Source organism: Pigmentiphaga humi, assembly GCF_900606115.1.
GTDB lineage: Bacteria > Pseudomonadota > Gammaproteobacteria > Burkholderiales > Burkholderiaceae_B > Pigmentiphaga > Pigmentiphaga humi.
Window position 1 is genome coordinate 57,362 of sequence record NZ_UWPJ01000034.1, and the last position, 42,011, is coordinate 99,372.

Annotated in this window: 37 protein-coding genes, 2 tRNA genes and 5 pseudogenes (1 of these 44 cut by a window edge); 35 read left to right on the plus strand and 9 right to left on the minus strand. The window is 63.5% G+C overall.

Features of this window, described 5'->3' with window-relative positions:
* The 5 genes and pseudogenes from radA to PIGHUM_RS20655 all read left to right on the plus strand — a co-directional run.
* Positions 1-673 carry the end of a DNA repair protein RadA gene (gene radA, locus PIGHUM_RS20635; RefSeq protein ID WP_124081609.1) on the plus strand. The gene continues 695 nt to the left of window position 1, outside the view, so 673 of the gene's 1,368 nt are visible here — the last part of the coding sequence; the start codon falls outside the window, past its left edge; it ends in the stop codon at positions 671-673.
* A 157-nt stretch (positions 674-830) separates the two neighbouring features.
* Positions 831-3,428: an ATP-dependent chaperone ClpB gene (gene clpB / locus PIGHUM_RS20640; protein ID WP_124081610.1), complete on the plus strand. Its 2,598-nt coding sequence runs from the start codon at positions 831-833 to the stop codon at positions 3,426-3,428.
* 216 nt (positions 3,429-3,644) lie between these two features.
* Positions 3,645-3,720: transfer RNA gene (locus tag PIGHUM_RS20645), tRNA-Gly, on the plus strand.
* Between the two features lie 226 nt (positions 3,721-3,946).
* Positions 3,947-4,402, plus strand: a pseudogene (locus PIGHUM_RS20650) (tyrosine-type recombinase/integrase); the annotation flags it as partial.
* 102 nt (positions 4,403-4,504) lie between these two features.
* Positions 4,505-5,818 carry an IS1380 family transposase gene (locus tag PIGHUM_RS20655; protein ID WP_124081611.1) on the plus strand — a complete coding sequence of 438 codons (1,314 nt, stop codon included), beginning with the start codon at positions 4,505-4,507 and terminating at the stop codon, positions 5,816-5,818.
* 416 nt (positions 5,819-6,234) lie between these two features.
* Here PIGHUM_RS20655 and PIGHUM_RS20660 read toward each other — a convergent pair whose 3' ends face one another.
* The gene (locus PIGHUM_RS20660; protein ID WP_246013394.1) at positions 6,235-6,804 is read right to left on the minus strand and encodes a plasmid pRiA4b ORF-3 family protein; all 570 of its coding nucleotides are present in this window, start codon (positions 6,802-6,804) and stop codon (positions 6,235-6,237) included.
* 22 nt (positions 6,805-6,826) lie between these two features.
* Here PIGHUM_RS20660 and PIGHUM_RS20665 point away from each other — a divergent pair.
* The 3 genes and pseudogenes from PIGHUM_RS20665 to tnpB (PIGHUM_RS20675) form a co-directional block, all read left to right on the plus strand.
* Positions 6,827-7,081 (plus strand): annotated as a pseudogene (locus PIGHUM_RS20665) (IS66 family transposase); the annotation flags it as partial.
* Positions 7,082-7,219: 138 nt separating this feature from the next.
* Positions 7,220-7,639, plus strand: coding sequence for an IS66-like element accessory protein TnpA (gene tnpA, locus PIGHUM_RS20670; protein WP_246013384.1), 420 nt, complete (start codon positions 7,220-7,222; stop codon positions 7,637-7,639).
* 52 nt (positions 7,640-7,691) lie between these two features.
* Positions 7,692-7,838: an IS66 family insertion sequence element accessory protein TnpB gene (gene tnpB, locus PIGHUM_RS20675; protein ID WP_342773225.1), complete on the plus strand. Its 147-nt coding sequence runs from the start codon at positions 7,692-7,694 to the stop codon at positions 7,836-7,838.
* A gap of 20 nt (positions 7,839-7,858) precedes the next feature.
* Here the strand turns inward: tnpB (PIGHUM_RS20675) and PIGHUM_RS20680 are convergent, their stop codons facing one another.
* Positions 7,859-8,653 carry an IclR family transcriptional regulator domain-containing protein gene (locus PIGHUM_RS20680; RefSeq protein WP_124081613.1) on the minus strand — a complete coding sequence of 265 codons (795 nt, stop codon included), beginning with the start codon at positions 8,651-8,653 and terminating at the stop codon, positions 7,859-7,861.
* A 111-nt stretch (positions 8,654-8,764) separates the two neighbouring features.
* Between PIGHUM_RS20680 and PIGHUM_RS20685 the strand changes: the two genes are divergently transcribed.
* The 7 genes from PIGHUM_RS20685 to PIGHUM_RS20715 are packed head-to-tail and all read left to right on the plus strand — an operon-like array spanning position 8,765 to position 15,962.
* Positions 8,765-9,736 (plus strand): Bug family tripartite tricarboxylate transporter substrate binding protein, encoded by a 972-nt coding sequence (locus PIGHUM_RS20685; protein ID WP_160142380.1) that lies wholly within the window; start codon positions 8,765-8,767, stop codon positions 9,734-9,736.
* 1 nt (position 9,737) lies between these two features.
* Positions 9,738-10,646 (plus strand): SDR family NAD(P)-dependent oxidoreductase, encoded by a 909-nt coding sequence (locus tag PIGHUM_RS20690; RefSeq protein WP_124081615.1) that lies wholly within the window; start codon positions 9,738-9,740, stop codon positions 10,644-10,646.
* A gap of 9 nt (positions 10,647-10,655) precedes the next feature.
* Positions 10,656-11,828 carry a Rieske 2Fe-2S domain-containing protein gene (locus tag PIGHUM_RS20695; RefSeq protein WP_246013385.1) on the plus strand — a complete coding sequence of 391 codons (1,173 nt, stop codon included), beginning with the start codon at positions 10,656-10,658 and terminating at the stop codon, positions 11,826-11,828.
* A gap of 7 nt (positions 11,829-11,835) precedes the next feature.
* Positions 11,836-12,810: a cupin domain-containing protein gene (locus PIGHUM_RS20700; protein WP_124081616.1), complete on the plus strand. Its 975-nt coding sequence runs from the start codon at positions 11,836-11,838 to the stop codon at positions 12,808-12,810.
* Positions 12,811-12,870: 60 nt separating this feature from the next.
* On the plus strand, positions 12,871-13,785 hold the full coding sequence (locus PIGHUM_RS20705) for a fumarylacetoacetate hydrolase family protein (protein ID WP_124081617.1): 915 nt from the start codon (positions 12,871-12,873) through the stop codon (positions 13,783-13,785).
* A 47-nt stretch (positions 13,786-13,832) separates the two neighbouring features.
* Positions 13,833-15,029, plus strand: a complete 1,197-nt coding sequence (locus tag PIGHUM_RS20710; protein ID WP_124081618.1) for a CaiB/BaiF CoA transferase family protein — start codon at positions 13,833-13,835, stop codon at positions 15,027-15,029.
* 15 nt (positions 15,030-15,044) lie between these two features.
* Complete coding sequence (locus tag PIGHUM_RS20715) at positions 15,045-15,962, plus strand: hydroxymethylglutaryl-CoA lyase (protein ID WP_124081619.1); 918 nt, start codon at positions 15,045-15,047, stop codon at positions 15,960-15,962.
* A gap of 203 nt (positions 15,963-16,165) precedes the next feature.
* On the opposite strand, the gene PIGHUM_RS20720 is transcribed toward PIGHUM_RS20715, so the two are convergent.
* Positions 16,166-16,681: a molybdopterin cofactor-binding domain-containing protein gene (locus tag PIGHUM_RS20720; RefSeq protein WP_124081620.1), complete on the minus strand. Its 516-nt coding sequence runs from the start codon at positions 16,679-16,681 to the stop codon at positions 16,166-16,168.
* Positions 16,682-16,829: 148 nt separating this feature from the next.
* Here PIGHUM_RS20720 and tnpA (PIGHUM_RS20725) point away from each other — a divergent pair, with 148 nt between their 5' ends.
* The 4 genes and pseudogenes from tnpA (PIGHUM_RS20725) to ltrA all read left to right on the plus strand — a co-directional run.
* A complete protein-coding gene (tnpA, locus tag PIGHUM_RS20725; RefSeq protein WP_246013389.1) occupies positions 16,830-17,171 on the plus strand; it encodes an IS66-like element accessory protein TnpA in 342 nt (113 codons plus the stop codon).
* Positions 17,159-17,503, plus strand: coding sequence for an IS66 family insertion sequence element accessory protein TnpB (gene tnpB / locus PIGHUM_RS20730; RefSeq protein ID WP_148087265.1), 345 nt, complete (start codon positions 17,159-17,161; stop codon positions 17,501-17,503). Before tnpA (PIGHUM_RS20725) ends, tnpB (PIGHUM_RS20730) begins: the two co-directional genes overlap by 13 nt.
* A 61-nt stretch (positions 17,504-17,564) precedes the next feature.
* On the plus strand, positions 17,565-19,184 hold the full coding sequence (gene tnpC, locus PIGHUM_RS20735) for an IS66 family transposase (RefSeq protein WP_124081621.1): 1,620 nt from the start codon (positions 17,565-17,567) through the stop codon (positions 19,182-19,184).
* 36 nt (positions 19,185-19,220) lie between these two features.
* Positions 19,221-20,401 (plus strand): annotated as a pseudogene (ltrA, locus tag PIGHUM_RS20740) (group II intron reverse transcriptase/maturase); the annotation flags it as partial.
* Between the two features lie 167 nt (positions 20,402-20,568).
* Here the strand turns inward: ltrA and PIGHUM_RS20745 are convergent.
* A complete protein-coding gene (locus PIGHUM_RS20745) occupies positions 20,569-21,480 on the minus strand; it encodes a bifunctional GNAT family N-acetyltransferase/nucleoside diphosphate kinase regulator (RefSeq protein ID WP_124081622.1) in 912 nt (303 codons plus the stop codon).
* Positions 21,481-21,845: 365 nt separating this feature from the next.
* On the opposite strand from PIGHUM_RS20745, the gene PIGHUM_RS20750 reads away from it, so the two are divergent.
* The 6 genes from PIGHUM_RS20750 to PIGHUM_RS20775 all read left to right on the plus strand — a co-directional run bounded on the left by PIGHUM_RS20750 (position 21,846) and on the right by PIGHUM_RS20775 (position 28,428).
* Entirely contained in the window at positions 21,846-22,832 is a 987-nt protein-coding gene (locus PIGHUM_RS20750; RefSeq protein ID WP_124081623.1) for a Bug family tripartite tricarboxylate transporter substrate binding protein, read from the plus strand.
* Between the two features lie 29 nt (positions 22,833-22,861).
* Positions 22,862-23,773, plus strand: a complete 912-nt coding sequence (locus PIGHUM_RS20755) for a polysaccharide deacetylase family protein (RefSeq protein ID WP_222929296.1) — start codon at positions 22,862-22,864, stop codon at positions 23,771-23,773.
* A gap of 40 nt (positions 23,774-23,813) precedes the next feature.
* Positions 23,814-24,719 (plus strand): alpha/beta hydrolase, encoded by a 906-nt coding sequence (locus tag PIGHUM_RS20760; protein WP_124081624.1) that lies wholly within the window; start codon positions 23,814-23,816, stop codon positions 24,717-24,719.
* A 7-nt stretch (positions 24,720-24,726) separates the two neighbouring features.
* Positions 24,727-26,124, plus strand: a complete 1,398-nt coding sequence (locus tag PIGHUM_RS20765) for an amidase (RefSeq protein WP_246013396.1) — start codon at positions 24,727-24,729, stop codon at positions 26,122-26,124.
* 160 nt (positions 26,125-26,284) lie between these two features.
* Positions 26,285-27,220: a LysR family transcriptional regulator gene (locus tag PIGHUM_RS20770; protein WP_124081626.1), complete on the plus strand. Its 936-nt coding sequence runs from the start codon at positions 26,285-26,287 to the stop codon at positions 27,218-27,220.
* 170 nt (positions 27,221-27,390) lie between these two features.
* Complete coding sequence (locus PIGHUM_RS20775; RefSeq protein ID WP_124081627.1) at positions 27,391-28,428, plus strand: uroporphyrinogen decarboxylase family protein; 1,038 nt, start codon at positions 27,391-27,393, stop codon at positions 28,426-28,428.
* 65 nt (positions 28,429-28,493) lie between these two features.
* On the opposite strand, the gene PIGHUM_RS20780 is transcribed toward PIGHUM_RS20775, so the two are convergent.
* Both PIGHUM_RS20780 and pdxR read right to left on the minus strand, forming a co-directional pair.
* Positions 28,494-28,874 (minus strand): DUF427 domain-containing protein, encoded by a 381-nt coding sequence (locus PIGHUM_RS20780; protein WP_124081628.1) that lies wholly within the window; start codon positions 28,872-28,874, stop codon positions 28,494-28,496.
* A 94-nt stretch (positions 28,875-28,968) separates the two neighbouring features.
* On the minus strand, positions 28,969-30,408 hold the full coding sequence (gene pdxR / locus PIGHUM_RS20785) for a MocR-like pyridoxine biosynthesis transcription factor PdxR (RefSeq protein ID WP_124081629.1): 1,440 nt from the start codon (positions 30,406-30,408) through the stop codon (positions 28,969-28,971).
* Positions 30,409-30,480: 72 nt separating this feature from the next.
* On the opposite strand from pdxR, the gene PIGHUM_RS20790 reads away from it, so the two are divergent.
* The 8 genes from PIGHUM_RS20790 to PIGHUM_RS20825 all read left to right on the plus strand — a co-directional run bounded on the left by PIGHUM_RS20790 (position 30,481) and on the right by PIGHUM_RS20825 (position 37,169).
* Complete coding sequence (locus PIGHUM_RS20790) at positions 30,481-30,912, plus strand: GNAT family N-acetyltransferase (protein ID WP_124081630.1); 432 nt, start codon at positions 30,481-30,483, stop codon at positions 30,910-30,912.
* A gap of 63 nt (positions 30,913-30,975) precedes the next feature.
* Complete coding sequence (locus tag PIGHUM_RS20795; RefSeq protein WP_124081631.1) at positions 30,976-31,407, plus strand: carboxymuconolactone decarboxylase family protein; 432 nt, start codon at positions 30,976-30,978, stop codon at positions 31,405-31,407.
* 142 nt (positions 31,408-31,549) lie between these two features.
* Positions 31,550-32,461 (plus strand): LysR family transcriptional regulator, encoded by a 912-nt coding sequence (locus PIGHUM_RS20800; protein WP_124081632.1) that lies wholly within the window; start codon positions 31,550-31,552, stop codon positions 32,459-32,461.
* Between the two features lie 158 nt (positions 32,462-32,619).
* Positions 32,620-33,609: a Bug family tripartite tricarboxylate transporter substrate binding protein gene (locus tag PIGHUM_RS20805; protein WP_124081645.1), complete on the plus strand. Its 990-nt coding sequence runs from the start codon at positions 32,620-32,622 to the stop codon at positions 33,607-33,609.
* A 38-nt stretch (positions 33,610-33,647) separates the two neighbouring features.
* Complete coding sequence (locus PIGHUM_RS20810; protein ID WP_124081633.1) at positions 33,648-34,475, plus strand: alpha/beta fold hydrolase; 828 nt, start codon at positions 33,648-33,650, stop codon at positions 34,473-34,475.
* A complete protein-coding gene (locus PIGHUM_RS20815) occupies positions 34,475-35,686 on the plus strand; it encodes an LLM class flavin-dependent oxidoreductase (protein ID WP_160142381.1) in 1,212 nt (403 codons plus the stop codon). Before PIGHUM_RS20810 ends, PIGHUM_RS20815 begins: the two co-directional genes overlap by 1 nt.
* Positions 35,683-36,333 carry an NADPH-dependent FMN reductase gene (locus tag PIGHUM_RS20820; protein ID WP_124081635.1) on the plus strand — a complete coding sequence of 217 codons (651 nt, stop codon included), beginning with the start codon at positions 35,683-35,685 and terminating at the stop codon, positions 36,331-36,333. Before PIGHUM_RS20815 ends, PIGHUM_RS20820 begins: the two co-directional genes overlap by 4 nt.
* 2 nt (positions 36,334-36,335) lie before the next feature.
* A complete protein-coding gene (locus PIGHUM_RS20825; protein WP_160142382.1) occupies positions 36,336-37,169 on the plus strand; it encodes an alpha/beta fold hydrolase in 834 nt (277 codons plus the stop codon).
* Positions 37,170-37,189: 20 nt separating this feature from the next.
* On the opposite strand, the pseudogene PIGHUM_RS20830 reads toward PIGHUM_RS20825, so the two are convergent.
* Together PIGHUM_RS20830 and PIGHUM_RS20835 are read right to left on the minus strand one after the other, a co-directional pair.
* Positions 37,190-38,110, minus strand: a pseudogene (locus PIGHUM_RS20830) (bestrophin family protein).
* Positions 38,107-38,750, minus strand: a pseudogene (locus tag PIGHUM_RS20835) (Dyp-type peroxidase). Before PIGHUM_RS20835 ends, PIGHUM_RS20830 begins: the two co-directional pseudogenes overlap by 4 nt.
* 192 nt (positions 38,751-38,942) lie before the next feature.
* Between PIGHUM_RS20835 and PIGHUM_RS20840 the strand changes: the two are divergent.
* Complete coding sequence (locus PIGHUM_RS20840; protein ID WP_124081637.1) at positions 38,943-40,082, plus strand: tellurite resistance/C4-dicarboxylate transporter family protein; 1,140 nt, start codon at positions 38,943-38,945, stop codon at positions 40,080-40,082.
* On the opposite strand, the gene gltS is transcribed toward PIGHUM_RS20840, so the two are convergent.
* A complete protein-coding gene (gene gltS, locus PIGHUM_RS20845; protein WP_187697812.1) occupies positions 40,044-41,285 on the minus strand; it encodes a sodium/glutamate symporter in 1,242 nt (413 codons plus the stop codon). The two genes, PIGHUM_RS20840 and gltS, sit on opposite strands and share 39 nt — an antisense overlap.
* A gap of 406 nt (positions 41,286-41,691) precedes the next feature.
* On the opposite strand from gltS, the gene PIGHUM_RS20850 reads away from it, so the two are divergent.
* Positions 41,692-41,767, plus strand: a tRNA-Gly gene (locus PIGHUM_RS20850).
* The last annotated feature ends 244 nt before the right edge of the window (positions 41,768-42,011 follow it).

Sequence of the window (42,011 nt, forward strand, 5' to 3'; positions counted from 1 at the left end):
CGTCGACACAGTGCTGTATTTCGAGGGCGATACCCATTCCTCGTTCCGCCTCGTGCGCGCTTTCAAGAACCGCTTCGGCGCTGTCAACGAGCTCGGCGTCTTCGCCATGACCGACCGCGGCCTGAAAGGCGTGGCCAACCCCTCGGCCCTGTTTCTTTCGCAGCACCAGCAGCAGGTTTCCGGCTCCTGCGTGATGGTCACCCAGGAAGGCAGCCGTCCGCTGCTGGTCGAAATCCAGGCCCTGGTCGATTCGGCCAATGCGCCCAATCCGCGCCGGCTGTCGGTGGGCCTGGAGGGCAACCGGCTGGCCATGCTGCTGGCCGTGCTGCACCGGCACGCCGGCGTCGCCGCTTTCGACCAGGACGTCTTCGTCAACGCGGTGGGCGGCGTGCGCATCACCGAGCCCGCCGCCGACCTGCCCGTGCTGCTCGCCATCGTGTCCTCGATGCGCAACCGGCCGCTGCCGCGCGGCCTGGTGGCCTTCGGCGAAGTCGGCCTGGCCGGCGAGATCCGTCCCGCGCCGCGCGGCCAGGAGCGCTTGCGCGAAGCGGCCAAGCTGGGCTTCAGCATCGCGCTGATCCCCAAGGCCAACGCGCCGCGCCAGCCTATCGAAGGGATGGAAGTCTGGGCGGTGGACCGCCTGGACGAAGCGTTGAACCGCCTGCGCGAATAGCCGGCCATCCCCCGGTAACGCCCGGAGATCACCTTTCCTCCGGCAGAGTGCTATAACCCTTCAATCCCCTGCCGTGCAAAGGGGATTGAAACCGCTCGAATCGGCCTCACATCCAGAGTATCCGGGCCCCTGGCCCCCACTTATTGGCGTGATCACCATGCGAATCGATCGACTCACCACCAAGTTCCAGCAGGCGCTCGCCGACGCCCAGAGCCTCGCCGCCCGCAACGACAACTCCTACATCGAACCCGTCCACGTGCTGGCGGCCCTGCTGGCCGACTCCGACAGCGGCGCGGCCAGCCTGCTGGCCCGCGCCGGGGTCGCCGTCAGCAAGTTGACGCCCGAGGTCAATGCCGCCATCGGCCGCCTGCCGCAAGTGCAAGGCGGCGACACCAACATCCAGGTCGGGCGCGACCTCCAATCCCTGTTCAACAAGGTCGACAAGGAAGCCGCCAAGCGCGGCGACACCTATATCGCCAGCGAACTCTTCCTGCTCGCCCTGGCCGACGACAAAGGCGATGCCGGCCGCCTGCTGCGCGAGGCCGGGCTGCAGCGCAAGCCCCTCGAAGCGGCCATCGACGCCGTGCGCGGCGGCGCGGCTGTGGATTCGCAGGAAGGCGAGAGCAACCGCGAAGCCCTCAAGAAATACACGCTGGACCTGACCGAACGGGCCCGTCAGGGCAAGCTCGACCCGGTGATCGGCCGCGACGACGAGATCCGCCGCACCATCCAGATCCTGCAGCGCCGCACCAAGAACAACCCCGTGCTGATCGGCGAGCCCGGCGTGGGCAAGACCGCCATCGTCGAGGGCCTGGCCCAGCGCATCGTCAACGACGAAGTCCCCGAGAGCCTCAAGGGCAAGCGGGTGCTGTCGCTGGACATGGCGGGGCTGCTTGCCGGCGCCAAGTTCCGCGGCGAGTTCGAGGAACGGCTCAAGTCCGTCCTGAAGGAGCTGTCGCAGGAAGCGGGCAAGAATATCGTCTTCATCGACGAAATCCACACCATGGTCGGCGCCGGCAAGGCCGAGGGCGCGATGGACGCCGGCAACATGCTCAAGCCCGCGCTGGCGCGCGGCGAGCTGCACTGCATAGGCGCGACCACGCTCGACGAATACCGCAAGTACATCGAGAAAGACGCCGCGCTCGAGCGCCGCTTCCAGAAAGTGCTGGTGGACGAACCGTCGGTCGAGGCGACCATCGCGATTCTGCGCGGCCTGCAGGAGCGCTATGAGCTGCACCACGGCGTGGACATTACCGACCCGGCCATCGTTGCCGCGGCCGAGCTGTCCAATCGCTACATCACCGACCGCTTCCTGCCCGACAAGGCCATCGACCTGATCGACGAGGCCGCGGCGCGCATCCGCATGGAGATCGACTCCAAGCCGGAAGTCATGGACAAGCTCGACCGCCGCATGATCCAGCTCAAGATCGAGCGCGAGGCCGTCAAGAAGGAAACCGACGAAGCCTCGCAGCGCCGGCTGGCCCTGCTCGAAGAGGAACTGGGCAAGCTCGAGCGCGAGTACAACGACTACGAAGAAGTCTGGAAGGCCGAGAAGGCCGCGGTGCAGGGCGCCCAGTCGATCAAGGAAGAGATCGAGAAAGTGCGCGCCGAAATGAGCGAGCTGCAGCGCAAAGGCCAGTTCGACAAGCTCGCCGAGCTGCAGTACGGCAAGCTGCCCGAGCTGGAGGCGCGCCTGAAGTCCGCCGAAGGCAACGAAAAGGCCGCCGAGCCGGAAGGCCAGAAGATGAAGCTGCTGCGCACCGAAGTCGGCGCCGAGGAAATCGCCGAGGTCGTGTCGCGCGCCACCGGCATCCCGGTCTCCAAGATGCTGCAGGGCGAACGCGCCAAGCTGCTGCACATGGAAGAAAAGCTGCATGAGCGCGTGATCGGCCAGGACGAAGCCGTCCGGCTGGTGTCCGACGCCATCCGCCGCTCGCGCGCGGGCCTGTCGGATCCGCAGCGGCCCTACGGTTCGTTCCTGTTCCTGGGCCCCACGGGCGTGGGCAAGACCGAGCTGACCAAGGCGCTCGCCGGCTTCCTGTTCGATGCCGACGACCACATGGTGCGCATCGACATGAGCGAATTCATGGAGAAGCACTCGGTGGCGCGGCTGATCGGCGCGCCACCGGGATACGTGGGCTACGAGGAAGGCGGCTACCTGACCGAGGCGGTGCGGCGCAAGCCCTACAGCGTGATCCTGCTCGACGAAGTCGAGAAGGCCCACCCGGACGTCTTCAACGTGCTGCTGCAAGTGCTGGACGACGGCCGCCTGACCGACGGCCAGGGCCGCACGGTGGATTTCCGCAATACCGTCATCGTCATGACGTCCAACCTGGCCTCGCAGCAGATCCAGTCCATGGCCGGCCAGCAGTACGACGTCATCAAGGCGGTGGTGTGGGACGAGATCAAGCAGCACTTCCGGCCCGAGTTCCTGAACCGGATCGACGAAGTCGTGGTCTTTCACGGGCTCGACGCCAAGCATATCGAATCCATCGCCAAGGTCCAGCTGCAGCGCCTGGGCGAACGCCTGGCCAAGATGGACATGCGCCTGGAAGTCTCGGACGATGCGCTCGCGCAGATCGCCCGTGCCGGCTTCGACCCCGTGTTCGGCGCGCGGCCGCTCAAGCGCGCGATCCAGCAGGAGATCGAGAATCCGGTCGCCAAGCTCATCCTGGAGGGCAAGTTCGGTCCCAAGGATGTGGTGCCGGTCGATTGGAACGACGGACACTTCGTCTTCACGCGCACGCTGCAGTAAGCGTTCGACCCTAAGGAGAGCGCTGCGCCGGTCCGCCTATGGCCGGTGCGGCGCTCTTTTCCTTGGCCGGAGCTTTGGGGGGAGCGCTTCTGGTCTGCCTGAGCGGTCATGTGCCTTCGATCGCTTGGCCGATGTGGAATTTGACACGGCCATTTTTTATTTGCTATAGTTCTTTTCTCGCAGCGAGCAACGCAACGCGAGCAAGCAGCAAACAACGCGGGAATAGCTCAGTTGGTAGAGCGCAACCTTGCCAAGGTTGAGGTCGCGAGTTCGAGACTCGTTTCCCGCTCCAAATTTTGATCCACAGACTTCTACGGGGGTCTGTAGGTCATTGAAAAAAGGAGCTTCGGCTCCTTTTTTCATTCCAGCGAGTGCCACGGAAATCCACCCACAGCTACCGTTTTTGAGTGACCAAATAAGGCACAAGAATACGGGTGGGTCGGCTACCGGATAGTTGCTGGGGCTGAGCGGGGACCATGACGAGCATAGGGCCTAAGTCATTACTTAGGAGTCTCGAAATGGCGCTCTCTGATCTGACCGTCCGGCAGGCGAAGACCACCGGAAAACGCTACACCCTCTCCGACAACGACTGCCTGGGCCTGATGGTCTCAGCCGCAGGCGGCAAGTCATGGCAATTCCGCTACTACTGGCTGGGCAAGCAAAAGCGCCTGTGCCTGGGCGGCTATCCTGCTCTCAGCCTGCGCGAGGCCCGGATCGAGCGAGACAAGGCCCAGGCCCTGCTCGCCAGGAGGATCGATCCTCAGGTCGAGCGCGACCAGAAACAGCACGCGGCCAAGCTGGCGGGCGAATACACCTTCAAGACCGTCTTCGATGCCTGGGTCGAGCATCGCCGCAAGGAACTCAAGGAAGGCCGTCAAAGCACGCTGTCGCAGATCCTGCGCATCTTCAACAAGGACGTGTTGCCCACTCTGGGGAAGATGTCGATCTATGACATTCGCCGCCCTGAGCTCCTAGCCCGGATATTTCGTGAGAGGTAGGAAAATGGGGTAGGCAGCCCCAGCCCGAAGGCTTATGGTTAGCGGTGTTCGAAGCCTTTAACCAAACGGGGTCTGCCTGTGCCAAAGTGTACCGCCGAAGCGGTGTCGATGGGGCGAGTGGGTCGTCGCCGGATTCAGGCATCCTTTACGGGTGGCGATCTCGTCAGCGATGGCGGCGTGTTGTTGCTGCGCCAGATGGACCGACGCCTTGGGCTGACCCGCTCGGCAGCGGCTGCGCTGTCGGATCGCCGGCGCGGCGCCAGCGTGCGACACGGGATCCACCCGCTGCTGTCGCAGCGGGTCTATGGGTTGTGCTGCGGCTGGGAAGACGTCAGCGACCACAACGTGCTGCGCCGGGACACGGCGCTGCAGACGGCGGTGGGCCAGGTGCAGGAGTTGGCCTCGGGGCCCACGCTGTCGCGGTTCGAGAACGCGGTCGATCGCGGCGATACGGCGCGGTTGCAGGCGGTGCTTATCGAACAATTCATCGTTCACTGGCGCGATGCACCGCCCGAGCAACTGGTGCTGGACATCGACGCCACGCACGTGCCGCTGCACGGGGCGCAGGAGCGCGCCGCATTCAATCGGCATTACGACAATTATTGCTATCTGCCGGTGTACGTGTTCTGCGGGCAGGACTTGCTGGCGTGCGTGCTGCGCCCTAGTGACCGCGATCCGGCCAAGATCCTCAGTGCGCTGGTGCGCACCCTGGCGCGGCAGCTGCGCCAGGCCTGGCCGCAGGTGCAACTGATCGTGCGCGCCGACTCGGGGTTCTGCCGCGCGCCAGCCTTGCGCCGCTTCGAGCGCTGGGGCATCGACTACGTGATCGGGCTGCAGAAGAACGTGACGTTGCTGCAGCGGGTCGCGCTGGCCGAACTGATGTTGGCCGAGGACTATGGCCGCGAGCATAGCAAGCAGCGCCTGATCGGCGAGTTCACCTATGCAGCGCGCTCCTGGAACCGCGAGCGGCGTGTGATCACCCGCCTGGAGCACGATGCGCGCGGGGCCAATCCGCGCTTCGTGGTCACCAGCCTGACCGGTGAGGCCACCGAACTTTATGATCGCCTGTACTGCGCGCGCGGCGAGGCCGAGAACCGCATCAAGGAGGCCCAGCTCGACCTGTTCGGCCGGCGTGCCAGTTGCCACGCCTGGCAGGCCAATCAGCTACGGCTGCTGCTGGCCGCGCTGGCCTATACCCTCATGGTGCATCTGCGCCGAAGCGCTCTGCACGGCACCGAACTGGCCCGCGCCTGCACCCAGACCATCCGTACCCGGCTGCTGAAAATCGGCGCAGCCGTTGTGCGTAATACTCGGCGCGTGCAGGTGTTGTTGGCCTCTAACCATCCCATGAAAGCCCTCTTCATGCTCGCGGCACAACGACTCGGGCCATAACACCGCACACGGTGCTGCCCCGGCACGCTGTCCAGCTCGGGGGAAGGGGGAAGTTCGTCCTGAATACCGCAAAAACCCCGACTCGAACCTCTTGGGGTGACTAGCTCCACCGCCTTGACCCTGACCGCCCAATCAAATCCCCAAACCTGCATGCTCACGAAATATCCGGGCTAGGCGTCCTGGCGGAGATCGAGAATCGCAAGGCGTTCACTACTGCGGAAAAGGTCCGCACCTGGTTCAACCAGATGTTCCGTTATGTGTCAGCGCCGGAGTAATACTGACCCACTGCGTCGGAGTAAAAGTGACCCACCTGGGCAATGATGGCGGCTTTGGCCGCCGTAATGTTGACTCAGGAGCAAGCAGTGTGGCGCGTCGAGGGGTGAGCAGTAAGCGTCAATCTGAGGCCGTCTTGACGATCAGAACTTGATCTCTGAGAGCCGCTGATTCGCGAGCACGAGATCGAAGGCGGCTGGATCGAAGCTGCCGCCACACCACTCGAGGAAGTGGTCGTGCTCCTCGTGCGTCGGATCGGTGATCGCTTCGAGGAAGTCGGCATATCCTGGCACTCCACCGACGTCTTCCGGTGGACACGCATTCTGCCCGTCCAGGCACAGCGGCCGGCGCATGTCTGGATCAGGCACCAGCGCCTTCTCGACTTTGATCCGATGCTGCCAGTTGTCACCGTAGTCGTAGATGTAGGTGAATGACTTCAGCCCGCCCAGCGCCTTCGCCAGCGTGACCCGTGCTTCATTGAGCATCGGTGGATCGCTCTGGAGTCCGAAGTCATCAGGTTCACCATAGTTGGTTTCGCCGAAGACGAATTCGTGCAGATGCCCGCCTTCCCAGCCCATGGCCAGTTGCAGCACGACATGCAGTTTGCCCAGCCGGGTCGAGCCGGGAACGACGATTCGTCGCCAGATCGCCGGCTTGACGGGTTCCTTGCCCCTGTGGCGTGGCAGAACGCCTGCTTGGCTGCATGACTTGATGTACGTGGAAACGAGACAGGGTCAGTTAGGCTGCATGGCACATGCCCGGCGCAAGTTCCGCGAGCTGCACGCCAACCACCAGAGCCAGATCGCCGGCGAGGCACTGGAGCTGTTCGGGGCACTGTACGGCGTGGAGCGCGAGGCGCAAGACCTCGACCCCGACCTCAGACGGGCTCTACGCCAGGAACGGGCCCGTCCCATCGCTGACACGCTACACCGTTGGTTGATGGCGCAGCGCCTGAGGGTGCCCGACGGTTCAACGGCTATCTCAAGGGCAGCTTCTGCGTGCCACTGGTCGCCACACTCAAGCAGGCAGGCTTGCGGTTTGACGGTAAGCGTCATTTCGTGGCCGCATGGACAGAGCTGAAGCCGGTGTCCAAAGTGATGTCCGTTACTTCAAGTGATGGGGACTACTTTGGACACACTGAATACGCGATCATCGAACCGCAAGGGCCGACCGAACTACACACCAGAGTACCGGCGGCAAGTTGCCGTCGCGGCGTGCGAGCCGGGTATTTCGGTGGCCAAGCTCGCGCAGGCGCACGGACTGAATCCGAATATGGTGTTCAAGTGGCGCCGGCAACTGCGGGCGGGCCTGTTTGAAGGAGTTGCGCACAGCACAGCGGTGTTGCTGCCCGTAGCGCTACCTGATGCACCGACCGGCGAGACCGCAGAGCCTGCGTTGCTCGCTCTACAGCCTGTCGAGCCACATCGGGCGAGCGTACCGGCCGCGTCGGGTATCGAGATCGAACTGAACGGTGCCCGTGTACGCGTCACGGGCATGGTCGACCCCGTGCAGTTGCGCCTCGTGCTGCGCTGCCTGATGCCAGCATGATTGCGCCGCCAGGCGGTACCCGCGTATGGCTGGCAGCGGGCGTCATACCGATATGCGCCGTGGCATGGATGGACTTGCCGCGCTGGTGCAATCAGCACTCGGTCGTGATCCCTTCTCGGGGCACATCTTCCTGTTTCGCGGGCGTCGCGGTGACCTCATCAAGATTTTATGGTGGAGCGGCGACGGCATGAACCTGTAGCCATCCGGACCAGGCCAGGATCAGGAGCCGCCGGAACCCGCTGCAGCCGATATGCCGGCCGCGGCCTCTATTGCAGAAGCAGTGCGCTTGAGGTCTTGCAGGTACCGGGCTGCTGCCGAGGCAGGCGTGAGCACCGATGCAAAGAAGGTTATGCAGACCGTTCCGATAACTCGGCCTTCCAGGTGCACAGGAACGGCGATGCTGCCTGTCTCCGGCACCAGACCGCTGTTTCGCGACCCATAGCCATCCCCGCGCGTCTGCTCGAGCAAGGCTTCCACCTGCTTTGGGGAATTGGCAAGGGCATCATCGGGTGAGCAGGACTTCGCCAGCGCGGCCAGTATCTCGTCCCGTTCTTGTTGCGGACAGAATGCCAGATACGCCAAGCCCATAGAGCTGCGCAACAAAGGAATGCGAGCGCCCAGACTGGCCTCATCGATCACGAGGGGACTAATGCGTCGCGTCGTTTCGCGCAAGTAGATCGCGTGGTTGGCGAACACTCCAAATCCTGTGGGCCAAAGCACGCGGCGCTGGAGAGCCTGTAGTTCGGCAAAGGCGAAATGAGCGACGGAGTCCTCCTGGCGGAAGCCATCGCTCAGCGCCCTCACCAAATGCGTTAGGCGATATCCGCCGCGATCGTCGCGCACGATGTAGCCCTCGTGTTCCAGGCATTGAAGAAAGCGGTACAGGGCTGGCCGCGAAATGCCGGTGGAGCGATGGAGTTCGCCCACCTTGGAACCGTTGTATGCGTTCAGCGCCCGCAGGACTGCCAATGTCCTAGAGATAACACGCGATGTATGGGCTTCAGACTTATCCATGTTTGTCCGCGTACCGGGCAAGTAGAAGGTTCACGCTTGATCAGCGCGAGTCTAGCAAACATCATTGTGACTCGATCCATAGAACTGACAACAGGGTCAACGGAGACACTAATGATGAAAAATTTTCTCGCCCGCATGTGCGCGGCGACAGCTTGTACGTTGATGTTGGCGGGTCAGGCGGTGTCGCAGGGCTATCCCGTCAGGCCTATCACCTTGATCGTTCCCTATGCTCCGGCAAGTGCTCCTGATCTGCTTGGGCGTGTGGTGGCGGCGAAATTGAGCGAATCGCTCGGCCAGTCCGTGGTGGTGGAAAATCGGGTCGGCGCTGCGGGCCAGATCGGCGCGGACGCCATCAGTAAAGCCGCTCCAGATGGATACACCATAGGTGTATTCGACGGCAACGTCTACGGGATTCTGCCTGCGGCTCGCCCTCGATCAGGGCATGATCCGTTGCGCGATTACACGCTGATCATGAATGCAGCGAGGCTCACGATGTTCTTGGCGGTCAACTCGTCTGTCCCGGCGAACTCGGTGCAGGAGTTCATCGCTCTAGCCAAGGCGAATCCCGGGATGAACTATGGCTCCGCCGGACAGCTGGGCATACATCACTTGTCCATGGAGAGCTTCATGCAGATGTCCGGAATCTATATGAACCACATTCCGTACAAGGGAGTGATTCAGGCCGTGCCAGCGCTTATTACTGGGGAAGTCTCGGCCATGTTCAACTCGCTGCCGTCGCTTTCGCCACATCTGAAGTCCGGCAAGATCCGCCTGCTCGGCGCAGGTTCGCCGCAGCGCTCGCCACTACTTCCCGAACTACCCACCATCAGCGAATCCGGGCTTCCTGGATACGAAAGCCTGTACAGCATGGGGTTCGCGGCGCCTGCGGGAACCCCAAAAGAAATCATCGAGCAGCTGCATGCCCATATGACGCGAGCGCTCCAGCAGCCGGATGTAGCGGAAAAGCTTGCCGCCGTCGGCCTGGAGCCGGCGATGAACTCGCCCACTGAATTCCGGGCGCAGATCCAGCGAGAGCAGGCCCAGTATCGGAAGCTTGTCGAGCTGACCAACATCAGGAATTGAGATGAATCGACTGGAAAACAAGGTGGCCATCGTCTTCGGGGCTGGGCCGAACATCGGCGGGACCATCGCGCACTTCTTCGCCCGAGAAGGCGCCAAGGTGGTCGTCAGCGATCAGAACGCCGACGCTGCAAGGGAAACGACGGAGTTCCTCGCCAGTCGCGGCTTCGAGGCGGTGGACGCCGCGGGCAGCGCACTCCTTGAAGAGGATGTGGAGCGCATCGTGGAGACGGCAGTGGAACGCTTTGGCCAGCTCGACGCGATCGTCAACATGGCAGGGAAGATCCATTGGTCTTCGATTCTAGACATGAAGCTCGAGGAATGGAACGAGGCGCTGCCGAGTTTCCCCACCGCGGGCATGCTGACCACCAAGCATGCTGCACGCGCAATGATCAAGACCGGGCGGCGGGGAAGCATCGTGCACATTCTTTCGACGGCTGCGCATTTCGGCGAAGCCTCTGGCGCGGCCTATACGTCGGCAAAGGCTGCCTTGCTGAGCTTGGCGCGATCGGCAGCCATGGATCTGGCTTGCGACGGCATCCGTGTCAACACCGTTACTCCATGCGGAATGGAGCACAACCTTTGGACGATGATGCATGACGAGGTGTTCAATCCGGACTTCAGACCGCCCGACAGACCCTCATTCTATTCGCGGGACGATTACTTGAAGAACATTCCCTTGACGCGCTTCCCGCGCGCTTCGGACCTCGCCTGGGCGGCCGTCTTTCTGGCCTCGGAAGAGTCGTCGTTTTGCACTGGCATCGATATTCCTGTCGATGGCGGGCTACGCCACAAGTACCCCACCTGGCGGCCTGGCGACCACGCCCGGACGAACATCAACGATTATGTCCGCAGCATACGCAAGACCGCTTACGGCGAGGAATGCGAGCCTCTGTTTCCTTCCAATGACTGAGTACACGATATGACTTACACCGTTGATGACCTCCGAACCGTCCGGAAAATGCACAACGACAAGAAATCGCTCGTGGAGGTGGCCGCCGGCACCCCGATGGGCAGGTTGCTGCGCCAATTTTGGCATCCCGTTGCGCTGTCGCGCAGCGTGGAACCCGGCAAGGCCGTATCGATCCGTATCCTGGACGAGGATTTGACCTTGTACCGCGGTGAAGGCGGCGAGCCGCATGTCGTCGGCGCCCGTTGCGCCCATCGCGGTACGCTCATGCATACAGGCTGGGTCGAAGGCGAGCATATTCGCTGCATTTACCATGGCTGGCTGTACGATGCGTCCGGCAAATGCGTCGAGCGGCCGGCGGAGACCACCGCGGGCAGCGCGGGCATCGGAGGCTATCCGGCTCTGGATTATGGCGGCCTGGTGTTCGCGTATTTTGGGTCGGCGCCGGCGCCCGAGTTCAGCCTTCCGCGCAAGGAGATCCTAGAGACAGCCGAGCGGGCGACGTTTGCCCGCAAGGAGCAATGGCCTTGCAACTGGTTCCAAATGATCGAGAATTCCATGGACGCCACCCACGTCAGTTTTGCGCACCAGGCAGGTATCGTGGGCGCGTTCGGAAAAGCCATCACTACCACGGTCCCGGCGCTGAAATACACCGAGACCGAGGCAGGAGTCGAGCAGCGGGCGATGCGGGCAGAGAACAACGTGCGGGTGAGCGACTGGACCTTTCCTAACAACAATCACATCATCATCCCGGGTTTCACACAGCGCGATCCGTGGGTTGATATCTGCGTCTGGATGGTGCCCGTCGATCGAGAAAATGCAATACGCTTCTTCATCTATAGCGCACCCATGCAGGGCGCGGACGCCGAACGCTTCACGCAGTATTTCGAGCAGTACGGCGAGTACAACCCGGCGGACTACCACGAAGAACTCTTCGACAAGGGAATCTATCCTACTGAGCAGTTGATCCAGCTTACCGGCGCGCAGGACTACGTCGCGACGGTGGGACAGGGGGCGATTGCCGATACTGAAAACGAACGGTTGGGCAAGTCGGACGCCGGCGTGGTCTTCTTGCGCCGCCTGTTCTGGCGCGAACTAGATGCTCTCGAATCGGGAGGGCAGACGAAACAGTGGCGGAAATTGACCAAGCCGGCCGAATTGCCCCACCCGCCGGTTCCGACCTGAGAGAAGCATGATGTCCAGGGCTCCTGCTGAGAAGTTCACGACCATCGACCGGATCGATGATCTGATCGATGCGATCGGAGAACATGCCTGTACGCCGGGATGGATACCGCGGCAGCGCCCGATATTGTGGGACCGTCCGCAGTCCGCGATGCAGCCGATGCATTGGAACTATGGGATGATCCGGCCTGCGCTTCAGGCGGCTGGAAGGTTGATCGGAACGGATCTCGCAGAGCGTCGCAACTTCGTCCTGCGCAACCCGGCGCCTGGGAATGAGTTCGCGACGACCACCACGCTTGTGGGAGCGTATCAGTCCATTCTCCCGGGAGAGCGCGCACGCTCTCATCGCCACTCTCCGCACGCCTTGCGGGTGATTCTCGAAGCGCAGGGGGCCTACTCGATCGTGAATGGGCAGAAGCATCCGATGGATACGGGAGACATCGTTCTGACGCCTGGGGGATGCTGGCACGGACATGTGCACGAAGGAGCGGAGCAAGCGTACTGGTTCGATTGCCTGGACGTTCCGCTCGTGCAGTTGCTGGAGCCCATGACCCATGATCCACATCCCGACGGATGGGAAACGGCGGCCGCTACAGTGAAGCGCTCGCCGTACCTGTTCCGATGGGCGGATACAGTCCGTCGTCTCGACATGCTTCGAGGAAACGGAAGCCCGCATTTCGGGCGAGTGCTGGACCTGAGTTCCGATGAGATGCCGACGATCGCCATACAAGTGCATGACTGGAAAGCCGGGTGGGCCAACCGGCCGTTCCGCCACATGTGCAATACGTTGTATGTCGTCCTGCAAGGGAGCGGTCGCAGCGAGATCGGCGAACTGAGCGTTGACTGGCGATTCGGAGACGTCATGGCCGCGCCGCTGTGGTGTCGGCAGGCGCACGTCGCTCGCCAGGACGCGGTCGTCGTCGCGCTCAGTGATCAGAGCCTGATGAAGCATGCCCGCTACTACAGGTTGGAGGATTGTGGTTGAGAGGGTCGACATCGAGGGGCCCGCGCACCCGCCGCTGTATCAACTATTCAAGGAAAACTCATGCGATTGTGCCGTTTCAATTCCGACAGACTGGGTTTGATCGAAGACGATAGTGTCGCTGATGTTAGCGAGGCGCTTGGCGAACTCTCCGCACATAGGTGGGGCGCGTTCGCAGGCGACCCGCTGATCCTGGCGCTCCCCCGCGTCATGGACGCGGCGACACGGCTGCGGGCCTCGGCGCCCCGCGTGCCGCTCGCCTCTGTAGAACTGAAGAGTCCGATCACACAGCCGGGCAAGATCATGGCTGCTCCTGCCAACTACAGCCTTCATGTGAAGGAGACGATCGATCCCGGCATCGATCACGGAGTGCACAGCAAGGCGCTCGAGGGAGTCGAACGACCTCCGGAAAAATATGGCCTTTTTCTGAAGGCGCTATCGGCGCTCGTCGGGGCAGGGCAGGGGGTCGATCTCGTCTTCCCTGATCGGCGCACCGACCACGAGATCGAGTTGGCGGTCATCATCGGCGTCGGCGGCCATTCCATTTCGGCAAGCAAGGCCATGGAGCACGTCGCTGGCTACAGCATCGGACTCGACATGACCGTGCGAGGTGCCGAGGATCGCAGCTTCCGCAAGTCTCCTGACAGTTACTGTGTCTTGGGACCCGCGATCGTGACGCGCGACGAGATAGATGATCCGATGGCGCTCGAATTGACTCTGTCCGTAAATGGAGTTCTGAAGCAGACCTCATCGACGAGCGTGATGACTGTCGGCATCGCCGAACTGATCGCGTTGGCGTCGCGAATGTACACGTTGCAGCCGGGCGATGTATTGCTGACCGGCACTCCTCAAGGAGTCGGTGCAGTGCGTCCGGGCGACGTGATGCAGTGCTCGTGTTCCGGCATCGGAGAAATGCAGGTGCCTGTTCGTCTGCACGGGAATCATGCGTCGGCGAGGGACCCGAACAAGGCGGATTGAATGCGGTCCAGGGAAGCTTGTGAAAAAAATTCAAATTCGAGACAACGATGGCCCTTGAACATATTACGGTGATTGATCTGACCCATATGCTGTCAGGCCCCTACGGCACGATGCTGTTGTCGGACCTCGGCGCGCGCACGATTAAGGTAGAGCCGCCCGGGACCGGTGAAGGCACGCGGCGGCTGCTAGAGCAAGACCCCGATTACGCCATCGACGGCATGGGCGCCTATTACCTGACGCTCAATCGCAATAAGGAAAGCGTCTGCATCGACCTCAAGAGCGAAGCGGGAAAAGCCGTTTTCTTCGATCTTGTCAAAAAGGCCGATGTCGTCTTCGATAATTTCAGCGTTGGCGTATCACAACGCCTCGGCATCGATTACCTTGCGCTGTCGAAGGTCAATCCGCGCATTATTGCCTGCTCGGTCACGGGCTTCGGCATGACAGGCCCCGATACCCGGCGGCCGGCGTTCGACCAGGTGGTGCAGGCGATCGGAGGCGGCATGTCGATTACCGGGACATCGGAAACCGGACCGATTCGCAGCGGCATTCCCATCGGCGACTTGGGCGGAGGCGTGTTCGGCTGCATCGGCGTGCTGGCGGCTCTTGCAGAGCGCGAACGCACGGGACTCGGTCAACAGGTGGACATTTCGATGCTGGACGTGCAGATCTCTCTGCTCAATTACATGGCGACGATGCACCTCATGTCGGGCCATACCCCGCGAGGCATTGGCAATGCGCACTTTGTACATGTGCCCTACAATAGCTACCCGACCGCGGACGGTCATGTGATCGTTGCCTGTATTGGCGACGCTTTTTTCGAGCGTTTCGTGGAATTCATCAATTTGCCCGCCCTGCGCAGGCCCGAATATTTGCAGCAGCCGGCGCGCTATGCCGACCGTGCCGAGATCGACCGGCTCATCAGCGAGGAATTTCGGAAGCATCCTACCGCATACTGGCTTAGGGAGCTGGCCGCGTCGCGTATTCCGTGCGGGCCCGTGAACAATTTCGCCCAAGCGCTCTCCGACCCGCAGGTGGCAGCGCGCGACATGGTAGTGGATGTGGATTTGCCCAGCGGAAAGACGGTGCGCATGCCCGGCAATCCGGTGAAGCTGTCCGCGGCGGAGACGCGTCGCTATGCCGCGCCGCCTGCCCTGGGAGAGCATACACGGAGCGTATTACAGCAGCTTCTAGGCTATGAGCCCGATCGAGTTGACCAGCTCCGCGCCGCAGGCGCCATTGCCTAGCCAGGGGCCGTAAGGATCATGCAGCGCATTTTTGTGACCGACGTCGCTCCGCGCGACGGCTTGCAGAACCAAAAGGTAGCGGTCTCCACGGAATCGAAGGTCCGGTTGATCGAGTTGCTGGCCCTCGCCGGAGTGCAGAGCATCGAGGCGACGAGTTTTGTCTCACCCTGGGCGGTGCCGCAGATGTCCGACGCGGGCGAGCTCACACCAGCCGTTTCGGCTCGCCTGCCGGGACTACGCGTTTCCGTGCTGGTGCCCAATCTCAAGGGGTTGGAGCGCGCATGTAGCGCCGGAGCTCGGGAGATCGCCGTGGTGCTCTCAGCAACCGAGACCATGAATCGCAAGAACATCAATATGGGGCTGGCGCAGGCAACCGAGGTCAGTGAGCTGACATTGGCGGAAGCGCGGCGGTTAGGGTTGCGCACCCGGGCCTACGTGGCAGTGGCGTTCGAATGTCCATTCGAGGGAATCACGCCGCTCGATGAAGTGTTGCGTCTGTCTGCGCGCATGAATGCGGCCGGAGCCGGGGAAATCGTGATCGCCGATACGATCGGCGCAGCCTCGCCTGCCCAGGTGCGCGAGCGCATGCGGGCGGTGCAGGAAACGATTCCTGTGGAAAAACTTGCGATGCACTTGCATGATACGCGCGGCATGGGCGTGGCCAATGCCTGGGCAGCGCTCGAGGTCGGCATTCGCCGCTTTGACGCCAGCGTTGGAGGCATCGGCGGCTGTCCATTCGCCCCCGGCGCGGCCGGCAATCTCGCCACCGAGGATCTGGTTCTTCTGGCCGAGCAAGGCGGCTTCTCGACGGGCATCTCGCTCGACGGGCTGCTCGATGCCGTGGATTTTGCCGAATCCGCGTTGGGGGCGCCTCTGGGGGGACGCTCGATCAACTGGCTACGCGGCGTGCGCAAGAGGCGTGCGGTGGAGTGACTGGCGCAGATTCGAAGCGATCCGCCGCACGGCAAGCTTTGCGCAGAGCGAGTTCAGAGCATCAGCGAGTGGCGGGGTTTGGAGCTGCTGTGTCCGATGCGCTCAAGGTGGCTTTGGTGAAGCATGTCACCAAGGAGGAGCTGGTGCCGGCCTGCGGGAAGCGCTGGCGCAAGCACTCCCCGCGCATGAAGTCACCATCTAGGTCAGCGACGACGCGGAGAAGCTCTGGCTGTACTACCCCAGCGCGGTGGAGAACACGGATGCCTATCTGCGGCCGAGCGTCCTGCTCGAATTTGGCGGGCGCAACGCCACGCTTCCATGAGGTCGGGCACGTCGTGGAACGCCGGAGTCTTGTAGTAGGCGAGCGAACCGTTGGTGAGCTCCCCGTCGACGTACTGCATGTGCTCCAGCAGAGCACCGCCAAGCGACATGATGGCGGCGCCCGACAGTTGGGTCGCGACGCCCCCGGGATTGATAACGCTTCCCGCATCGGCGACGCTGACCAGACGCAGGATCTTGATATGGCCCGTTTCTGTGTCGACCTCGATCTCAGAGGTGGCCGCGAGAATTCGGACAGTCGGATAAGTGGAACGTCCGAGGCTTGAGCCAGCGATAATGCTGGTAAAGGAACCGGAGCAATGACGAAGTCTCCTGCAACGGCTACGCCGTTCATCTGCGTGCTCCTGCGGCGTTCGCTTTCCCCGTGGGGAGGGAGGCATCCATTACATCTCCTGCGGGTGCAAGCCCCGCCACGGCGCTGACGCGAGAGAACCTGAAGCGGGCGCTCAAGCGGGGTAAGCGCCCGGCGAACCCATCTTCCCTCCAGTTTTGTCTGCGGCTAGTGTCCACCACTTTTAGGTGGACACCATGGCCAGGACAGAATTGAGCATGGTTCGCCCACGGCGAACGTATACGAAGGCGTTCAAGGCGCAAGTCGTGGCCGAGTGCGGCGACCCGGAGTCATCGATAGCCGGTGTGGCCCTGACCCATGGCCTGAACGCGAACCTGGTGCATAAATGGCTCAGAATTGCCGAGGCGCGAGCAGGTTCTGATCCGGCCTTTGTGCCGTTGGTGCCGGCAGGCCGGACGCCCGGGAGCGGGCAGCCGATCGAACTGGAGATCAGGCGAGGTAGCGTGCAAGTCTCGGTACGTTGGCCGGCCAGCGATGCGATCACTTGCGCGGCCTGGCTGGGCGAGTGGTTGAAGTGATCCGCGTCGATGCGATCTGGCTGGCAACGCAGCCGCTGGATATGCGCGCCGGTGCCGACACGGCCCTGGCCCGTGTAGTGGCGGTGTTCGGCGCAGCCCGCCCGCATCATGCCTATTGCTTTACGAACAAGCGTGCCAATCGCATGAAGGTGCTGGTGCACGATGGCATCGGGGTATGGTTGGCGGCGCGTCGTTTGAACCGCGGCAAGTTCACGTGGGCGACGGAGGTTCACGGCCCGCAGGTCAGTCTCGATACCGAGCAGTGGCAAGCCCTGGTGCTGGGCTTGCCATGGCAACACGTGGGGCAGGCGAGCACGATCTCGATAGTGTAGCCAAGGGCAATCGGGCAATGTGCCAATGGTGTGGGCCTTGGAGCTGGGCGATACTTGCACCATGAACCCGGCAGCCCCTTCCCTGGACGATCTGGACGCGCAAGAACTGCGCACGCTGGCGGCCGAGTTGATGAGCACGCTGGCGCGCAAAGATGAAGCGATCGCGCGCCACGAAGCCGAACAGATACGCAAAGATGACGCCATTGCTCGCCACGAAGCCGAGCAGGCCCGCCAACTGCAAGTTCTGCATCACAAGCAGACCCACATCGACCAACTGACGCAGGAGCTGGCGCTGTACAAGCGCTGGCGCTACGGGCGTCGCAGCGAGCAGCTCGATGCTGCCCAGGGCAGCCTGCTGGAAGAAACGATGGATGCCGACATGGCGGCCATCGAGGAAGAGCTCGATGCCATCCGCGAGGAGGTGGCCGGCCATCCGATCGAGCGCCAACAGCCCCGCCGCCTGCGATTGCCGTCGTCCCTGCCGCGCACCGAGATCCGTCACGAGCCTGAGTCCACGACGTGCCAGTGCGGCTGCGCCTTGCAGCGCATCGGCGAGGACACGAGTGAGCGACTGGACTACACGCCTGGCATCTTTACCGTCGAGCACCACATCCGAGGCAAGTGGGTGTGCCAGCACTGCGAGACGCTGACCCAGGCACCGATCCCGGCGCAGATCATCGACAAGGGCATCCCCACCGCGGGCCTGTTGGCCCAGGTGCTGGTGGCCAAGTACGCCGATCACCTGCCGCTGTATCGCCAGGAAGGGATCTTTAGCCGCGCGGGCCTGGCGCTGCCACGTTCAACCTTGGGCCAGTGGGTGGGCATCTGCGGGCTGCGCTTGCAGCCGCTGGTCGATGCGCTCAAGGCCCAGGTGCTCACCAAAGGCGTACTGCATGCTGACGAGACCCCGGTGCAGATGCTCAAGCCCGGCGCCGGCAAGACGCATCGCGCCTACCTGTGGGCGTATACGCCGACGGCCTACGACAGCCTGCGGGCGGTCATCTACGACTTTACGCCCAGCCGGGCGGGCGAGCACTGCCGCACGTTCCTTGAGGACTGGCGAGGCAAATTGGTGGCCGATGACTACTCGGGCTACAAGGCTGGCTTCGCTGCGGGCATCACCGAGTTAGGCTGCATGGCACATGCCCGGCGCAAGTTCCACGAGCTGCACGCCAACCACCAGAGCCAGATCGCCGGCGAGGCACTGGAGCTGTTCGGGGCACTGTACGGCGTGGAGCGCGAGGCGCAAAACCTCGACCCCGACCGCAGACGGGCTCTACGCCAGGAACGGGCCCGTCCCATCGCTGACACGCTACACCGTTGGTTGATGGCGCAGCGCCTGAGGGTGCCCGACGGTTCGGGCACGGCCAAGACCATCGACTACAGCCTCAAACGCTGGGAGGCGCTTACGCGCTACCTCGATGACGGCCATGCGCCGATCGACAACAACTGGGTCGAGAACCAGATCCGGCCGTGGGCCATCGGGCGCTCGAACTGGCTGTTCGCCGGGTCATTACGCGGTGGCCAGCGCGCGGCCGCCATCATGAGCCTGATCCAGTCGGCACGGCTCAACGGGCACGATCCGTATGCTTACCTCAAGGACGTGCTCACGCGGTTGCCGACGCAGAAGAACCATCTGATCGGTGAGCTGTTGCCTCATCGCTGGCAGCCTGCTGCCTGAGCTCCGGCGTCAACACGGGTTCGCCGGGCGCTTACCAAGCGGGTGCGAGCCAACCGGGGATCGGCGGGGGTGGACGGGTTGGACATAGCCCAGACGGCCCGCAAGCTGGTCACGGAGTGGCCGCACATCCGGCAGCGGTTGTTGCAGGGGACGTACCGGCCCAGTCCGGTACGGCGGGTGACAATCCCGAAGCCCGATGGAGGCCAGCGCGAGTTGGGCATTCCGACGGTGACGGATCGGTTGATCCAGCAGGCGTTGTTGCAAGTGCTGCAACCGTTGCTCGATCCGAGCTTCAGCGAGCACAGCTACGGGTTCCGGCCTGGGCGGCGTGCGCACGACGCGGTGTTGGCCGCGCAGTCGTACGTGCAGTCGGGTCGGCGCGTGGTGGTGGACGTGGACTTGGAGAAGTTCTTCGACTGGGTCAACCACGACATTCTGATAGACCGGCTACAGAGGCGCGTTGCCGATGCCGGAGTGATCCGGCTGGTGCGCGCGTACCTGAACGCGGGGATCATGGATGGCGGGGTGGTCATGGCGCGCGAGCAGGGAACGCCGCAAGGCGGTCCGCTGTCGCCGCTGCTGGCCAACGTGCTGCTCGATGAGGTGGACCGGGAGCTGGAGCGGCGGGGGCATTGCTTCGTGCGCTACGCCGATGACTGCAACGTTTACGTGCACAGTCGCCGTGCGGGCGAGCGGGTGATGGCGCTGCTGCGCCGGCTGTACGGTGGTCTGAAGCTGAAGGTCAACGAAGCCAAGAGTGCGGTGGCCAGTGCGTTTACCCGCAAGTTCCTGGGGTATGCCCTGTGGCCTCGGGCAGGCAGGTCAAACGCAAGGTGGCTGCCAAGCCGCTGGCGACGTTCAAGCAGCGGGTCAGGCAACTGACCCGACGCAGTGGGGGGCGCAGCCTGGCGCAAGTCGTGCAGAGGTTGCGTCCCTACCTGTTGGGCTGGAAGGCCTACTTCGGGCTGTCGCAGACGCCAGGCGTCTGGCGGGGGGTGGACGAATGGCTGCGGCATCGGCTGCGGGCGGTCCAGCTCAAGCACTGGAAGCGCGGCGCGACCATGTTCCGGGAATTACGTGCCTTGGGAGCAAGCCACGACGTTGCCCGCCAGATCGCGGCCAATAGCCGTCGCTGGTGGCGCAACAGCGGCAAGCTGCTCAATAGCGTACTCGGCCTGGCATGGTTCGACCGCTTGGGCCTGCCACGACTCGCTTAACCTCAACCTCTCGAACCGCCCGGTGCGGACCCGCATGCCGGGTGGTTGTGGCAGGGGCGCAGCCCGAAAGGGCTGCCCCCTATGCCGATTCCAGCGACGGCTACCGATATTCGCCTTCAGCCACGCGCTGCCAGTCCATTTTTGGGCTGCCGCCGCAGTGGCGTTACCTACAGGTGGAAATCACCCGCGGCTTCCGGCTGATAAAGCACTTTCCTGATCCGGATATGGCAGGTTCGGTTCGGAATCCGCCAACTGAAAGCGTCGCCTTCCTTGTAGCCCAGGATCGCGGTGCCGATGCCGGAGCAAACCGATAGTTTCTCTGCACGGTCGTCCGCATCCTCCGGATAAACCAGCGCAACTTCCACCTCCTCGTCGTCCACCTCCAGCAAGGCTTTGGAGTTCATCGTGACGACATCCCCCGCCACTTGCCGTGGGTCGACGACGATGGCTCGTTCGATCTCGTGCTCCAGCTCAAAAATATCCGGGCCCTCGCCGAACTCGACCAGATTCTTGAGCCGGGCCTTGTCGATTTCGGTGATGGTGATGTCGGAGGCGTGAGCCGCAGGGCTCTCACGCAAGAACCGGAGATAGCGATCCGAGTTCATGACAAAAGACTTCATCGTAGGCGTTTCGCTTTCCAGCAAGAAGCCGCTGCGCAGGAAAGCCTTCAGCGATCGTGCGTTGTCTGGATGGATTTTGGCGATGAGCTTCTCGGCCCGCATATCGAAGAAGGCGAGCTTCATGCCTTCGCGGATCGCGCTGGCGCCGAGCTTGCGGCCCCAGTTGTCGCGGTTGCCGATGACCAGGACCATTTCGCAGTCCGAGCCCTTCTTGACGAGACGGACGAAGCCCACCGGCACGTCATGTCGGTCGTAGGCCATGAAGAACCGGCCACCCTGGTTGAACAGATGGGTCAGGATCGGCAACTGGACCCGGTCGATGACCTGCTCAATGAACCGGGAGACATGGCGCGAATCGCTCAGGTAGCGAGTAACGCCCTCGTCTTCCAGCCAGTCCATCAGAGTAAGCGCGTTTGCCCGAGTGATCTCGGGACACAGGAAAATGAAAGGCTTGTTCATCTTCACCCCGTTGGGTTTCAAGAATAAAAGCCTTTCATGGCCTTGGCCATGACGGTTCTTTCGACAGAGTGTCCATTTTAAGGCATCGCGCGAGTTCGGGGGCGAGGCATGCCTCTTCGCGCCCCGAACCGGATATCCGGAAAGTGGATAACAACTTTACCCGTTCCGACGCGTGCGGGGCATGCGCCGCTTCCATAATGATTCGGCCGGAAGGAGTACCGCTCCAAGCCCATATTTTGCCGCCGGGCCGCCCCTAGGCAAAAAGCGCCCCCTCGGGGGCAGCGACGGCCCGAAGGGCCTAGCGTGGAGGCCTTCTTGGGCTTCGCAATTTCTTCAATGCAGCTGCCCGTCCACTGGAGTTCGTTATGGAATCGAGCCGTTTTTCACGAGCCGCATGGCTGCTTGTGTCCACGCTGAGTTGTGTCCTGGTCGCGCCCGCCAACGCGCAATCCTATCCATCGAAGCCGATCCGCCTCGTCGTCGGATTTCCCGCGTCAGGCATGTCGGACAATCTGGCTCGCGTGCTCGCGAAGGTGCTGGGCGAGCAGATGGGGCAGAGCGTGATCGTGGAGAATAAACCCGGGGCCGGCACCACCATCGCTGCCGAATACGTCGCCAAGGCGGCCCCCGATGGCTACACGCTCTTCATGCAGGATCTGACCACCCATGCCATCAACGCAAGCCTGTATCCCAGCCTGCGCTACGACTCCATCAAGGATTTCACGCACCTGACGCTGGTGGCCTCGACACCGCTGGTCATGGTCGTGAATCCCAAGTCCTCGATTGCATCCGTCAAGGATCTTGTGGAAACGGCCAAAGCCAAGCCCGGCTCGCTGAACTACGGATCCTCCGGCATCGGCACCATTCTCCACCTGTCCGGCGAGATGCTGAAGCAGCGCACTGGAATCGACCTGATGCACGTGCCCTACAAGGGGGCAACCGCCGCGACGATGGCGTTGGTGGGGGGCGACCTCACGGTGACGTTCGCGACCATGCCGACGGCCGTGCCGCTGTACCAGTCGGGCCGCATACGTCCTATCGCCGTAACGACCAGCCGCCGCGCGCAGGTCATGCCGGACGTCCCGACCATGGTAGAAGCCGGCGTGCCGAACTATGTCGTCGTTCTCTACAACGGGGTTATGGCGCCTCCCGGGCTGCCCGCCGACCTCGCCGATCGGCTGCGCGCCGAAATCCGCAAGGCCGTGCAGTCGCCGGAGCTCAAGACATTCTACGAGGCGAACAGCGCCGAACTCGTCACCAGCACCGGCGAAGAGATGGCCGCGCTGATCGCCGGCGACATCAAAAAGTACGAAAGCGCCGTGCGCGAATCCGGTGCGCGCGTGAATGAATGATTTTTCACCAACAGAGTAGGAGAGTGATCATGGAGATACGCTTGCCCCGCCACAGTCGTTATGACTATGTGCCGCTGACCGAGCGCAAGGACTACAGCTGGCCGGACGGACGACGCCTGGCCTTCTGCCTGACGACGAATATCGAGTGCTTTGCGTACGGCAAAGGGCGCGGCATGGATCCCGCCAAGCACGGCGAGCCCCAGAACCACCGCAACTACTCATGGCGCGACTATGGCAACCGGATCGGCGTGTGGCGCCTGTTCGACCTCTTCGACGACCTGAAGCTGCCCGTCGCCCACAACACGAACAGCCTGCTCTACGAACACGCCCCTCAGGTTTTCGACGCGATCAGGCGCCGAGGCGACGAAATCGTCGCGCATGGGCGCACGAATGGCGAAACCCTGCGGGATTTCAACTGGGAGGCGGACGAGGCGCGGGTCATCCAGGAAATCACCGAGACGTTCCGGCGTCACGAGGGCAAGCCGCCCAAGGGCTGGATGGGGCCCGGTGCGGCAGAGAATTCGACGACACCGGATCTGCTCAAGGAGGCGGGATACCGATACACCATGGACTGGCCTGCAGACGATCAGCCTTTCTACATGAATACCCGCTCAGGCAAGCTTCTGTCGATTCCGTATCCGGTGGAGCTGAACGACGCACAGCAGGCCATCCACCGTGCGCATACCCCCCGGGACTTCTGCGAAATGATGGTGGATCAGTTCGAAGAGATGCTCGAGCAGTGCGAGCACCACCCTCTGGTCTACAACATCTCCATCCATCCCTTCATTTTCGGACAGCCTTATCGCCTTCGGCCGTTCCGCGAGGCACTGAAGCACATGGCCGGCCACTCGCTGCGCGACCGCATCTGGTTCTGCCGCCCGGAAGACGTCGCCGAGCACTGCTTCACGCTGGCGCCGGGAATCATTCCCGGTTCGGAATGATCCTGCGTACGCAACGCCCCGCATTTTTCGGAGAAGCCATATGAGCAGCAACTGGAGTGCAGAGTACACGGCCAAGAAGGGCGATGTGGTCCTTCACATCTACCGCCGGTGCAAGAACGAGCCGTCCATGTCCCACCCACGGCCGGTTCTATTCCTGGTCCACGGCTCTTCTTTCGCCGCGTTGCCGGGATACGACCTTCGCGTCCCCGGCAAAGAGGGCTATTCGATGATGGATCGGTGCGCGGAGGAGGGGTACGACGTCTGGACCATGGATCACGAAGGGTACGGACGCTCATCGCGCTCTGAGAGCAACTCCGATATTCCGTCAGGGGCGGATGATCTCGAGGTGGCTGCCGAATTGATCGAGAAGCAGACCGGGTCCAAGTCGGCTATGTACTATGGCCAGTCTTCGGGCTCTCTGCGAGCTGCTCTCTTCGCGCAGCGTCGTCCGGACCGCGTGTCGCGCGTGATTCTCGACGCCTTCGTGTGGACAGGAGAGGGGTCCCGCACGCTCCTCAAGCGGCGAGAGGGGCTCGAATCCTATCTGGCGTCGAACCGCCGTGCCGTGACCCGGGAATCGCTCCACGCTTCATTGCTGCGCGACGATCCGCAAAGCCTGACGGTCGAGGCCGGCGTGCCGGACGCACTGGCCGATGCCGCGCTGAAAGACGGCGACTCCGTGCCGTCGGGAACGTTCGTCGATATGTGCAGCAAGTTGCCGCTGGTGGATCCCGCGAAAATCCGATGCCCGGTCTACATCATGCGTGGCGAGCACGACGGGATCGCCACGCTCGACGACATCATTGCCTTCTATGTGGCGCTGCCCAACAACGACAAGCATTTTTCGATGATATCCAACTCGGCACACATTGCGCCGCTGGGCAGGAATCGGGATCGCTTCTACCAGATGATGTTCTTCTTTCTGAATCTGAAGCCCGCGGATTGAGGCCGTGATGAACAAGATGCCGGCAGGAACGCCCGCGGGACTTCGAGTCGACATGGAGGCAGGAGCCATGACGACTTGTCGGCTCGCGAGAGATGCCTTCGACTACATTCGCGATCCCAAGGGAGAAGGTTCGCGGACGTTCATCCGGCTCTTCGAGAAGGAAGCCATTGCCGCCGCTGCGGCATCCGACTTGCGAAGGCAGGCGGGATGCCCGCTCGGGCCGCTGGACGGCATCCTGATTTCCATCAAGGATTTGTTCGATGTCGCGGGCGTCACCACGCTGTCCGGCTCCAGGCTCATGCGCAAGCGTCCCGCGGCCGATTCCGACGCCACTGTCGTTGCGCGGCTCAGGTCGGCCGGGGCGGTGATCGTCGGCACCACCAACATGACCGAGTTCGCGATGGGTGCGCTCGGCACGAACGCCCACTATGGAACGCCCCTGAACCCTTACGATCGGAAGACGGGCCGGGTTCCTGGCGGTTCGTCTTCGGGCGCGGCCGTTTCCGTCGCCGACGGCATGGTCACCGCAGCGATCGGGAGCGATACCGCCGGCTCCGTCCAGGTTCCTGCGGCATTCTGCGGCATTGTCGGCTTTAAACCGACTGCTCGGCGGGTGCCTCTGAAGGGCGCCCTGCCGCTGGCGCCGTCGGTCGACTCGATCGGGCCATTGGGCCGGTCGGTAGAGTGTTGCGCCGCGATCGATGCCGTCATCGCCCAGGACGGAGCATCGTTCGAGTCGCCACCGCCGGAATGGATAAGAATCGGCGTCCCGACCACGGTCGTTCAGGATGATCTGGATGAGACGGTCGCGGCGGCCTTCTCGAGAGCCCTCGACGCGCTTTCCCGCGCGGGGGTGCAACTGGTCGATCTACCTTGTGCCGAGTTCGCGGAAATCGCCCGCAGCATGGCGAATTTCGGATTCTCCGTTGCTGAAGGCTATGCGTTTCACCGCAAGTATCTGGAGGACTCCAGAGACGCCTACGACCCCCTCGTCGCCGCTCGATTCGAGCGCGGTGCCGGCATCCTTGCCGCCGACTATATCGACCTGGTCAATACCCGCGCCAGCCTGATTCGGCGTTTCGCCCGAGCCGACAGGGCGTTCGACGCGTTGATCATGCCAACGGTACAGATGGTCGCGCCCCCGCTGTCGCCCCTTCTCGCGGACGAGCGCCTATGGTTGTCGAACAGTTTGCGCGCCATCCGGAATCCCGGTCTTTCCAATTTCCTCGACCGCTGTGCGATCTCGATCCCGTGCCATGCGGCGGGCGAGGCTCCTGTCGGTCTCAGCCTGATGGGACGCCATATGGAAGACCACCGCCTGTTGTCGGTGGGGGCGACAGTGCAAAGCATCGTGCGCAGGGCCCTAGGCGAGCCGGCCGGAGACCAGCGCTTCGTTTCTCCTTGATGTGGCGACTCCCCCCTGTGAGCTGATGGGCGCTTCCCACAACGAAATGCCTTAAGATCTTCTGGACGGTACAGACTATCGCGGGTTGCATCGTTCCTTCGAAGCGGTTGGCATCGCGGTGGTGGGTTGCGCACACTTCCATCCAGGGAACGAGGTCGCCATGAACTTGACTCAGATTGAGCATTTCGTACGTGTCGCCGAAGTCGGGAGTTTCACGAGAGCCGCGCTGATGCTGGGCGTACCGCAGTCATCCTTGAGCAGGCACATCCGGGCCTTGGAAGTTCATCTGCGGCATACGCTCTTGCACCGCAATGGCCGCGGTGTCGAGCTGACTCCTGCGGGACAGTGCCTGCTGGAGCACGGGAGCATCATTCTCGAGACGGCGCGCCATGCGCTCGGAGAGCTCGATGAGCTGCGCGCCGCGCCCAGGGGGCGCGTCGTTCTGGGACTTCCCACCCGTGTCGCCAACGTGCTGACGAAAATCCTGGTCCAGGCGTTCAGGCAGCAGTTTCCAGAGGCATCGATTTCCGTTGCCGAAGGTGGAAGCGCGGTGCTGCACGAATGGCTGGTCCTGGGTCGGGTGGACATCGCGCTGCTGTTCGATCCCCCGTATACGGCCGAGCTGGACATCGAACTGGTTCACTCGGAGGAACTGGTGCTGGTGGGTCCGCGGGGGGCAGGCAAGCCGCTGCCGGAGTCGATACCCTTTGGGCAATTGAAGAACTACCCGCTCATACTTCCGCGCATTCCGAACGCCACTCGCACGATCGTGGCCGCCGCCGCAGCACGGCACAAGGTCGAACTCGAGGTCTGCGTGGAGGTCGATACGACGGCGAACATCCTGGACCTGGTGGGGGCGCGGCTGGGATACGGGATCCTGTCGCGGGGCGCGGTAAGAGCGGTAGGCGGATATGCGCGCCACAGCGTAAGCAGAATCGAGGCCCCTGTTCTGCACAACCAGCTGTACATTGCGACGAATCGACATCGGGTGCATACGAAGCTGGCGGAAGAGCTTCGCAAGGTCATCAGGCGGATCGACGTTTCAGCCCACCTGCAGCGACCGACCTCGGATGTGGCGACGGGACAGCCTGTTTGATCTTGCCGTACAAAGCAGCCTGGCTCGTCCAGCATTGGCCTTCCCGTCATCGCGGGAAACATGATCAAATCGCCGGTGGGATCGCGCATGCCGCGCCGCGCGCGGAATGACTCCGTTCGATTTCAAGCCGGTGAACCAGTGAGCCGGGTCGATTTTCATAAGGAAATGTCATGAAGAACGTTTTGTTGCCGACCTCCCTGGTTGGTTCCTATCCGCAACCTGATTGGTTGATCGACCGCGAGAAACTGGCCGGCCGGTTCCCTCCGCGGGTGCGGGCGACGGAGCTGTGGCGGGTGCAGCCCGAATTTCTCGAACAGGCGCAGGACGACGCCACGCTGCTCGCGATTCGGGATCAGGAGCGTGCGGGCCTGGACATCATTACTGACGGAGAGATGCGCCGCGAGAGCTATTCGAACCGCTTCGCGACCGCGCTGGATGGCGTGGACATCGACAATCACGGCGTTGCACTGGACCGCAGCGGCCATCCGAATCCCGTGCCGCGCGTGGTGGGCCGCATTCGCCGCCGGCATGCGGTGGAAGCGCGCGACGTGGCGTTTCTGCGCGCGAATACGGACCGGATGATCAAGATCACCGTGCCGGGCCCATTCACGATGTCCCAGCAGGCCCAGAACGATTTCTATGAGAGCGAAGCCGAGATGGCGCTCGACTACGCCGAGGCCGTGAATGCCGAGATTCGCGACTTGTTCGCGGCCGGCGCCGACATCGTGCAGATCGACGAGCCGTACATGCAGGCGCGTCCGGAAAAGGCGCGCGAGTTCGGCCTCGCGGCGGTCAACCGCGCGCTCGAGGGGATTACCGGCCGCACGGCTTTGCACATCTGCTTCGGCTATGCGGCCGTGATTCACGAGCGTCCGTCCGGTTATTCCTTCCTGCCTGAACTCGCGGGATGCTGCGTGCACGAGATCTCTCTCGAGACCGCGCAGTCGTCGCTGGATACGTCGGTGCTCGAAAAACTGCGCGGCAAGACGATCATCCTGGGCGTGCTGGATCTATCCGATCCGTCTGTCGAAACCCCGGAAGTCGTCGCGGCACGCATCCGCCGCGCGCTGCCGCACGTCGATCCGGAAAATGTCATCGTTGCGCCGGACTGCGGGTTGAAGTACTTGCCGCGCGAGGTAGCGTTCGGCAAGATGAAGGCGATGGTGGACGGCACGGCCATCGTGCGCCGCGAGATCGGCGGAGCCTGAAGACGCATGCAGTGCGATAGCCGGCCGGGCGTCTCATTGGCCGGCCTTCGATAGTTTGGAATCGGTTACTGGCGGATCTCTTCGATCGAGTCGACGCGGTCGGGATAGAACGCCAGATATCCGGCGATCTGCGCCGCGGCGGCGTGCGGCGACTCGTAGCTCCATGCGGCATTGTCGGCCCGCTCGCCGGCGGCCGGGATGCTGTAGTACGCGCAGTCTCCCTTGTAGGGGCAGTAGGTCGCATGGGAGGTGCGTTCGAGCAGCGTCATGTCGACGTCTTCGCGCGGCAGGTATTGCACCGGCGGATAGTCGGCTTCGCGCAGCGTCAGCGCGCTGCGCGTGTCGGCCAGGGTCCGGCCGCCTGCCGTGACGACGATGCGTGCCGTATTCGGCGTAATCGTGATCGGATGGTCGGGGCCGGGAATCTTGACGGGCTTGTCGGTCATGGTTTGCTCCTTTTTTCATCGCCGGGCCGCCTCGAGATGAAAAGCACCCTGAGGGCAGCGACCCTGCGTAGCGGGCGAAGCGTGGGGGTATTTTTCATTTAAGCACGTCTCTCAAACGCCGCACCGATGCCGCGGCTTCCTCGGCTGTCGCGAAGTTGGCGTATCCCATCAGCAGGCCTCCTGGCGTGGACGACTTGCGCATCCGCCAATCGCCCAATGCCTGGACCGCGAGCCCGATCGCATTGGCGGACGAGGCCAGGGCCTTGTCGTTTTGCCGGGTCTTGAGGCGAGCCAGCACGTGCATGCCTCCTGCCTGGAGCTGGACGTGCAGGAGCTCACCCAGCGTCTGCGCGAGCGCATCGGCCAGATAGCCGCGCCGTGCGGCATACAAGACGCGCATATTGCGCAGGTGCCGGGCAAAGTGGCCATGTTCCATGAAATCGGCCACCGTGGCTTGAGGCTGGATGGACCCGGGGCCGGGCAGGTGATTCGCCACGTCCGTGAACCGCTCGATGTGCGATGCGGGCACGACCAGGTAGGCCAGTCGCAAACCCGGAAGCAGCACTTTGCTGAATGTGCCGGTGTAGAGCACCCGTTCGTTGCGATCGAGGCTTTTCAATGCCGGCAAGGGTCGGCCGTGGTACCGGAATTCGCTGTCGTAGTCGTCTTCGATGATCCATGCCCGGCGGTGGTTGGCCCATTCCAGCAGTTCCAGCCGCCGCGGCAGGCTCATGGCCATGCCCATCGGGCTCTGGTGGGTGGGCGTCACCACCGCGAAGCGCGCATCGGCGGCGCGCCGCTGGCCGATGTCCACGTTCAGGCCTTCTTCGTCTACGGGCACCGGCGTCAGGCGCAGGCCCGCGCGCTCCAGGAACTGCCGCGCCAGCATGTAGCCCGGATCTTCGTACCAGCCCAGGTCGCCGGGTTGCAACAGGGCGCGATGCGCCAGTTCCAGGGCGCCGCGATAGCCGGCCGTGATGAAGACCTGCTCGTGCGCGCAGGCGATGCCGCGCGAGATGCCCAGGTAGGCGGCGACAGCGCGGCGTAAAGGCTCGTATCCCGCCGGATCGAGGTAGCCCATTGCCGTCATCTCCAGCGCGCGCAGCTTGCGTCCAGCCACACGCGCCCAGGTCTTGCGCGGGAACGCATCCAACGCAGGCAGGCCGAGTTGGAAGGGCAGGGCCCGGCCGGCGGCAATGGGCGGGCACGGGGGCTCGCGCACAGGCAATGCCGTCCCTTTGGCGCGGCGGGGCCCGGCCAGGTTTGCCAGCCGGGGGGAAACGACCGTGCCCGCAGCGCCTCGGGCGACGAGATAGCCTTCGGTTGCCAGCATCTGGTAGGCCATCTCGACCGTGCCGCGCGCCAGGTTCAGCTCGCTGGCGAGGCTGCGCACGGACGGCACTCTATCCCCCGGACGCAGTTCGCCGGCGGCGATTGCCTGCCTGTAGCGCCGATACAGCTGGAGGTAGATCGGCGCATCCTGCTCACGGTTCGCCGCCAGGAGCGGCTGGGTCGCGAGAAATGTCCTATTCATTTATGTAATTCTTGCACCTGTCATATAGGCCATGATTCTCCTAAATTACTGGCTGTGCGACAAGGAATACCCATGCATGTCTTCAGATTGAGCCCGATCGACAGCGACGGAGACTACCAAGCCTGCTTCGGCGTGATGCGCGAACTTCGCCCTCATCTGGCCGACGCCGCCGCGTTTGCCGCGCAGGCGCGCCGCCAAGGGCGGCAGGGCTACCGGCTGCTGGCCGCGTGGCAGGACGATCAGGTCAAGGCATTGGCGGGCTATCGCCTTCAGGAGAGCCTGCTGTATGGCCGCTTCCTCTACGTCGATGACCTGGTGACGGCCGCCGACACGCGCCGCCACGGCCTGGGCGGCAAGCTGATCGATGCGCTGCGCGAAGAAGCGCGCGGGCAAGGCTGCGCCTACCTGGTCCTCGATACGGCCCTGGGAAACGCCCTGGGGCAACGCTTCTATTTTCGACAAGGCCTGTTGGCGGCAGGCATGCATTTCCGCCAGCCGCTGTAGGCCGAGCCATGAACGTGGCGGCGCTTTCCCCTCTATCTTTTGTTTTCTTGCAGGAGTCTTTCCATGAGCACCCTTCGCCTGTCCTATTGGACCCTCTCTCCCGAAGCCTACCAAGGGTTTATTGCCACCAAGAAAGCGTTGGAAAAGAGCACGCTCGGCATGCAACTGATCGAGCTGGTCTGGCTGCGGATCTCGCAGATCAACGGCTGCGCGTTTTGCCTGGAAATGCATGCGAAAGCGCTGCGCGCCGACAATGTGCCGGAGGCCAAGCTGGACAGCCTGGCCGGATGGCGCGTGGCCGGGCATTTCTCCGAGCGTGAACAGGCCGCGCTGGCCTGGACGGAAGCGTTGACCCATGTGGACCGGACCCATGCGCCCGACGAAGATTTCGAGCCGCTCAAAGCGCACTTCAGCGATGCCGAGATTTCCGACCTGTGCTTCGCCATCGCCTTGATGAGCGCATTCAATCGCCTGGCGATCGGAATGCGCCAATAGGCGGGGCGCTTCGCGCGGAAAGGGAAAACCTGCCGCTCGCCATCATGGATAGGACGATGTTCTGCGCCTCCAAATTTCCACCACTTCCAAAACACGCCTGATTCGGCGATGCTGGCGCTTTGCCGCGAGTCGAGAGGCAGTGATGGATATCAAGCAGATGCGCTACTTCGTGGCGCTCTACGAAGAGCAGAACATGACGCGGGCCGCGCGCCGCGTGCATGTCGTGCAGGCGGCGGTGAGCCAGCAGATCAGGCGGCTGGAGGCTTCCTATGGGGTGGATCTTTTCGAGCGCACGGTGAGCGGCGCGGTTCCCAACGCCATTGCGCATCGCCTCTATCCCTTGTGCGTGCAGGCACTGAACGCGGCGGACGAGGTGCGCGTGGCATTGTCGGAATCGAGCGGCCGGATCGCCGGCAAGGTCACGTTCGGCGTCATTTCGGCGCTGCCGCCGCTGATCCTGCCGCGCGTGCTGATCGAGTTCCGCGATCGGTATCCCGATGTCGAGCTGTCGGTGCGCGATGGCTACAGCCAGCATCTGCTCGAAGGCGTGCAGAGCGACAACGTCGATTTCGCCATCGTCGCCCGCGCCGAGTCCAGGCCGATGGTCAAGCAGGTGGTGCTGGCGGAAGAGGAACTGGTCGCGGTGGTCAGCAACGAGACCTATCCCATCGGCGAAACCATGACCGGCGCCGAGCTTGCCGAAATGCGGGTGGTGCTGCCGTCGGCAGGCAATTTCCAGCGCGATTTCATGGTCAACGAGCTGGCGAAACACGGGGTCGCCATTCATCCCGAACTCGAGGTCGATTCCGCTTTCAGCGTCTTCCAGCTGGTGACCAACCCCGGCTGGGCGTCGATCATCTCGCCCTCCACCTTCCCGGCGACCCAGTTCGGCTCCCGGCTGCGCTGCGTGAAACTGGTCGAGCCGACGCTCAAGCGCACGCTGGTGCTGGCCTATCCGCAGCACAAGGAACTGTCGCCGGCGGCGGCCCTGCTCGTCCAGTCCATTACGGAAGGGCTCAGGCAGAGTGGGCTGTTCCACGTGCTGTCCGGCTGAGCATTCGCCGGCGGGCCCCGGTGATAGGGGTAATCAGAAAATGTTGCTGGTAGCAGGCCGGCACGGATGCGAAGATTTTCGCATCCGTGGCCAGGAGAGCTTTTGTCAGGGGCGATGCCATCCACGGGTGTTCAAAACCTTCAGGGGAATGGATCACCATGACGAACAAGCACTGGACCCGGCGAACGGTCCTGAAAACTGCAGGAGCGGTTGCGGGCGCCGCGGCATTGCCGGCCGCCGTCGGTCAGACGAAGTATCCATCGAGGCCCGTTACGCTGGTGGTGCCGTTCCCGCCGGGCGGCTCTGTCGACGTCGCCGCGCGGGCCTTTGCCGACGCTTTCTCCAAAGCGCTCGGCGCGGCGGTCGTGATCAACAACCGGCCGGGCGCCGGTGGCCTGATCGGCGCCGAATACGTGGCGCGAGCGGCGCCGGACGGCTATAGGCTGCTCTGGGCTTCGACGAGCACCCTGGGCATCGCGCCGGCCGTCATGGCGAATCCGCCCTACGACCCGCAAACCGCATTCCAGCCGATCTCGCGCCTGGTGGTCGGGCCGCTCGTCTTCGTCGTGAACGCCGAACTGCCGGTGAACAACCTGCGGGAATTCATCGCGCTCGCCAAGGAGAAGCCGGGCAAGCTGAACTTCGGCTCGCCGGGGGCGGGCTCGATCGTCCATCTCGGCCTGGAGTATTTCAAGCAACGGGCGGGCATAGACATCGTCCATGTGCCGTACCAGGGCAATGGCCCCGCGCTGACCGACCTGGGCGCCGGGCTCATCCACATGCTGCTGTCGAATGTCGGCGGGGCGATGAGCCTGGCCGAAAGCGGCAAGGTGAAGGCGCTCGCGGTCACGACCCCGGAACGCACGCCGCTGATGCCCAATCTGCCGACGGTGGCGGAAGCCGGCCTGAACGACTTCGAGATCCGCGAATGGTCGGGCCTGGTCGGTCCCACGGGCATGCCGAAAGAGGTGGTGGAGAAGCTCTCGGCGGCGTTCGCGCAGGCCCAGAAGAACAAGGCCTTGCAGGAGGTCCTGCGCGGAGTCGGTTTCGTCTCCCTTTCCGAGACACCCGACGAGTTCGCGGCGGCGATCAAGGAAACGAACGACAAGTGGAGGGCGGTCGCCAAAACGGCGAACGTCTCGCTCTGATCGTTCTCCCAGCCTTACACGAAACGCATCGAGGAACAATGAACGAGACACTTATTGAACGGCGGACCGTCGAGGCAGGCGGCGTACGGACCGAGATATGGGACAGCGGTACCGGCGAGGTGCGTTTCCTGTTTCTGCATCCCGAACGCGGCCTGCACGGATCGGCGCCATTCCTGCGCCGGCTCGCGCAGAGCGGCCGCGTGATCGCTCCCTATCATCCGGGTTTCCGGTTCGACGCGCCGGTCCACTTCCGGTCGATGGACGACTTGTCGTACTTCTACCTGGACCTCATGGAAGCGCTCGACCTGCGCGACGTGACGGTCGTCGGCGCATCGCTGGGCGGATGGCTGGCGATGGAGATCGCCAGCATGGATTGTTCGCGCATTGCCTCCATGTGCCTCGTCGCTCCCGCCGGGGTGAAAGTGGCCGGCCGGACGTCCCACGACATGCGGGATATCTTCAGCCTGGAGCCGAGCGCGGTCGAGACCGTTTCTTTCCACGATCCGGGCCGGGCGCCGTCGCCGCCGTCGCCTGACGACGCAGAGCAACTCGAACTGGCGATCCGGGCCAGGGAAGCGAGCGCGCGCTATGCCTGGCTGCCGTACATGCACAACCCCAAGCTGGGCATGCGCCTGCATCGCATACGCGTGCCTTCTCTGGTTCTCTGGGGAAGCGAGGACCGGATAGCGTCCCCGAGCGTCGGGGAAGTGCTGGCCCGCCGGCTGCCCGCGGGCACGTTCCGGATGATCGAGGATAGCGGGCACTACCCGCATATCGAGCAGGACAAGAAGGTCGCCGCCGAAACGGCGATATGGCGCGAGCGGCACGAAAGGTCGGCGCTCGGCGAGATGAAAGGAGTGGCGTAATGCGTGTTTTCTATTTCACCGAGCAGGCCTATCCCGACGCCTGGCCGCTGCCGGATCAATCCTTGCGCATCACGCTGCCCAACCGGCACTGCGATCCGCAGGTCGCGCACGATCTCTACAAGCGCTATCACGACGAATGGATGCTGGCCGACGAACTCGGCTACCACATCATGGTCAACGAGCATCACAGCACGCCTACCTGCCTGTCTGTTTCGTCGAACATCAGCCTCGCCATCCTGGCCCGCATCACGAAGCAGGCGCGGCTGCTGACGCTCGGCGTGCCGATGGCCAACCGCGCCGACCCGCTGCGGGTTGCCGAGGAGCTGTCGATGATCGACGTCATCTCCGGAGGGCGCTTGGAGATGGGCTTCGTGCGCGGCGTGCCCTATGAGGCCGCCGCCGCCGTGAACAGCCCGCTCCGGATGATGGATCGGCTCTGGGAAGCACACGACCTCGTGCTCAAGGCCATGACCACGCACGACGGGCCGTTCCCCTTCGAGGGCGAGTTCTTCAACTACCGCAACGTGAACATCTGGCCGCGGCCGCTTCAGCAGCCGCATCCGCCGGTATGGATCACCGGGTCGTCGCCGCGCAGCATGGCGGCGACCGCCGAGCGCGGCTACGTGGCGGCGACTTTCCTCACCGGCTACGGCACGAAGACGCTGTTCGACGCCTATCGCGAAGCCTGGCGCAAGGCGCACGCCTCCGAAGCGCCGGCCGACCGCATGGCCTATCTCGGCCTGTGCGCGATCGGCACCACCGAGGCCGAGGCGCGATCGCGAGCCAGGCATTGCCTCGATACGATCGCTTCCAATTCGCGTATCGGGCCGGCCTTCCAGAATCCGCCCGGCTATCTGCCGGTCGCCGACAACGTCCGCATCATGAAGGCGGGCGCCGTGCGGCCGCCGACGGCCACGAAATCGGGCCGGGCGGTCAAACTGTCCTCGGCCTCGCTGGACGATCTGATCGACGCCGGCGTGGTGTTCTGCGGAACGCCGCAGCAGGTCCTGGAACAGATAGGCGATCTGCGGCACGTGATCGGTCCGTTCAGCAACTTGCTGATGATGATCCAGTGCGCGGGACTCTCGCACGAAGATACCGTCGACAGCCTGCATCTCTTCGCCGAGGGCGTGATGCCCCATTTGGCCAGCCTGGGAGGAGAAGTCGGGAATATGGCGGCAACGCAAGCACTTAGGGTGAAGCAGGCATGAGTACGGTTCTTGCAGCACGCAGCTTACAGCCGGCGGCCCCCAAAGCGGGCGCGCCGCTCATCCTCGGCATAGGCGGGACGCTGAGGCCGACATCGTCCAGCGAGCGCGCGCTGACGGCGTGCCTGGAGGCGGTACGCGAGGCGGGCGGGCGCACCATCAGCCTGGTCGGCCGCGACCTGGACCTGCCTCCTTACGAACCCGGCGCGAGGCTGGACGCACGCGCGCAACGCCTCGTCGATGCGTTCCGCCAGTGCGACGGGCTGGTGATCTCATGCCCGAGCTACCACGGCGGCATCCCCGGCCTGCTCAAGAATGCCATCGACTATACGGAAGAGATGGCCCGTGACGAGCGCCCCTATCTCGTGGGCCGGCCGGTGGGCCTCATCGTGTGCGCCGCGGGTTGGCAGGGCGTCGGCACGACGCTGGCCGGCCTGCGTTCCATCGTGCATGCGCTGCGCGGCTGGCCGACGCCGCTCGGCGCCGGCTTGAACACGGCGGATCGCGATCCGCGCTACCGGTCGAGCTTTACGGACAAAGAGTCGTGGCAGCTCGGCGAAGTGGCGAGGGACATCGTGGACTTCGCCGCGGCCCGGCGTATGCATCGAGCGATGCCGGACCCCGTGCGCGCGGCCATGGGGGTCGTCTAGCCGTGGCCGGGGCTCAGAGCAGGACGGTCGTCGTCGATGGTGTCCGCACCCACTATATCGAGGCCGGCGAGGGCGAGCCGCTGGTGCTGATCCATGGCGGCGAGTTCGGCGCGTGCGCCGAGATCTCCTGGGAGTTCAACATCGGCCCCCTGGCCGAACACTATCGTGTGATCGCGCCGGATATGCTCGGCTACGGGCGCACCGAGAAGATCTTCTCTTTCGAGAACTTCTGGCAGAAGCGGGTCGATCATATCGCCGCGCTGCTGCGCCTGCTGGGCATCGAAGCCGCGCATTTCTGCGGCAATTCGATGGGCGGCACGATGATTCTGGCTGAGGCCGCGAACGCCGGCCAGTCCTGGCCGGTGGGCTCGGTCGTCTCGGTATGCGGCGGATCGCCGGTCAACGAGGCCGCGCGGCAGGTGCTGCACACGTACGACCTGACCCTAGAAGGCATGCGCGCGATCACCGGGTTGCTGGTGCAGGCGCCGCAGTTGCGCGGCGACGAGGACTACATCCGGCGCCGCCACGAACTCAGCCTGCTGCCGGGCGCCTGGGAAGCCACGGCGGCGCCGCGGTTTTCCGCCCCCAATCGTCCGGCGAGGCTGCCTCGGCCGGCCTTGCGGCCGGAAGCGATCGGCGTTCCGACACTGGTGATAGGCGGCGCTTCCGACCCCGTGAACGATCCGGCCTTCGCTCCCACGCTCGCGGAATCGATTCCCGGTGGCGAGCTTCTGATGATCGACGGCGCGGGCCATTGTCCGCAGATCGATCAGCCGGGTGTGTTCAACGCCCAGGTGATCGAATTCCTGAGGCGGAATCCGCTGGCGAGACGATAAGGGGGCTGCGGAAGAGGCGCCTAGAGAAGCACGCCATCCCGGGGCATCAGGGGGGAGGGAAGCTCGGTGTCGCCGAGCAACTCGCCGACGCTGATCTCGATGTTGCGGCAGAGCGCATCCAGGGGCAGGTTGTTCGGCAGCCGGTCGAACGGTTCTTCGATCTGCTCTCCCAGCGCATCGAGTCCGAAGAAGGTATAGGACAGCACGCCGACCATGAGCGGCGTTACTCACCCGATGCTGCCGACCAGGCAGAACGGCAGCAGCAGGCAATAGATGTACACCGTGCGGTGCAGCAGCAGGATATAGGCGAAGGGAATCGGCGTGCTACGGATTCTTTCGCATCCCCCCACGATGTAAGAGAGCCGAGTGAGCTGCCCGTCGATGTCGGCCGTCAGCATGCTGTCCAGCCGCCCCTCCCGGCGCAATTGTGCGTAGGCCTGGCCCAGGTGGCCCAGCAGGACGTTGGGCGGGTTCACGGAACGCGCGAGGAGTGCCGCCTTGTCCGGTGCAAGCCACGGAGCGAAATCCTCCGCGGGATCGCTTCCGCGCAGCATATGGCGCAGGGCATGCGCAAAGGCAACCAGGCAATGAACCAATTCGCGCCGCCGGGCGTCGGGCAGATCGTCGGGAAAGGCCAGCGTTTGGCGTGTCAGGTTGCGAACCACGATGAGCAGTTCGCCCCACAGCGTGCGCGCCTCCCACCAACGCTCATAAGCGACGCTGTTGCGAAAGCCCAGGAAAATGGCCAGGGTGAGGCCCACCAGAGTCAGCGGAACGGCGCCGAGCCCGGTACCGTCCAGGGCAAGGCGATGCTCGGCAATCACCACGGCGGTGGCCAGCAGCATCATGGCCGCCACGCGCTTCCAGATGACTGAAACGATCGAGCCCTTCAGGGTGAAGAGCAGCAGCCAGAGCGAGCGGGAAGCGGGAGGGACGATCATGGGGCGCGGAGCGAGCCGGGCGTCACGGCATCGAGGAATGACCTGGTCGGCACGAAGAACAACGACCTGGTAACGGCCCGGCTCACATCGAGCAAGCGGTCGTAGTTGCCGGGAGGGTTGCCGACGCACATGTTCTGGAGCATCCGTTCGATGCGAGACGGCGAGCGGGCATAGCCGATGAAGTAGGTGCCGAACTCGCCCTTGCCGATATCGCCGAACGGCATGTTGTCGCGCAGGATCTCGAGTTGTTCGCCATTTTCTTCGATGTTGGTGAGGACATTGTGCGCGAAGCTGGGCTTCTCCGCGTCGGCAAGTTCGATGTCCGAGAGTTTCTTGCGGCCGATGATTTTTTCCTGCTGCTCGACGGGGATCGCCGCGCCAAAGAGACGATCCCATGCTGCAGCCCGATGCCGGTGACACAGGATAATCCACCCTCGAGCGCGCGAAATCCGACGCCTCGGACCAGCGAAGAAAGGTCGGCGCATAGCCCGCGCACGGTTGCTTCGGCCTGTTCTCCGGCGTCGAGCGCCACTACCAGGAAGATGGCGGCGCTCGTCAGTTTGGTATCGACGGCCTGGGGGATGATGGAAGGCACTCCGGTTCCTTGGTGGTTTTGCGGCGCGTCGGAAAAGTCGGCCATAGTATGCATGAAAAAGGCCGGCATCTTCCCGCCCGGCCGCGGCAAGCCTAGGCAACTCCTGGGTCGGTGCCGGCGGTATCGGCACCGGAGGCCGACTTGCCCAGGGCTTAAACTGTACGCCCCGGCCGGGCTTCGCGGCGCGCCCGGCGGGGCGGATGGACGATCGCGCGCACCATAAAGGAGCAGAAGAGGATGGAGTCGTCGGATACGGATTCCGGATCGCCCGCGGGCGCCCACCGGCAGACGCTGAAATCCTCGGACAAGGTTCTTCCGCAATGGCGCGAGGCGTTGCGGGAGCTGTCTCCCGCCTATTTCGGCCTGGTCATGGCCACGGGGATCGTATCCCTGGCGTCGGACATGATGGGGCATGCCCATCTCGCCCGAGGACTGTTCGATCTGAACATCGCGCAGTATGGGCTGCTATGGCTGGCTTATCTGTTGCGCGCCTGGTATTTCCCACGCCGGTTCGTCGGCGACATGACCGACCATGCCAGGGCGCCGGGCTATTTCACGCTGGTCGCGGCCACCGGCATCCTGGCCAGCCAGTTCATCCTGCTGCGCAACGACATGGCTACGGGTTTTGTCATGTGGGCGCTGGCCGTGACCTTGTGGGTCCTGCTGACCTACACGATCTTCACCGCCTTCACCATCAAGTCAGGGAAGCCTCCACTGGAGCGCGGCGTCAACGGCACCTGGCTGCTGGCCGTGGTATCGACCCAGGCGCTCGCGGTATCCGGGGCATTGCTGGCGGCCCGCACCGGCCAGCCGTTCCGGCTGGAGCTGAACCTGGCGGCGCTGTCGATGTGGCTGCTGGGAGGCATGCTCTACATCTGGACGATGTCGCTCATCTTCTACCGCTACACTTTCTTTTCCCTGTCGCCGGCCGACCTGACGCCGCCATACTGGATCAACATGGGCGCGATGGCCATCTCCACGCTGGCCGGTTCGCTGTTGATCCAGAATGCGTCCCAGGCGCCGTACCTGGCTTCGCTGATGCCCTTCCTGAAGGGGTTCACCGTGCTCTATTGGGCCACGGGCACGTGGTGGATCCCCATGCTGCTGTGCCTGGGAATATGGCGCTACGGCTTCCAGCGCTTTCCGTTCCGCTACGAGCCCGCATACTGGGGCGCGATCTTCCCGCTGGGCATGTACGCGGCCTGTACCTGGCAATTGAACCGGGCCATGGGTTTCGATTTCCTCGGGTTTCTGCCCCTGGTGTTCCTGTATGCCGCGCTGCTCGGGTGGATGCTGACCTTTGTTGCCATGGTTCGCCGTGTGCTGTGCCTGGCCAGTTCACCGCGCCATCAACCCGATCACCAGCGCATTGACTAGGTCGATGAAAAAGCCGCACACCAGCGGCACGATCAGGAAGGCCTTGGGCGCCGCGCCGTACTCGCGGGTGACGGCGCTCATGTTCGCCACGGCGGTGGCGGTGGAGCCCAGGCTGATGCCGCCGAAGGCCGAGCACACGACCGTGGCTTCGTAGTCGCGGCCCATCAGGCGGAAGACGACGAAGACCGTAAACACGACCGCCAGGGCGATCTGCAAGGCCAGCGTCAGCGTGAGAAAGCCGAACATGGCCTGCAGCTCCCATAGCTGCATGCCCATCAGCGCCATGGTCAGGAACATGCCGAGGCCGATGTCCGAGATCAGCGCGATGCCGGGCTGCATGGCGGCGAATCGCCACATCCGCCCGCCTTCGGGCGCGATCAGGTCTCCGGCCGCGCGCAAGCCTATGCCGGCCAGCAGGCATCCCACGAAGGCCGGCAGTTTCAGTCCGGCCATGCCGATCAGCGTGCTGACGCCGTTCCCCAGCATCAGCGCCAGGTTCAGCCAGAACACCGCGAGCAGGACACCGTAGTAGTCCAGCTTGGCGTGGGGCGCTTCGCTGTAGAGGGTGCCGACTTCCAGGTCGGCATTGGCCGCGGGAGCCAGCCGGTGGCGCCGGATCAGGTGGCTGGCCACGGGGCCGCCGACCACGCAGGCGGCGATCAGCCCGAACATGTTGGCGGCCAGTCCCAATTCGGCGGCGCCGCGTATGCCCAGCGTGCCGGCGAAGTGGGGCGCCCAGGCCAGCGTCGTGCCCACGCCGCCGGTCAGCGATACCGAACCGACCATCAGGCCGGTGCGCGGATCCATGCCGAATGCGGCCGCCATCGCCATGCCCAGGCCATTCTGCAGCACCATGAAGCCGCTGGCGAGCAGCACGAGCACCAGCAGCATGCGGCCGCCGGAGAACAGCGCGCGGATATTCGAATTCAAGCCCAGAGCGGCGAAGAAATACAGCAGCAGCATGTCGCGCGCGCTCAAATCGAACTCGACCCGCAGGCCCGTGCCGTAATACAGCGCGCAGACCACGGCGGCGCACAGCAGGCCGCCGACCACGGGCTCGGGGATGCCGTAGCGGCGCAGCACTTCCACGCGCGCGGCCAGGCCCTTGCCGGTGAACAGCAAGAGGATGGCCAAGGTAAAGGCCATGAGGTCGTCGATGAAAAGTACGCCGTCCTGGAAGAGGCGGTGCAGGAGCGGGGTCATTGCGCGGGCACCTCGGCCGACAGGAACAGGGTGGGGCAGGCGGTGCTGCCGTTCGCATCGAAATCGCGCACAATCTTCTCCAATGGTTGCTCGTGCCGTCGCAGGACACGGCTTGCCGACGGAATCATAGACTGGAGCGCGCGTTCATGTGGCGTTCGCGAACGTCGTGGCCAATGCTGGATCACACCTGATTCCTGAAGGGGAATCCGGGCTGGTACGCATGCCTGTAAGGGAGCTTGCTATCCATCCGAGCGGCGCGCGCAGGGAGTGGCGATTTGCGCGAGCGTGAAGAAGTATGTATAGTTACGTGCTCTGCTTGATTGCGGTCCGCGCAAAGCGGGCAGGTCCGGAAGTTCGAATTCGGGCTTGGTCATCGGTGGAGCCAGGCGACACAAGAGTCGTCAATGCGGGAATAGCTCAGTTGGTAGAGCGCAACCTTGCCAAGGTTGAGGTCGCGAGTTCGAGACTCGTTTCCCGCTCCAAATTTTGATCCACAGACTTCTACGGGGGTCTGTAGGTCATTGAAAAAAGGAGCTTCGGCTCCTTTTTTCATTCCAGCGAGTGCCACGGAAATCCACCCACAGCTACCGTTTTTGAGTGACCAAATAAGGCACAAGAATACGGGTGTGAATCACACCGGGAATCGCGGAGGCTGTTTTGTTAAAGTAAAACAGATTCCGCAGCGGATGCCGCGAGTTGTCGATAGTAACGCTCTTCGGCTTCTGC

Coding starts and splice junctions, on each gene's coding strand:
- PIGHUM_RS20690 (WP_124081615.1), top strand. CDS start 9,738: ATGAATCGACTGGAAAACAAGGTGGCCATCGTCTTCGGGGCTGGGCCG.
- PIGHUM_RS20820 (WP_124081635.1), top strand. CDS start 35,683: ATGAGTACGGTTCTTGCAGCACGCAGCTTACAGCCGGCGGCCCCCAAA.
- tnpC (WP_124081621.1), top strand. CDS start 17,565: ATGAACCCGGCAGCCCCTTCCCTGGACGATCTGGACGCGCAAGAACTG.
- tnpA (WP_246013389.1), top strand. CDS start 16,830: ATGGCCAGGACAGAATTGAGCATGGTTCGCCCACGGCGAACGTATACG.
- PIGHUM_RS20720 (WP_124081620.1), bottom strand. CDS start 16,681: ATGCCTCCCTCCCCACGGGGAAAGCGAACGCCGCAGGAGCACGCAGAT.
- PIGHUM_RS20765 (WP_246013396.1), top strand. CDS start 24,727: ATGAACAAGATGCCGGCAGGAACGCCCGCGGGACTTCGAGTCGACATG.
- gltS (WP_187697812.1), bottom strand. CDS start 41,285: ATGACCCCGCTCCTGCACCGCCTCTTCCAGGACGGCGTACTTTTCATC.
- pdxR (WP_124081629.1), bottom strand. CDS start 30,408: ATGAATAGGACATTTCTCGCGACCCAGCCGCTCCTGGCGGCGAACCGT.
- tnpB (WP_342773225.1), top strand. CDS start 7,692: ATGCGCCGTGGCATGGATGGACTTGCCGCGCTGGTGCAATCAGCACTC.
- PIGHUM_RS20795 (WP_124081631.1), top strand. CDS start 30,976: ATGAGCACCCTTCGCCTGTCCTATTGGACCCTCTCTCCCGAAGCCTAC.
- clpB (WP_124081610.1), top strand. CDS start 831: ATGCGAATCGATCGACTCACCACCAAGTTCCAGCAGGCGCTCGCCGAC.
- PIGHUM_RS20710 (WP_124081618.1), top strand. CDS start 13,833: ATGGCCCTTGAACATATTACGGTGATTGATCTGACCCATATGCTGTCA.
- PIGHUM_RS20705 (WP_124081617.1), top strand. CDS start 12,871: ATGCGATTGTGCCGTTTCAATTCCGACAGACTGGGTTTGATCGAAGAC.
- PIGHUM_RS20685 (WP_160142380.1), top strand. CDS start 8,765: ATGATGAAAAATTTTCTCGCCCGCATGTGCGCGGCGACAGCTTGTACG.
- PIGHUM_RS20775 (WP_124081627.1), top strand. CDS start 27,391: ATGAAGAACGTTTTGTTGCCGACCTCCCTGGTTGGTTCCTATCCGCAA.
- PIGHUM_RS20755 (WP_222929296.1), top strand. CDS start 22,862: ATGGAGATACGCTTGCCCCGCCACAGTCGTTATGACTATGTGCCGCTG.
- PIGHUM_RS20770 (WP_124081626.1), top strand. CDS start 26,285: ATGAACTTGACTCAGATTGAGCATTTCGTACGTGTCGCCGAAGTCGGG.
- PIGHUM_RS20810 (WP_124081633.1), top strand. CDS start 33,648: ATGAACGAGACACTTATTGAACGGCGGACCGTCGAGGCAGGCGGCGTA.
- PIGHUM_RS20760 (WP_124081624.1), top strand. CDS start 23,814: ATGAGCAGCAACTGGAGTGCAGAGTACACGGCCAAGAAGGGCGATGTG.
- PIGHUM_RS20750 (WP_124081623.1), top strand. CDS start 21,846: ATGGAATCGAGCCGTTTTTCACGAGCCGCATGGCTGCTTGTGTCCACG.
- PIGHUM_RS20780 (WP_124081628.1), bottom strand. CDS start 28,874: ATGACCGACAAGCCCGTCAAGATTCCCGGCCCCGACCATCCGATCACG.
- PIGHUM_RS20790 (WP_124081630.1), top strand. CDS start 30,481: ATGCATGTCTTCAGATTGAGCCCGATCGACAGCGACGGAGACTACCAA.
- PIGHUM_RS20805 (WP_124081645.1), top strand. CDS start 32,620: ATGACGAACAAGCACTGGACCCGGCGAACGGTCCTGAAAACTGCAGGA.
- PIGHUM_RS20815 (WP_160142381.1), top strand. CDS start 34,475: ATGCGTGTTTTCTATTTCACCGAGCAGGCCTATCCCGACGCCTGGCCG.
- PIGHUM_RS20680 (WP_124081613.1), bottom strand. CDS start 8,653: ATGGATAAGTCTGAAGCCCATACATCGCGTGTTATCTCTAGGACATTG.
- PIGHUM_RS20800 (WP_124081632.1), top strand. CDS start 31,550: ATGGATATCAAGCAGATGCGCTACTTCGTGGCGCTCTACGAAGAGCAG.
- PIGHUM_RS20695 (WP_246013385.1), top strand. CDS start 10,656: ATGACTTACACCGTTGATGACCTCCGAACCGTCCGGAAAATGCACAAC.
- PIGHUM_RS20700 (WP_124081616.1), top strand. CDS start 11,836: ATGATGTCCAGGGCTCCTGCTGAGAAGTTCACGACCATCGACCGGATC.
- PIGHUM_RS20745 (WP_124081622.1), bottom strand. CDS start 21,480: ATGAACAAGCCTTTCATTTTCCTGTGTCCCGAGATCACTCGGGCAAAC.
- PIGHUM_RS20840 (WP_124081637.1), top strand. CDS start 38,943: ATGGAGTCGTCGGATACGGATTCCGGATCGCCCGCGGGCGCCCACCGG.